Source organism: Enterococcus italicus DSM 15952 (assembly GCF_000185365.1).
GTDB lineage: Bacteria > Bacillota > Bacilli > Lactobacillales > Enterococcaceae > Enterococcus_G > Enterococcus_G italicus.
In genome coordinates, this window is record NZ_GL622241.1 from 48,543 (window position 1) to 106,213 (window position 57,671).

General features: G+C 39.0%; 57 protein-coding genes and 1 other annotated feature (1 of these 58 only partly in view). Of the genes, 9 read left to right on the top strand and 48 right to left on the bottom strand.

The window, feature by feature from the left end; all coding sequences use genetic code 11:
• Window positions 1-102 precede the first annotated feature (102 nt).
• On the top strand, window positions 103-657 hold the full coding sequence (locus HMPREF9088_RS00240; protein ID WP_007207072.1) for an NADPH-dependent FMN reductase: 555 nt from the start codon (window positions 103-105) through the stop codon (window positions 655-657).
• Window positions 658-752: 95 nt separating this feature from the next.
• Here the strand turns inward: HMPREF9088_RS00240 and HMPREF9088_RS00245 are convergent, their stop codons facing one another.
• The 3 genes from HMPREF9088_RS00245 to HMPREF9088_RS00255 all read right to left on the bottom strand — a co-directional run bounded on the left by HMPREF9088_RS00245 (window position 753) and on the right by HMPREF9088_RS00255 (window position 2,822).
• On the bottom strand, window positions 753-941 hold the full coding sequence (locus HMPREF9088_RS00245; RefSeq protein WP_007207073.1) for a CsbD family protein: 189 nt from the start codon (window positions 939-941) through the stop codon (window positions 753-755).
• A gap of 109 nt (window positions 942-1,050) precedes the next feature.
• Window positions 1,051-2,469, bottom strand: a complete 1,419-nt coding sequence (gene ffh / locus HMPREF9088_RS00250) for a signal recognition particle protein (protein WP_007207074.1) — start codon at window positions 2,467-2,469, stop codon at window positions 1,051-1,053.
• 14 nt (window positions 2,470-2,483) lie between these two features.
• On the bottom strand, window positions 2,484-2,822 hold the full coding sequence (locus HMPREF9088_RS00255; RefSeq protein ID WP_007207075.1) for a putative DNA-binding protein: 339 nt from the start codon (window positions 2,820-2,822) through the stop codon (window positions 2,484-2,486).
• 210 nt (window positions 2,823-3,032) lie between these two features.
• Between HMPREF9088_RS00255 and HMPREF9088_RS00260 the strand changes: the two genes are divergently transcribed.
• Together HMPREF9088_RS00260 and HMPREF9088_RS00265 are read left to right on the top strand one after the other, a co-directional pair.
• Window positions 3,033-3,740, top strand: coding sequence for a response regulator transcription factor (locus HMPREF9088_RS00260; protein WP_007207076.1), 708 nt, complete (start codon window positions 3,033-3,035; stop codon window positions 3,738-3,740).
• Entirely contained in the window at window positions 3,737-5,467 is a 1,731-nt protein-coding gene (locus HMPREF9088_RS00265; protein WP_007207077.1) for a sensor histidine kinase, read from the top strand. Before HMPREF9088_RS00260 ends, HMPREF9088_RS00265 begins: the two co-directional genes overlap by 4 nt.
• A 78-nt stretch (window positions 5,468-5,545) precedes the next feature.
• On the opposite strand, the gene HMPREF9088_RS00270 is transcribed toward HMPREF9088_RS00265, so the two are convergent.
• The 8 genes from HMPREF9088_RS00270 to map all read right to left on the bottom strand — a co-directional run bounded on the left by HMPREF9088_RS00270 (window position 5,546) and on the right by map (window position 12,442).
• Complete coding sequence (locus tag HMPREF9088_RS00270; protein ID WP_007207078.1) at window positions 5,546-6,433, bottom strand: phosphate ABC transporter substrate-binding protein; 888 nt, start codon at window positions 6,431-6,433, stop codon at window positions 5,546-5,548.
• Between the two features lie 498 nt (window positions 6,434-6,931).
• Window positions 6,932-8,098 (bottom strand): pyridoxal phosphate-dependent aminotransferase, encoded by a 1,167-nt coding sequence (locus HMPREF9088_RS00275; protein ID WP_040365966.1) that lies wholly within the window; start codon window positions 8,096-8,098, stop codon window positions 6,932-6,934.
• Window positions 8,099-8,157: 59 nt separating this feature from the next.
• Window positions 8,158-8,697, bottom strand: a complete 540-nt coding sequence (locus HMPREF9088_RS00280; RefSeq protein ID WP_040365968.1) for a hypothetical protein — start codon at window positions 8,695-8,697, stop codon at window positions 8,158-8,160.
• A gap of 127 nt (window positions 8,698-8,824) precedes the next feature.
• Window positions 8,825-9,037, bottom strand: a complete 213-nt coding sequence (gene copZ, locus HMPREF9088_RS00285) for a copper chaperone CopZ (RefSeq protein WP_040365970.1) — start codon at window positions 9,035-9,037, stop codon at window positions 8,825-8,827.
• A gap of 1 nt (window position 9,038) precedes the next feature.
• Window positions 9,039-9,482 (bottom strand): CopY/TcrY family copper transport repressor, encoded by a 444-nt coding sequence (locus HMPREF9088_RS00290; protein ID WP_007207082.1) that lies wholly within the window; start codon window positions 9,480-9,482, stop codon window positions 9,039-9,041.
• 111 nt (window positions 9,483-9,593) lie between these two features.
• Entirely contained in the window at window positions 9,594-10,724 is a 1,131-nt protein-coding gene (locus tag HMPREF9088_RS00295) for a glycosyltransferase family 4 protein (RefSeq protein WP_007207083.1), read from the bottom strand.
• Window positions 10,724-11,662, bottom strand: coding sequence for a YihY/virulence factor BrkB family protein (locus tag HMPREF9088_RS00300; RefSeq protein WP_040367059.1), 939 nt, complete (start codon window positions 11,660-11,662; stop codon window positions 10,724-10,726). The genes HMPREF9088_RS00295 and HMPREF9088_RS00300 overlap by 1 nt, the downstream gene beginning before the upstream one ends.
• 15 nt (window positions 11,663-11,677) lie before the next feature.
• Entirely contained in the window at window positions 11,678-12,442 is a 765-nt protein-coding gene (map, locus tag HMPREF9088_RS00305; protein WP_007207085.1) for a type I methionyl aminopeptidase, read from the bottom strand.
• A 144-nt stretch (window positions 12,443-12,586) separates the two neighbouring features.
• Here map and HMPREF9088_RS00310 point away from each other — a divergent pair, with 144 nt between their 5' ends.
• A complete protein-coding gene (locus HMPREF9088_RS00310) occupies window positions 12,587-13,033 on the top strand; it encodes a flavodoxin (RefSeq protein ID WP_007207086.1) in 447 nt (148 codons plus the stop codon).
• Between the two features lie 144 nt (window positions 13,034-13,177).
• Here the strand turns inward: HMPREF9088_RS00310 and HMPREF9088_RS00315 are convergent, their stop codons facing one another.
• A complete protein-coding gene (locus HMPREF9088_RS00315) occupies window positions 13,178-13,762 on the bottom strand; it encodes a TetR/AcrR family transcriptional regulator (protein WP_007207087.1) in 585 nt (194 codons plus the stop codon).
• 222 nt (window positions 13,763-13,984) lie between these two features.
• Here HMPREF9088_RS00315 and HMPREF9088_RS00320 point away from each other — a divergent pair, with 222 nt between their 5' ends.
• The 3 genes from HMPREF9088_RS00320 to zwf all read left to right on the top strand — a co-directional run bounded on the left by HMPREF9088_RS00320 (window position 13,985) and on the right by zwf (window position 17,529).
• Window positions 13,985-15,220, top strand: a complete 1,236-nt coding sequence (locus HMPREF9088_RS00320) for an aminopeptidase (RefSeq protein ID WP_040365971.1) — start codon at window positions 13,985-13,987, stop codon at window positions 15,218-15,220.
• Between the two features lie 127 nt (window positions 15,221-15,347).
• Window positions 15,348-15,995 (top strand): transcriptional regulator EfaR, encoded by a 648-nt coding sequence (efaR, locus tag HMPREF9088_RS00325; protein ID WP_040365974.1) that lies wholly within the window; start codon window positions 15,348-15,350, stop codon window positions 15,993-15,995.
• Window positions 15,996-16,008: 13 nt separating this feature from the next.
• Window positions 16,009-17,529, top strand: a complete 1,521-nt coding sequence (gene zwf, locus HMPREF9088_RS00330) for a glucose-6-phosphate dehydrogenase (protein WP_040365977.1) — start codon at window positions 16,009-16,011, stop codon at window positions 17,527-17,529.
• A 125-nt stretch (window positions 17,530-17,654) separates the two neighbouring features.
• Here zwf and HMPREF9088_RS12565 read toward each other — a convergent pair whose 3' ends face one another.
• The 22 genes from HMPREF9088_RS12565 to HMPREF9088_RS00435 all read right to left on the bottom strand — a co-directional run bounded on the left by HMPREF9088_RS12565 (window position 17,655) and on the right by HMPREF9088_RS00435 (window position 44,840).
• Window positions 17,655-18,305 (bottom strand): AbrB family transcriptional regulator, encoded by a 651-nt coding sequence (locus HMPREF9088_RS12565; protein ID WP_338063967.1) that lies wholly within the window; start codon window positions 18,303-18,305, stop codon window positions 17,655-17,657.
• Window positions 18,306-18,311: 6 nt separating this feature from the next.
• Window positions 18,312-18,644, bottom strand: a complete 333-nt coding sequence (locus HMPREF9088_RS12570; RefSeq protein ID WP_007207092.1) for an AbrB family transcriptional regulator — start codon at window positions 18,642-18,644, stop codon at window positions 18,312-18,314.
• 311 nt (window positions 18,645-18,955) lie between these two features.
• A complete protein-coding gene (locus tag HMPREF9088_RS00340) occupies window positions 18,956-20,272 on the bottom strand; it encodes a CitMHS family transporter (RefSeq protein WP_007207093.1) in 1,317 nt (438 codons plus the stop codon).
• Window positions 20,273-20,554: 282 nt separating this feature from the next.
• On the bottom strand, window positions 20,555-21,997 hold the full coding sequence (locus tag HMPREF9088_RS00345) for a glutamate synthase subunit beta (RefSeq protein ID WP_007207094.1): 1,443 nt from the start codon (window positions 21,995-21,997) through the stop codon (window positions 20,555-20,557).
• A gap of 7 nt (window positions 21,998-22,004) precedes the next feature.
• On the bottom strand, window positions 22,005-26,504 hold the full coding sequence (gltB, locus tag HMPREF9088_RS00350) for a glutamate synthase large subunit (protein ID WP_007207095.1): 4,500 nt from the start codon (window positions 26,502-26,504) through the stop codon (window positions 22,005-22,007).
• A 338-nt stretch (window positions 26,505-26,842) separates the two neighbouring features.
• Window positions 26,843-29,635 (bottom strand): isoleucine--tRNA ligase, encoded by a 2,793-nt coding sequence (gene ileS / locus HMPREF9088_RS00355; protein WP_007207096.1) that lies wholly within the window; start codon window positions 29,633-29,635, stop codon window positions 26,843-26,845.
• Window positions 29,636-29,686: 51 nt separating this feature from the next.
• Window positions 29,687-29,899 (bottom strand) — a binding site (T-box leader).
• Window positions 29,895-30,623, bottom strand: coding sequence for a DivIVA domain-containing protein (locus HMPREF9088_RS00360; RefSeq protein WP_007207097.1), 729 nt, complete (start codon window positions 30,621-30,623; stop codon window positions 29,895-29,897). Its footprint overlaps the feature before it by 5 nt.
• Before the next feature lie 19 nt (window positions 30,624-30,642).
• Entirely contained in the window at window positions 30,643-31,425 is a 783-nt protein-coding gene (locus HMPREF9088_RS00365; RefSeq protein ID WP_007207098.1) for a YlmH family RNA-binding protein, read from the bottom strand.
• Between the two features lie 16 nt (window positions 31,426-31,441).
• Window positions 31,442-31,702 carry a YggT family protein gene (locus tag HMPREF9088_RS00370; RefSeq protein WP_052607498.1) on the bottom strand — a complete coding sequence of 87 codons (261 nt, stop codon included), beginning with the start codon at window positions 31,700-31,702 and terminating at the stop codon, window positions 31,442-31,444.
• 23 nt (window positions 31,703-31,725) lie between these two features.
• Window positions 31,726-32,325, bottom strand: a complete 600-nt coding sequence (locus HMPREF9088_RS00375; protein WP_007207100.1) for a cell division protein SepF — start codon at window positions 32,323-32,325, stop codon at window positions 31,726-31,728.
• Between the two features lie 16 nt (window positions 32,326-32,341).
• Window positions 32,342-33,013: a YggS family pyridoxal phosphate-dependent enzyme gene (locus tag HMPREF9088_RS00380; protein ID WP_007207101.1), complete on the bottom strand. Its 672-nt coding sequence runs from the start codon at window positions 33,011-33,013 to the stop codon at window positions 32,342-32,344.
• A gap of 13 nt (window positions 33,014-33,026) precedes the next feature.
• A complete protein-coding gene (gene ftsZ, locus HMPREF9088_RS00385; protein WP_007207102.1) occupies window positions 33,027-34,265 on the bottom strand; it encodes a cell division protein FtsZ in 1,239 nt (412 codons plus the stop codon).
• An 18-nt stretch (window positions 34,266-34,283) separates the two neighbouring features.
• On the bottom strand, window positions 34,284-35,621 hold the full coding sequence (gene ftsA / locus HMPREF9088_RS00390; protein WP_007207103.1) for a cell division protein FtsA: 1,338 nt from the start codon (window positions 35,619-35,621) through the stop codon (window positions 34,284-34,286).
• A gap of 162 nt (window positions 35,622-35,783) precedes the next feature.
• Window positions 35,784-36,803, bottom strand: coding sequence for a cell division protein FtsQ/DivIB (locus HMPREF9088_RS00395; RefSeq protein ID WP_007207104.1), 1,020 nt, complete (start codon window positions 36,801-36,803; stop codon window positions 35,784-35,786).
• A gap of 14 nt (window positions 36,804-36,817) precedes the next feature.
• Complete coding sequence (gene murG / locus HMPREF9088_RS00400) at window positions 36,818-37,915, bottom strand: undecaprenyldiphospho-muramoylpentapeptide beta-N-acetylglucosaminyltransferase (RefSeq protein WP_007207105.1); 1,098 nt, start codon at window positions 37,913-37,915, stop codon at window positions 36,818-36,820.
• A gap of 19 nt (window positions 37,916-37,934) precedes the next feature.
• The gene (gene murD / locus HMPREF9088_RS00405) at window positions 37,935-39,293 is read right to left on the bottom strand and encodes a UDP-N-acetylmuramoyl-L-alanine--D-glutamate ligase (protein WP_040365982.1); all 1,359 of its coding nucleotides are present in this window, start codon (window positions 39,291-39,293) and stop codon (window positions 37,935-37,937) included.
• A gap of 12 nt (window positions 39,294-39,305) precedes the next feature.
• Window positions 39,306-40,268 (bottom strand): phospho-N-acetylmuramoyl-pentapeptide-transferase, encoded by a 963-nt coding sequence (gene mraY / locus HMPREF9088_RS00410; RefSeq protein ID WP_007207107.1) that lies wholly within the window; start codon window positions 40,266-40,268, stop codon window positions 39,306-39,308.
• A 17-nt stretch (window positions 40,269-40,285) separates the two neighbouring features.
• Window positions 40,286-42,508, bottom strand: a complete 2,223-nt coding sequence (locus tag HMPREF9088_RS00415) for a penicillin-binding transpeptidase domain-containing protein (protein ID WP_007207108.1) — start codon at window positions 42,506-42,508, stop codon at window positions 40,286-40,288.
• On the bottom strand, window positions 42,509-42,913 hold the full coding sequence (gene ftsL / locus HMPREF9088_RS00420) for a cell division protein FtsL (protein WP_007207109.1): 405 nt from the start codon (window positions 42,911-42,913) through the stop codon (window positions 42,509-42,511).
• Between the two features lie 3 nt (window positions 42,914-42,916).
• Window positions 42,917-43,873: a 16S rRNA (cytosine(1402)-N(4))-methyltransferase RsmH gene (rsmH, locus tag HMPREF9088_RS00425; RefSeq protein WP_007207110.1), complete on the bottom strand. Its 957-nt coding sequence runs from the start codon at window positions 43,871-43,873 to the stop codon at window positions 42,917-42,919.
• Between the two features lie 14 nt (window positions 43,874-43,887).
• A complete protein-coding gene (gene mraZ, locus HMPREF9088_RS00430) occupies window positions 43,888-44,319 on the bottom strand; it encodes a division/cell wall cluster transcriptional repressor MraZ (RefSeq protein ID WP_007207111.1) in 432 nt (143 codons plus the stop codon).
• Between the two features lie 149 nt (window positions 44,320-44,468).
• Window positions 44,469-44,840 (bottom strand): DUF3397 domain-containing protein, encoded by a 372-nt coding sequence (locus tag HMPREF9088_RS00435; RefSeq protein WP_007207112.1) that lies wholly within the window; start codon window positions 44,838-44,840, stop codon window positions 44,469-44,471.
• Between the two features lie 110 nt (window positions 44,841-44,950).
• Between HMPREF9088_RS00435 and HMPREF9088_RS00440 the strand changes: the two genes are divergently transcribed.
• On the top strand, window positions 44,951-45,907 hold the full coding sequence (locus HMPREF9088_RS00440) for a magnesium transporter CorA family protein (RefSeq protein WP_007207113.1): 957 nt from the start codon (window positions 44,951-44,953) through the stop codon (window positions 45,905-45,907).
• 73 nt (window positions 45,908-45,980) lie between these two features.
• On the top strand, window positions 45,981-46,097 hold the full coding sequence (locus tag HMPREF9088_RS11520; protein WP_071859021.1) for a DUF4044 domain-containing protein: 117 nt from the start codon (window positions 45,981-45,983) through the stop codon (window positions 46,095-46,097).
• Window positions 46,098-46,168: 71 nt separating this feature from the next.
• Here the strand turns inward: HMPREF9088_RS11520 and recN are convergent, their stop codons facing one another.
• From recN to HMPREF9088_RS00510, 14 genes are all read right to left on the bottom strand, one after another.
• Window positions 46,169-47,854 (bottom strand): DNA repair protein RecN, encoded by a 1,686-nt coding sequence (recN, locus tag HMPREF9088_RS00445; protein WP_007207115.1) that lies wholly within the window; start codon window positions 47,852-47,854, stop codon window positions 46,169-46,171.
• A 15-nt stretch (window positions 47,855-47,869) separates the two neighbouring features.
• Window positions 47,870-48,322, bottom strand: coding sequence for an arginine repressor (locus HMPREF9088_RS00450; protein ID WP_007207116.1), 453 nt, complete (start codon window positions 48,320-48,322; stop codon window positions 47,870-47,872).
• Window positions 48,323-48,511: 189 nt separating this feature from the next.
• A complete protein-coding gene (locus HMPREF9088_RS00455; protein ID WP_007207117.1) occupies window positions 48,512-49,327 on the bottom strand; it encodes a TlyA family RNA methyltransferase in 816 nt (271 codons plus the stop codon).
• A 16-nt stretch (window positions 49,328-49,343) separates the two neighbouring features.
• Complete coding sequence (locus HMPREF9088_RS00460; RefSeq protein ID WP_007207118.1) at window positions 49,344-50,213, bottom strand: polyprenyl synthetase family protein; 870 nt, start codon at window positions 50,211-50,213, stop codon at window positions 49,344-49,346.
• Window positions 50,210-50,431 (bottom strand): exodeoxyribonuclease VII small subunit, encoded by a 222-nt coding sequence (locus HMPREF9088_RS00465; protein WP_007207119.1) that lies wholly within the window; start codon window positions 50,429-50,431, stop codon window positions 50,210-50,212. The genes HMPREF9088_RS00460 and HMPREF9088_RS00465 overlap by 4 nt, the downstream gene beginning before the upstream one ends.
• Window positions 50,428-51,768: an exodeoxyribonuclease VII large subunit gene (gene xseA, locus HMPREF9088_RS00470; protein WP_007207120.1), complete on the bottom strand. Its 1,341-nt coding sequence runs from the start codon at window positions 51,766-51,768 to the stop codon at window positions 50,428-50,430. The genes HMPREF9088_RS00465 and xseA overlap by 4 nt, the downstream gene beginning before the upstream one ends.
• A complete protein-coding gene (locus tag HMPREF9088_RS00475) occupies window positions 51,765-52,616 on the bottom strand; it encodes a bifunctional methylenetetrahydrofolate dehydrogenase/methenyltetrahydrofolate cyclohydrolase (RefSeq protein WP_007207121.1) in 852 nt (283 codons plus the stop codon). The genes xseA and HMPREF9088_RS00475 overlap by 4 nt, the downstream gene beginning before the upstream one ends.
• Window positions 52,617-52,724: 108 nt before the next feature.
• On the bottom strand, window positions 52,725-53,177 hold the full coding sequence (gene nusB / locus HMPREF9088_RS00480) for a transcription antitermination factor NusB (protein ID WP_007207122.1): 453 nt from the start codon (window positions 53,175-53,177) through the stop codon (window positions 52,725-52,727).
• Window positions 53,170-53,595, bottom strand: a complete 426-nt coding sequence (locus tag HMPREF9088_RS00485; RefSeq protein ID WP_040365984.1) for an Asp23/Gls24 family envelope stress response protein — start codon at window positions 53,593-53,595, stop codon at window positions 53,170-53,172. Before HMPREF9088_RS00485 ends, nusB begins: the two co-directional genes overlap by 8 nt.
• A 177-nt stretch (window positions 53,596-53,772) precedes the next feature.
• Entirely contained in the window at window positions 53,773-54,837 is a 1,065-nt protein-coding gene (locus tag HMPREF9088_RS00490; protein WP_040365985.1) for a M24 family metallopeptidase, read from the bottom strand.
• 89 nt (window positions 54,838-54,926) lie between these two features.
• Window positions 54,927-55,319 (bottom strand): DUF956 family protein, encoded by a 393-nt coding sequence (locus tag HMPREF9088_RS00495; protein ID WP_040365987.1) that lies wholly within the window; start codon window positions 55,317-55,319, stop codon window positions 54,927-54,929.
• Between the two features lie 82 nt (window positions 55,320-55,401).
• Window positions 55,402-56,313, bottom strand: coding sequence for a PTS system mannose/fructose/sorbose family transporter subunit IID (locus tag HMPREF9088_RS00500; RefSeq protein ID WP_007207126.1), 912 nt, complete (start codon window positions 56,311-56,313; stop codon window positions 55,402-55,404).
• Between the two features lie 20 nt (window positions 56,314-56,333).
• Complete coding sequence (locus tag HMPREF9088_RS00505) at window positions 56,334-57,137, bottom strand: PTS mannose/fructose/sorbose transporter subunit IIC (protein WP_007207127.1); 804 nt, start codon at window positions 57,135-57,137, stop codon at window positions 56,334-56,336.
• A gap of 32 nt (window positions 57,138-57,169) precedes the next feature.
• On the bottom strand, window positions 57,170-57,671 hold the 3' portion of the coding sequence (locus HMPREF9088_RS00510) for a mannose/fructose/sorbose PTS transporter subunit IIA (protein WP_007207128.1). 464 nt of this gene lie beyond the right edge of the window; 502 of the gene's 966 nt are visible here — the last part of the coding sequence; the start codon falls outside the window, past its right edge; it ends in the stop codon at window positions 57,170-57,172.

A 57,671-nucleotide genomic window follows, 5' to 3' on the forward strand; every position in this document is an offset into this window, starting at 1 on the left:
CCAACTTTTTTCACTTCCAAAAAGTATGCTATTATTTTTGCAATATTTTTTCCATAGTAATAAAATACATATAGATATAAAATTAAAGGAGGAGTTTTTGTAATGACAAAGAAAATTGGCATCATCGTAGGTAGTTTAAGAAAAGATTCTTTAAACAAAAAAGTAGCAAAGTATTTTGCTAGTGCGTTACCTGAAGATTTTGAACCAGTATTTGTTGAAATTGATGACTTACCTTTATACAATGAAGATTTAGACGTTGAAGGCGCTGTTCCTGAAGCTTGGACACGTTTTAGAGAAAAAGTAGGTGGCGTTGATGGTGTCTATTTCTTTACTCCTGAATACAACCGTTCTGTTCCAGCTGCTTTAAAAAATGCGCTTGATGTTGGTTCACGTCCTTATGGTCACAGCGTTTGGGATGGCAAGCCCGCTTTAGTCGTAAGTGTCTCTCCAGGTGCTATTAGTGGTTTTGGTGCAAATCACCACTTACGTCAATCACTTGTGTTCTTAAATATGCCAACATTGCAACAACCAGAAGCATATATCGGCAATGCAGCAGCTTTATTTGATGCTAAGGATGCGTTAACAGAAAAAACAACCTCGTTCTTCGATTTGATTACTTCAAAATACATTGAATTTTTCAAGAAATTAACTGATTAAAAATACCCACTACTGCATAGTCTTTTTAGGCTATGTAGTTTTTTAATAAAAAAAGTAGATGCCTAAGCATCTACTTTTGGAAATGATTCGTCTAATTATTTTTTGTCTTTACGGTCGACAAATTCATTGACTTTTTTTGCTACATCGTCAGCGAATTCTTCAACTTTTTCTTTGGCATCGCCAAAACCTTTTTTAACTTTGCCCTTTAATTCTTCGGAGTCATCACCAGTTACTTTACCTTTAGCTTCAGTTACTTTACCTTCTACTTGATCTTTGTTCACCATCGTGCATTTCTCCTTTCAGTTTCTATATTTATAGTATCATCATTCCCGATAGAGAACAAATAATACGAATAATTATGACGGAAAAGAGAGCGCGGTCAAATACTATCTATTATTTGCGTTTCTTTTTCTTCTTTTTGTTTTTCTTGACCATCCGATTCATCGCCATCTTACCTAATTTTCCTTTGATACCTGTCCCAAACATTTGATCCATTCCTGGGACATTAAAGTTTCCATTAGACATTTTTTGCATCATTGTTCTTGCTTCTTTAAATTGTTTAATCATGCGATTGACTTCTACGACATTATTTCCAGATCCAGCTGCAATTCGTCGTCGTCTACTAGGATTCAATAAATCAGGATTTTCTCTCTCTTCTGGTGTCATCGAAAAGACAATGGCTTTTTTACGCGCAATATCTTTTGGATCCACTTTGAAATTATCCATTCCTGGAACTTGGCTCATGCCTGGAATCATTTTCATCAAATCTTCTAATGGCCCCATACTCATCACTTGATCGAGCTGTTCAATGAAATCATTAAAGTCAAAGCTGTTTTCCTTCATCTTTTTCGCAAGTTCTTCTGCTTTTTTCTCGTCGTAATCTTGCTGAGCCTTTTCAATCAACGTCAGCATGTCACCCATACCTAAAATACGACTAGCCATTCGGTCTGGATGGAAGATTTCTAAGTCAGTCAGCTTTTCACCAGTACCGGTAAACTTAATCGGTGCCCCTGTCACCGAGCGAATCGATAGCGCCGCCCCACCACGAGTATCACCATCTAATTTAGTAATCACGACACCAGTAATTCCTAATTGTTGATTAAAACTATCAGCGACCGTCACGGCATCTTGTCCAGTCATCGCATCGACCACGAGTAAAATTTCGTTTGGTTGTGCCAATTCTTTGATTTGTTTTAACTCTTCCATTAGTGCTTCATCGACATGAAGACGGCCGGCCGTGTCAATTAATACATAATCATTTTTCTTTTCTGCTGCGACGGCTAATCCTTGACGGACAATCTCGACCGGACTTACAGTCGTACCCATATCAAAAACAGGGACATCTAATTGTTGCCCTAAGACTTTTAATTGGTCAATTGCTGCTGGACGATAGACGTCACCTGCAATCATTAAGGGGCGCGCATTTTCAGTCTTCTTTAAGCGATTGGCTAATTTTCCGGCAAATGTCGTTTTACCGGCCCCTTGTAACCCGACCATCATAATGATTGTAGGAATTTTGGGTGATTTTTCAATGCCGACCGTCTCTGACCCGAGTGTCGTTGTTAATTCTTCGTTAACAATTTTTACGATTTGTTGTGCCGGTGATAGGCTATCTAGGACCTCAGCACCAACTGCGCGTTCCCGTACATTTTTCGTAAATTCTTTTACCACTTGTAAGTTGACATCGGCTTCTAAAAGAGCTAGGCGAATTTCTCGCATCATTTCTTTTACGTCGGCTTCAGTAACTTTTCCTTTTTTTCGTAATTTGCTCATCGCTTGTTGCAAGCGCTCAGTTAAGCTTTCAAATGCCATGTTTGTTCCATCCTTTATTCATCAATTTCGGCTAATTTCACGACTAAGTCATGTGCGAGTGTATCATCTGGGTAGTTGGCGTGCAAATGTGTCTCCAACTTTTCAAGCAGCTGGCTACGTACGACATAATCTGAATACATATGTAATTTGCGTTCATAATCTTCAAGTATTTTCCCCGTGCGCTTAATATTGTCATAGACTGCTTGACGACTAACAGCAAACTCTTGTGCAATCTCCCCTAAAGAAAAATCATCTGCATAATACATTTCCATATAGTTCATCTGCTTTTGTGTAAGAAGGGTGGAATAGAATTCAAAAAGTGCATTCATTCGATTGGTTTTTTCAATCTCCACAAACAATCCTCCTCTAAAATCTTTTCAATATATTCGTTTAATAGTATACCATTTAACTGACTGGCAAACCACCTCTTCCTTTTATATCCACCTCCTCTTTTAGATCATTTGTATGATTTCCAATTTCTACAAACGATCATTTGACAATAGTCCCTATTGTCAATTCATGATAGAATGAACCTATGAAAAAAAGGAGCGGAAGTAGAACCCATGAAAAAAATTCTTGTTGTCGACGATGAACCGTCGATTGTCACGTTATTAACCTTTAATTTAGAAAAAGAGGGCTATCAGGTAACTAGCGCAACAGATGGTCAAGAAGCGCTAGAAATTGCCTTGATGCAATCTTTTGATTTTATTTTATTAGATGTGATGCTACCTCATATGGACGGGATCGAAATTACCAAACGCTTGCGCCAAGAAAAGGTAAACATCCCTATCATTATTTTGACTGCCAAGGATGATCCAATCGATCGCATTCTCGGTCTAGAAATTGGTGCTGATGATTATTTAAGCAAGCCATTCAGTCCGAGAGAAGTCATTGCTCGAATCAAGGCTATCGCTCGTCGCATGTCTCAAAATGAAGTCCAACCAATCGATGAAGAAAAAGAAGAACTCGTCAAAATTGGCTCGATTGAGGCCGACTTATCGAACTATCAAGTCAAAGTTAAAGGGGAGCAAATTTTTCTGACGCCGAAAGAATTTGAATTATTGGTCTATTTTATGAAGCGCAAGGATCGCGTCATTGATCGGGATACTTTACTTGATCGTATTTGGCATTTTGATTTCGATGGGCAAAGTCGGATTGTGGATGTCCATATTAGTCACCTTCGCGAAAAGATTGAAGATGATCCCAAGCATCCACAATATTTACAAACCGTTAGAGGATTTGGCTATACCTTTAAGGAGCCTCATCGATGAAACGTTTTTTCAAAAATTATGGTGCACTAACCGTCGTGTTTGTGCTTCTTTTTATAGCTAGCTGGCAATTGATTAGCCGCTTTTATAATCAACAAGTCACCAATCAACAAGTCACGTATTTACAACAAAAAGGCGCATTTTTGCTACGTGTCAGTAATAATCAGTTAGCCACGCTTGAATCCTACCGAGATACTTACGTAGCGGATTCAGATGAACGGATCACCCTTTTGGATCCTTCAGGCCAAATTTTAATGGACAGTACTGATTCGTCGCTCCAAGGATCGCGAGCGAATCGAGCTGAGATAAAAGCCGTTATGAGCGGCAATCAAATCGGTCAAGCCACACGGTGGAGCACCACTTTACATAAGCAGTTGCTCTACGTCGCGTTACCTATTAAACAGAATAACAAAATCATCGGGTTCATCCGACTAGCAGAGCCTGCCGATGATTTTTTGAAAAAATCTGCAAGCATTAAGCAATCCATCTTGATGATTTATTTCCTTTTTTCATTCATGGTCTATTTTCTAGCTTTGCGAATACTAACCAAACGGAACCGACCAGTGGAGACCGTCTTACCTATTCTAAAAAAAATGATTAAGGGCAATGCTGATGGCGAATTGTTTGAACCTACTAAGCCTAATGAACAAGAAGAAGAATTACTTGCAGTCGTGTCGACCTTAAATGAACAGCTAAATCAAACTTACCTTGCTTATGAATCAAGTGAAAAGCAACTAGCGACTTTATTTAATGAATTAAAAATTGGTATCTTCATACTCGATTCCGATGGTCAATTAAAATCAATGAATGTTTCCATGCAAAAAAATCTTGGTATCGCACCGATTGAAGCTTGGAATGTCCCTTTTGCTTCTGTCATTACCGATACACACCTGATCCAATTAATCTATCATGTCAGCGAACGGGTCCCATTTGTCAATCAAGAGATTAAAATTAACGCTACTAAAAAAATATTAGATATAACGCTCCGTTACTTCAAAGAGGACCATCAAGTATTAGTCATCGCTTATGATTTGACCAAAATTCGGCAATTAGAAAAAATGCATCGTGATTTTGTTGGCAATGTAACGCATGAGTTAAAAACACCCGTCACCTCTTTAATTGGTTTCACAGAGACACTCTTAGATGGCGCTAAAGATGATCCAAAGACGCTTACTGACTTTTTGACCATCATGCAAAAAGATGCTTATCGGCTAGAAGAATTAATTCAACAAGTCATTCAACTATCCAAAAGTGCCGATCGCTATGATTATGAATTAAAAAATATCCCGCTTTTTCCTTTTATTCAACATATTATCGAAAGCTACCATACGCTTGCCGAGGAAAAAAAGATTCAGTTTCAAATTCATGGCAACCCAGATTATCTTTTCTTTACAAAGCAAGAACTCTTGCAGGCCATTTTAAAAAATTTAATTGAAAATGCTCTATACTATTCTCGAGATGCGACGACTATCCAAATTCTTTTCAGTCAGGTGAATCAAGAATTAACCATTCAAGTAAAAGATCAAGGAGTCGGTATCGATGAAGAAGACCAGAAGCGCATTTTTGAACGCTTTTATCGTGCCGATAAAGCCCGTACCCGGAACTCAGGAGGCTCAGGTCTTGGTTTAGCCATTGTCAAAGAATACGTAGAAGCACTTAATGGAACAATTGAACTTCAAAGCTATCCCGGAATTGGAACAACATTTATTATCCATTTCCCATTAACTTAAACACCCGCAAAAAATGACCCCCAACTCTTAGACTAAGAAGCTAAGAGTTGGGGGTCAAATTATGAATTCATTTGTTTTTTATTTTACATCTGTAACAGTGCCGTCAGCAGAACGTTCCACTTTCATTGATGTAATTGGTAAGTAACCTAATTCCTTCACTGCACCATTTTGAACTTCATCGCTAGTCATATAATCTAAGAATTTCTTCACGCCAGCATCTGGTTCACCTTTTGTATACATATGTTCATATGACCAAACTTTCCAGTCATTTGTTTCAATGTTTTCAGCAGTTGGTTCTACGCCATCAATTGATAGTTCTTGTAAAGAGTCATCAATATAAGATAAAGCTAGGTAGCTAATTGCTCCTGCTGTTTCAGAAACGATTTTCTTCACTGTTCCTGAAGAATCTTGTTCTTGACTTTGGATTGGTTCAGCGCCATCCAGTGCCCATTTTTCAAATGTCGCACGTGTACCACTTCCTGATGCACGGTTGATGACTGTGATTGCTTCGTCTTTTCCACCAACTTCGCTCCAGTTTGTGATTTTACCAGTGAAGATATCAATTAATTGATCTTTTGTCACATTTGACACACCAGCATCTTTATTAACTACTGGCGCCATACCCACTACTGCAACTTTATGGTCAACCAAGGCACTTGCATCGACGCCATCTTTTTCTTCAGCAAAAACATCAGAGTTACCAATCGTTACTGCGCCACTCGCTACTTGACTCAGACCCGTACCAGACCCTCCGCCTTGAATGGTGATATCGTAATTTGAATTTGCTGCTGAAAAGCTTTCTTGGGCAGCCTCTACTAATGGTTGTAATGCTGTCGAACCTACTGCTACAATTTTGACTGATTCAGTTGAAGCACTTGAGCTGCTACTTGAGTCACTGCTGGAATTACTTCCACATCCCGCTAATAAAATACCTGCTAATAATAGGACGGAACCTAGTTTTTTCATTTGTTACTCTCCTCTCTCTTTCTAACAACCATAGTCTAACAAGGTGATGTAAAAAGAGAATGGATTTTATGTAAAGAATGATGCGTCTTCTGTTAAGTATCTGTAAATAGTATGCAATGCAACTATTAAGGTCGTGACAAATGCGCTTAGATCTGAGCAATAAGTCAGAAATGACAAAATTTTCTTTTCGAATTTTGAGAATTTTTGACTTATTGCCGAGGATCTGCTTTTGGTACACCGTTTATTAAGGTCGTGACAAAAGCGCCTAGATCTGAGCAATAAGTGCAGAAATGACAAAATTTGCTTTTCAAATTTTGAGAATTTTTGACTTATTGCCGAAGATCTGCTTTTGGTACACCGTTTATTAAGGTCGTGACAAATGCTTCGATTTTGATAAAACGACGAGACAGAATGAGCTACTATGACAAAAACCAGAAGTCTAAGAAACGACTTCTGGTCTTTTGCTTGGATCTGAACAAGTCTATCTCAGCTTCCCAATTATTCCTTCATATAACTTTCTAGACGATTCATCGCTTCTTTTAATTGTTCTAGACTTGCCGCATAACTAATACGGACATATCCTTCTCCTTCTGGTCCAAAGGCAACGCCAGGAATAATCGCTAGTTTGGATTTTTGAGCTAAATCAACACAAAAGGCCATTGAATCTTGTTGATAACCAGCTGGTATTTTTGCAAAAATGTAAAAAGCACCTGACGGCTTGGCAACTTCAAAACCAAATGAAGTCATCTTATCATAAACAAAGTTGCGACGGGCTAAATACTCTTCCTTCATTACATCTGCATCATTAATTCCTTGAACCAATGCTTGCAAAGCTGCTTTTTGTGAAACAGTTGTTGCTGCTGTCACTAAATATTGATGCGTCTTAATAATTTCTTTCGCTAATTCTTCTGGTGCGAAAATAAATCCTATGCGCCAACCTGTCATGGCATGTGATTTTGATAAGCCATTAATGACAATTGTTTGCTCTCTTAAGTGACGTGCCAATGTTTCATGCGGTGCATCATAACTCAATTCACTATAGATTTCATCACTAATAACGAACACATCGTATTTTTTTAGTACTTCGGCAATCGCGGCTAATTCTTTTTCGTCATACGTCACACCAGTAGGATTACTAGGGAAATTCAATACCACTGCTTTCACTTTTTTTCCACGTGCTTGTAACTCTTTATCTAATGCTGCTGGATCCAAGACAAATCCGGTCTCTCTTGTATCGATATAGACTGGCGTCGCTCCCGCTAGCGTAATAATTGGCTCATATCCTGGATAGATAGGTGCTGGTAATATCACTTCATCACCAGGGGATAGGACACTGAGTAAGGTTGCTGAGATTGCTTCAGTCGCACCTACTGTGACCATAATCTCTGATTGCCAGTTATACGAAACGCCATACTTTTGCTTAAAGAAGGCTGCCGCTGCTTCTCGAACATCTGCTAACCCTGCCATGCCAGAATAATGCGTATAGTTTTCTTCAATTGCACGGATCCCGGCTTGTTTGACATGCTCTGGTGTATCAAAATCTGGTTCACCTAATGTCAACTTTAACATATCTGGTATTGAAGATACTTGCTCATCAAATTGTCTAATTAAAGAGACTGCGATTTTACTTAATTGGGGATTAAACCGATTTGTTAATTGACTCAATATGCTCACTCCTTTTTTTTACATACTAGCACATTTTGCTATATTAGGAACGCTTTTTTTTAAGTCAATTGGCGAGCCAAAATTTTTTTTACAATCATGCGGTCCACTAATGGATTTTGACTGTCTAATTCACCAATCAAGTCGACAAAGAGGCTCTTTTCATGATTTTTTTTACGGTATTGATAAACAATCTTGCCCGTTGTCTGGAGTTCTTTCATCAGCTCGTTCACTCCACCGAAGCCAGTTTTCTTCGTAATAAAGCCAAGGCTGACCATTTTTTCATCTAACTGCTTCACTGAAATACTCGTCCCGACAATAATCGTTTGTCGAATTTGTTCGATCATCTGTTGGCTAAGGCCCTCCAATGAAACAGCCTCACCAGGTTCGGAAGTCGGTTTGAAGGAGCGTTCACGGAGTTGTTGCAACTCATCTAATAGCTCTTCATATTGCTGCTGTGTCACCATCACTCCAGCAATTTTTTCCCGATTGAAAATATAGACACCCGTACCAGCTTCACGTGCTTGCTGGAAGACGTCCATTGGGGATTTTTTCACTTCGGTAATCGATGATGTGGGCACTTCAAGCCGTTTTAATTCCATGTCCGTTGTCACTCCTTCATTTTTCAGCCTATTATACCACACGTTGATGAACTCTATATGTCGATTAAGTATATAAAAAAGGAAGTGTGATAAAAGCCTTCACACTTCCTTAAGTAACCTACAGTCATTACGCTAGATGCGCGTGATAGTTTGTATCTGTGTTTATTTTTTCGATGATTTGATCACTTGTTACTTGCGTTTCATCGAATTTAATGACACCGTTGTTTTTCTTTAAATGAACAGCTACTTTTTTGATTCCAGGTAATTCATTTACTGCCTTTTCGACATGTGCGACACAATGCGCACAGCTCATACCTTCAATTGCAAATGTTTGTTTCATTTTACATTCCTCCATTTTTTTTATGACACTCACATTGACCAGGGACACAATCACATTGAATGCTAGCCACGGGTTCTTTTTGAGTTAACTGTTCTTTTATTAATTGAATATCGTCTGCCGTCAACTCCACCTGAGCGAGTATTTCTGCTACTGTATGACCTATTTTTTTGGCACAGATATGTGACAACAATTCCGAAGTAGCATCATGAATCACTTGCCGTTCGTTAACTAGTGGACGATAAAGAAACTTTTTGCCATCCTGTTCGGTCGACAATGCTCCTTTTTTTACTAAGCGGCCAAGTAGCGTCTTTATAGTAGCCATTTTCCAATCTTTGGCTACTCCTAATACATCAAAAATCCCTTTTGCATCGCTACAGTCCTCATGCCAAATAACGCGCATCACTTCCCACTCAGAATCACTAATTTTTACAGGTTCCTCCTTCATCAGGCTTCACCTCTCTTCCGTTTACAAAAGTAATCCTTACAACTGAATCTTACACCTTGCGTTCATTTTTGTCAAAATGAAAAATCGGACGCCCTTTTCGGACATCCGACCTTATTTGTCTTTTCTTTTTTGTAAATATTTCTGCATGACCTCTTGTCGAAATTGACGATTGCCAAAAAATTTCAAGAAATGCAATAGCGGTTGCCGATTTTCGCCAACTAACCCAATTAACTCAATAAATAACTCTAAGCCAAATATCGTCATGATGACTAATAAGATGATTGCAGTCGTACTCGCATAATTCATCAGTAATGCAATAAACGAAAAAATAATCGCTAACGCATAAATAGTCATAACTGCCCCTCGATGGCTAAAGCCTAACGACATGAGTCGATGATGCAAATGCATTTTGTCAGGTGATGAAATCGGCTGACGATTAAAGAAGCGGCGAAGCATGGCATAAATCGTATCTGTTATCGGCACACCTAAGATAAACATGGGTGTCAAAACAGAGATGAAGGTAACATTTTTTAATCCTTGTAATGAAAAAACTGAAATCAAAAATCCTAGCATCAAGGCACCTGTATCTCCCAGGTAAATCGCTGCCGGATGAAAATTAAACGGGAAAAAGCCCATGATTGAAGCGACTAATGTAAAAATCATTATTGAAATCACGATACCATTATCAGGTAAATAAAAATAACTGACAATGCCAATCGTCACGAGCGCAATCATCGATATCCCTGCTGCTAAACCGTCTAACCCGTCAATCAAATTTACCGCATTAGTGATAGCCAAAATCCAAAGAATAGTAATCGGCAAACTTAGCCAGCTTAAATGAAACATTCCTAAAAACGGGATGGACATGGTATTGATCCGAATGCCGGCTACATAATAAATTTCAAGTGCAGCGATAATTAATCCCGTTATTTTTTGGAGCGGTGACAACTCCTTTACATCATCTATTACCCCCGTAATAACCACAATCAATGCTCCTACTAAAACAGGCAAGACATTCGTGCCGAAAAGGTCATGGCGAAACTCCCAGAGTGTCGCAAGGGAGAAAGCTAAAAAAATCGCAAGTCCACCCGCAGTTGGCATCGGTTTACTATTGATTCTACGCTTATTAGGCATATCAACTGCCCCTATTCGAAAAGCCAAAAGCTTAACTAAAGGCGTAAAGACCGCTGCCAGCATCATGGTTAAAAAGAGTTGGATGATGAATTTGAAGGTAAACGCCATTACTCATTCCCACTTTCATCGTCATTATTTGTTAGTTTATCTGTCAGTTTCTCCGTCACTCTTTGGACGGGTCCTTTGCGTTCTTGCACTTCTTTCCCACTAACCATTTCTTCTATAATGGCATTCAATATGCCTCCAATAATAATAATCGATGCCGCAAAATTCAACCAAATCATCAATACGATAAAACTTCCAATAATTTGGTAACCGCTAATTCTCCGTGTGAAATACATCGCATATAGACCAAAAATTTGGGAAAGAGCCATCCATCCAGCTGTTGTAAAAATCGCACCCGGCAAGGCAGACCGAAGCTTCACTTTCGCATTTGGGACAATCCAATAAATCATCGTTAACATTGCCAATAATCCTAATATTGTTACTGGCCATTTAATCGTCTGGAACAACGAAATCCATTCTGATGGAATTTGGAAAATTGGTTGCAGTATATCTAAGATAACTTTGCCAATCCCCATGACTAAAAAGACGCCAACAATTGAAATCATAAAAAAGATAATAACGAAAAACGAAACAATACGTACAATGATAAAGTTGGAGCGTTGTTCAACACCATATGCGCGATTCATCGCCGTTTGTAAGCCATTGATACTTTGGCTAGCAGACCACAACGCCCCCAATGCTGATACTGACAAGAGCTTACCTGATCCTTGCGTCAACAGGTCCTTAATAGCTGGGCCGATAAAGTCATAGATTTGACTCGGTATCATTTCTTGCAAGTATGGCAAAATAGTATTGGGATTAATTGAGAGAAAAGGCAAGATATTGCCCACCGCAATTAACAAAGGAAAAAGGGATAACAACAAATAATATGCGACGACCACTGAAGTATTTCCGATATCCGAAGTTGAGATGCGATTGCTTGCTATTTCGATAAATTGGCCTATTTTTTCGTTTTGTTTCACCCGTTTAAACCAACGAATCATTCCCTAACCTCCCTAATACGTTCCTTCCTCTCCTTGTGAGGTTAGTAAACGCGGACCGTCTTTTGTGATTGCCAAACTGTGTTCATATTGACAACTTAGTGAACCATCACGCGTATAAGCTGTCCAGCCATTAGGATCCATTTTCATTTGCCAGTCGCCAATGTTGACCATGGGTTCGATGGTAATCACCATACCTTCACGTAAGCGTAACCCTTTTCCAGCTTCGCCATAATGAGGAACCATTGGATCTTCATGGATCGTTGGGCCGATGCCGTGACCGATGAAGTCACGTACTACACCATAGCCTTCGCCCTCAACATACGATTCAATCGCATGACCAATATCACCAATTCGATTACCGATAACGGCTTGTTCAATTCCTAGGTATAAAGCTTTTTTTGTTACGTCCATTAATTTTTTTACTTCTGGACTAGCTTCACCTACTGCATAGGCCCAACAAGAATCAGAGATGGCGCCTTTGTAGTCCACGCACATGTCAACTTTAATCAAATCGCCTTCTTTAAGAGCTTTCTTTCTAGGAAAACCATGACAAATTTCATTGTTTATGCTACAGCAAGTCGCATACTTGTATCCTTCAAAACCAATTTGAGCTGCCACTGCATTATGACTTTCAATAAAATTACGAACAAATTCTTCAATATCCCAGCTAGTGATTCCTGGTTTAATAAACGAACGCAAATGACGGTGAACATCAGCTAAAATTGCACCTGACTCTGCCATTTGATCTATTTCTCTTTGTGACTTTAATGTAATCATTCTAATTCGTCTCCTCTATTTAAATACGATTCATTTTACCATAGGGACTGCTATTTTCCAAACACTCACTGTCAAGGTTTTCATTCCTAGTTTTCTTTGTTATAATTGCTTTGCAAATACTTTTTTAACAATGGTGGGAAGAAAATGACAGTAGCAAAAATCGTTTATGCAAGTTTAACCGGTAATACAGAAGAAATAGCAGACATTGTCGCCGAAGCATTAGAAAATTTAGACATTGACGTTGAAATCAATGAATGTACACAAGTGGATGCAGATGATTTTCAAGATGCAGATATTTGTGTTGTTGCTTCTTATACATATGGCGATGGTGACTTGCCAGATGAAATTATGGACTTTTATGATGATTTAAACGAACTTGATTTAGCTGGCAAAATCTTTGGGGTATGTGGTTCTGGCGATACCTTTTATGACTATTTTTGTAAGTCTGTGGATGACTTTGAGGCAACTTTTACCAAAATCGGTGCGACAAAAGGTGCGGATAGTGTCAAAGTCGATCTTGCTGCTGAGGAAGAAGATATTCAACGACTTGAAGCTTTCGCAAAACAATTAGCCACAGCTGCGGCCAACTAAAAAAGGGAGTGTGACAATTATTTATCACACTCCCTTTAGCATAAACTGGTATGCCAAAAGCCAGTCTCTCAGCAATAAGTCGAAATGCCAACATTGAGGAACTTAAAAACTTCCTGCTCGACTCGCTTTTGACACCGCCTCTTTTTATTTAGATGTTTTGACTTTAATGTCGATAATCTCTTCTCGCTCTAACACAATCGCTAATGTCTCTTCTAAGGCTTTAATTACATCCTCTTGAACAAACTCCAAGATGCCAGCTGACATTAAAGAAGCCATTCCTGTTGCTACAATCCAAAAGCCGATATAGATCGATTGAATTTGCTCGTCTGATAAATTCGCGTAATCTGAATGCTCGATTGCGATTTTTTTGAACCAACGAAATGATGTTTCTTGCATCATTGATCCATTCCCAGAATCTTCCAAATACAACGCCCGGTATAATTTTTTCTCTTTGGTAGCAAAATCTATGTAATTTAACCCAAAATCGATGAGCCGATTCGTTGTTACTTCACGAGTGAAGATATCCTCAGATAGATGCTTAAAGATTACTTTGACAACTTCCTGTTTCAAATCGTCCATATTCGCAAACTCTAAATAAATGGGCTGAGTGGAACATTTCATTTGATTCGCGATATTTCGTGCAGTAAATTTAGAAAAGCCATCATTTGCCACTACTTCATATGCAGCTGTTAAAATCTGATCACGAGTAATCGTTTTTTTTCTAGCCATCTCTCCATCTCCTTATTCATAATCACAACGTTTTTGAATTACTAGTTTTATTTTAACATGCCACGATGCGATTTAAAACTATCGCCTACTTTGTGGAAAAATTTCATAAAATTCTTTTAACTTTTAGGCAAATTATTTGCCAATCCATTTGTTTTCATTCAATGAGAATGTTATCATATGAAGCGTTATGACTGATTTTTTTGAAAGGAACAGATGCTACAAATGAAAAATACAACATTTTATCAAAATTTAGAAACCTATGCACAACTTGTCGTAGAAGTTGGTGTCAATGTTCAAAAAGGACATACCATTGTGCTCTCAGTGAGTGTTGATCAAGCACCATTGGCTCGTTTGATTACCGAAAAGGCTTATGCACTCGGCGCTGCTGAAGTCATTGTACAATGGACGGATGATGCCATTCAGCGTTCATTTCTGACACATGCTGAAGACGATCGTCTAGCAATAGTACCACAATACAAAGTAGACCAAGCAGATGATTGGTTGGCAAAAGGAGCTAGCCGGATTAGTGTCGTGTCTACTGACCCAGGTGCATTCGCCTCAGTGGCTGGCGACCGAGTAGCGACGTATCAAGCTGCTTCTGGCAAAGCGCTGTTAAATCTTCGCAAAGCCAGTCAAGCAAATAAAATTAGTTGGACTGTTGTAGCCGCAGCTAGTGTCGAATGGGCCCAACGAGTCTTTCCTGATAAATCTCCTGAAAAAGCCCAAGAAGCACTATGGGATCAAATCTTCCAAACGACCCGTGTCTATGAAAATAATCCAGTTGAAGCATGGAAAAACCACGATGAATTATTACGCAAGAAAGCAAACGAATTGAACGCAGAACAATTTGACGCATTACACTATACGGCACCTGGCACAGACTTGACGATTGGTCTACCTAGCGGACATATTTGGGAAGGTGCTGGTAGCTTTAATAGCCGAGGGGAAGAATTTATGGCAAATATGCCTACCGAAGAAGTCTTTACTGCCCCTGATGCAAATCGTGTAGACGGCTATATCTCTAGCACTAAACCACTAAGTTATGGTGGGACGATTTTGTCTGGAATGCAGTTTACCTTTAAAGATGGCAAAGTGATCGACTACTCAGCTGAACAAGGCCAAGAAACATTAGCGAGCTTACTTTCAATTGATGAAGGTGCCAAACATCTAGGTGAAGTAGCCCTAGTACCAAATCAATCACCTATTTCTCAATCAGGACTGACTTTCTTCAATACGTTATTTGATGAAAATGCCTCTAACCATCTAGCTTTAGGTGCTGCGTATGCCTTTAGTGTGACAGGTGGGACAGAAATGACTGAAGAGGAATTAAAACAAGCTGGCTTGAACCGTAGTCAGACGCATGTTGATTTTATGGTTGGCTCAAGCCATATGAATATTGACGGCATAAAAAAAGATGGTTCACGCGTACCAATCTTCCGTAATGGCGAATGGGCATAACAAACATCCTATCTTTTAAGAAAAAAGCAAAAACGAATGAAACGTTTTTGCTTTTTTCCATATGCTTTACATAGTAATATTTCCATTTTTTTGATAAAATTTAGTACATATAGAAGGGATGAATAACATGACACCAAATCGTGAAGATTATTTAAAATTAATTCTTGAACTTGGCGGCGACCAAATAAAAATCTCAAACAAACAAATTGTCTCTGGTTTAAATATATCAGCTGCATCGGTTAGTGAGATGATTACTAAACTAGTAAAAGAAGGCCTCGTGGAGCATACGCCATACCAAGGTGTTCAATTAACGCTAGCCGGTCTAACCAGTGCCAGTGCCTTAATTCGTCGTCATCGATTGTGGGAAGTATTCCTAGTCGAACATCTCAACTATACTTGGAACGAGGTCCACGATGATGCTGAGGTATTAGAGCACGTCACCTCAGAAAAATTAGCTGCCCAATTGGAGGCTTATTTGCATCATCCGGCATATTGTCCACATGGCGGTGTTATACCAAAGGAAAATGAGCCAATTCAAGAAATCAAGCGCTCAACTTTGACTTCCTATCCGATTGGGACAAACATTCGCATCGCGCGTGTCTTGGACGAGAAAGAACTACTGGATTATCTTGTTTCACTTGATTTAAAGATTCACGAAGAATATACGATTGTAGAAGTTGCGGACTATGAAGGACCCGTGACAATTCAAAATGACACAAAAACATTGGCTGTCAGTTATAAGGCAGCTTCTACAATTTTTGTCGATCAACTATAAGGATGTGGATGAAATGGATAATAAAAAGGTTTTATTAACAATTTTTGGTGGTACAGGTGACTTAGCACAGCGTAAGCTCTATCCTTCTTTGTTCCGTCTTTATTTAAAAGGACAATTAAAAGAATCATTTGCGGTAATTGGGACCGCAAGAAGACCTTGGACAAATAACACTTACCGTGAAGTAGTCCAAAAAGCAGTCGCAAGTTTAGCACAAACACCTGAACAAGCTGCAACATTTGCTTCTCATTTCTATTATCAATCCCATAATGTCAATGATACAGAACATTACGTCGCATTGCGTGATTTAGCAGACCAACTAGATGAACAATACCAACTAGCAGGGAATCGACTATTTTATTTAGCAATGTCCCCTAATTTCTTTGGTACGATTGTCCATCACCTAGAGTCGCAAGGCATGATTACGACGGATGGTTACCATCGCGTCATCATCGAAAAACCATTTGGAACAGACTACAATAGTGCCGAAACATTAAACGCAGAAATTACCGATGTTTTCTCTGAAACCGAGATTTACCGCATTGATCATTACCTTGGAAAAGAAATGATTCAAAATATATCTGCTATTCGTTTTGCTAACAATATTTTTGAATCACAATGGAACAATCGCTACATTGCGAATGTCCAAATTAATATCGCAGAAGACCTAGGTGTTGAAGAACGTGGCGGATATTATGATAAGAGCGGTGCGTTAAAAGACATGGTACAAAACCATATCTTGCAAGTTCTTTCCCTCCTTGCGATGGAACCACCAATTGAATTTAGCGAAAAAGGTATTCGCCAAGAAAAGATCAAAGCACTTGAAGCCATTCGTATTTACAAGGAAGACGAAGTGAAAGAACACTTTGTCCGCGGTCAATACGCTGCTGGAAAACGCAATGATCAAACTTTTGCAAGCTATCGTGAAGAAGAGAATGTCGCAGCTGATTCACAAACGGAAACTTTTGTTGCTGGTAAATTTTATATCGATAACTTCCGATGGTCAGGTGTGCCCTTTTATATTCGCACAGGTAAGCGCCTGACTGAAAAAGGCACACGCATCAATATTGTCTTTAAACAAGTACCTGTCAATGTGTTTAAAACCTCTATTAACGAACCTTGTGAACAACAATCGCTCGAACCAAATGTGTTAACCATTTATATTCAGCCAACAGAAGGCTTCTCTCTTTCACTTAACGGGAAAGAAGTAGGTAATGGCTTTGACATGCATCCTGTAAAATTAGACTATCGTAATAGCTCTGAAATATTGGAAAACACACCTGAAGCCTATGAAAAACTACTTTTAGATGCGTTAAATGGTGATGGCACCAACTTTACGCACTGGGATGAGGTTGCGCAGTCTTGGCGAATCGTCGATGTCATTCGTCATGCTTGGGATCACTCGACTGCGGAGTTCCCTAACTACGCTGCCGGATCGATGGGACCAAAAGAAGCAGACGAATTGCTCGAAAAAGATGGCTTCAAGTGGATTTGGTCACCAGACGTTTGGTATCGTGAAAGAGGATTACTGGATTAATCCGTATTTCAAAATACAAAAAATTTTCCACGAAAACAGACTAACCTCTTACTACCTAGTCGGCAGCTAAGAAGTTAGTCTGCTTTATTTCCCATAATTTACTATTCCTCTACGAAGATCTCGAGCTAAGAAACAAAAAAATGAACCAAAAATGGCATAACTATCACTGAATAGAGCATTCGACAAATTTGAACGGCAGCAATTTTTGGCATATCACCACCGAAATCACCTGCAATTAGCGCGATATCAGTTGCTCCAGCTGGAGAAGAGGCAAAAAGAGCAGATTGTAAATCTAAAAAACCTAAACGATAAGCAGAGAATGCAAAAATAAAGTTAATAACCAAATAACTAAAAAGCAACGTTATAGCTGGGAAGATCAATTGACCCATCTGAAGAATGCTATGCAAAATAAACGTGCACCCGATAATAGAGCCCGCTAATATTTGCGCGAAATAACGAATATTAGCTGAAAGAGGAGCAGTATTTTTGGTTAACTTTAACACTATCGAGAAGATTAATGAAAAAATTAAAGCCCCTACTGGAATTTCAGACAACACATCTAAAATGCCTCCAATACTAGAAATAAGTAAAACAAGAAGATTATTTTTCGTTTGATTCATGACTCCAAAAGGCAGTTGTTTTTTCAATGTTTCTTTTTCAGTCGATTCCTCTGCGTTCTTGCTTTGTTTAATAAAGTGATCTAAAATCAATTGAATCCAATAAAGTAAAATAAGTAACATTCCAACTAAGCGAATAAGCTGCATCGTAGCAACAATCTCTGATTACGCACCCATATCAATACTGATCAAGGAAATATCCATGATACCTCCAGTCAAGCAAGATAATAAGGCAGTAATTGCATCCATGTGGAAGAAAAGAGAAAATATTTTTCCCATTACAAACATATTTAAAGTAAAAAATAAAAGTAGTAAAAGAATTGGTTTCGTCAGTCTTGGTAGTTGTAGAACATCCTGTTTGCTCACTTGCTGACCCAGATAAGCACCACTTATAATCTGCGCGATAACCTTGATACTTCGTGGCATATACATTTGACCAGTGTTAATAGAAATGATTGCGACTACCAACATACTCCCTGTCATAAAACTAGCTGGCATATTTAGTTTTCAAGCAAATTTTCCACCACCGAACCCCACTATACCTGTAATTACTGTACTGAATAACATTGGATACTTTCTCTTGAAGTAGTATTACTCGGCTATAATTTGTTAGCGCTATCAACAAATTACTAACAAAACCCTTAGCTCACTATTTTACCTGTTGTCTTTCCTAATTACTAGCGATCACTTGGTCTTTATTTGTGTTTATTTCAAAAAAAAATCGAATAATTCAGTTACAAACTGTAACAAAATTATCCGATACATTTAACAACCACTACTATCAAAAAACAACAATCCCTTTGTACTTGCTAAGCAGTCAGTGGTACCAGTCCAAAAACAATACCAATAATTACATAGATGATAAAAATTCCGATAGCCCATAAAACACTCTTCTTTTGCCATTGACCCATATCGACATCTGTTAAACGTAACAACACATAAATAAATGGCACTAAAGGACTTAGTAAATGGAATGCTTGTCCCATTAATGAAGCAAATCCGAGCTGTAGTGGGGTAAAACCGTAACTTGCTCCTGACTCTGCAAGTACTGGTAATACGCCATAATAGAATGCATCATTTGATAAAAAGAACGTTCCTGGCGCTGATAAAATAGCGACAATCAGTCCCCAATATTTCCCTAGACTGGCTGGAATAATCGATGTCATACTAGTCGCAATTGCAGCATTCATTCCAGTTCCTTCCAATATCCCCATGAAGATCCCCGCAGCAATGACTACCATAGCTACTTGGCCAGCATCTGGTAGATTAGCCTCCATACGACTTCTTTGATCAGCAATCGATGGATAGTTAATTACTAGACCTAAAGCAGTCCCTGCAATGAATAAAATAGCAGAAGGAATAATCCCCCAAATCAACAAGATAATAATAACTGCAGTCAAAATAAAATTAATCCATATTTTTTTAGGACAACGAATAGCCATTAGTGCTGGATCGGTAATAGTCGTCAATTCATTTAATTCTTCAGGTGTAAACTCAATAATTCCCAAACGCTTACGCTCTTGTTTCCCCATAATATAAGCAACTACTAACATATAGACTGTTGCAGCAATAATCATTGGAACTAACCCTCGCATAACTTGTGATTCGTCTAAATCAAGCACTGTAATCACTCGGGCTGTTGGTCCACCCCATGGCAAAAGATTCAAAACAGAATGAGATAAGATGGTTAACACAGCTAAATCCAACATTCGTAAACGTAACTTTCGGTAGATTGGCACAAATGCTGAACAAACGATAATCATTGTAGTAGTACCGTCCCCATTTAACGAAACCCCAGCAGACAATATTACAGTCGCCATCATAACTTTTAATGGATCCCCTTTTGCAAATCGGATCATCGCATTTGATAACGGATCAAATAGTCCAGTATCAATCATTAAGGTAAAGAATAACACAGCAAACAAGAGCATTACTGCAGTGGTACTTGTCGTTTTAACTCCTTCTAAAGCTGCCACTCCCAAGTCTAGAGTCCAAAATCCTAATATTTGCCCGATAACGCCAAAAATGATTGGAATTATCGTCAAAGCCGCAAAAGGACTCATTTTCTTTGCCATAATCAAAATCATAAATACAACAATCAATGCATAAGCCATAAAAGTAATCATTAAATTTCCCCCTTAAATAAAGCGAATAGTTATAGAATTTATTGATTTATATAAGATTATCAGGCAATTGGACATGTAATGCTTTACCATTTCAAAACTAAGGAAGATACTTAGCTATATAAGAAAACAATATTACTAGTTATTAACAAAATTCAAAAAGATTTCTATTCAGTAGAAATCTTTTTGAAACTTTACACTTGTATTTACTGGAACATATCGTAGGTCATTCCATTAATTGATAGTTCAAAAAGGGCAAAGATGCATGCATCTTTGCTCTTTTGTTTATTGATAGGTCAATGCGCGTAATGATTCATCGACTTTTTCTGCTACTATACGGCCTTCTTTGATTCCCCAGATAACTAAGCTTTGGCCGCGCTTGGCATCGCCAGCAACAAGTACTCGTTCATTATTTGTTGTGTGATCACCATAGATTTCTTCGACGCCAAATTCATCAAATAATTTTTTCTCAGGGCCAGCAAAGCCCATTGCTAATAGGACAAGATCTGCTTTTAATACTTGCTGTGTTCCTTCGATTGGTTGGCGATAGTCATCAACTTTGACCGTCTCGACACCAATCAATTGTCCTCTTTCTGCACCAATAAAGGCAGTAGTTTGGATTTGATTATAGAAAAGTGTTTCCGATTCAAAGACTTTCTCTGCTTCAGCTTGGCCGTATCCTACTGTTTTCACCATCGGATATTCAGGCCAAGGATTAGTTGTATCGCGTTCACCTGGTCGTGGTGGATTGATTTCAAATTGTCGGACGGAGGCTGCCCCTTGACGAATCGCAGAACCGATACAGTCATTCCCTGTATCTCCACCACCGATGACAATCACATGTTTTCCTTCCAACTTGCGACTAGTCGCATCTTTCCCATGTTTTAACACATCTTTGGTCGCTTCTGTTAAGTAATCAACAGCAAAGCGAATCCCATTTAATTCTCGACCTGGCACTTTTAAATCTCGTGGCACACTGGCCCCAGTCGCTAAAATGACGCGATCATATTGCTCTTGTAATTCTTCAGAAGTAATATCTCTGCCAACTTCTGTATTCGCAATAAATGTGATACCTAAATCCATCATAAGATCGATGCGTCGTTGTACGACATCTTTATCTAATTTCATATTAGGAATCCCATACATTAACAAGCCACCAAAGCGATCACTTCGCTCATAGACTGTTACCGAATGACCTAATTGATTTAACCTCCAAGCAGCGGTCAAGCCTGCAGGACCACTCCCAACAATAGCAATCGTAAAATCTGTCTTAGTACTTGGTAAACCAGACTCTTTTACCCAATCATTCTCAAATGCTGTATCAATGATAAATCGTTCATTATCATGAATCGAAACACCTGAACCATTCAATGCCTCAGTACAGCTTTTCTCACAAGGTGCAGGACAGACTCTCCCAGTCATTTCAGGTAAAGGATTGGTTCGGGCTAATCGTTCAAATGCATCCTTGAAGCGCCCTTGATATACCAAATCATTCCATTCAGGTATCAAATTATCATTCGGGCATCCTGATACTGCTCGTTTTCCTCCAAAGAAGACACCTGTATGACAAAATGGTATTCCACAATTCATACAACGTGATGCTTGTTCTTGTCTCTCTTCCACTCCTAAAGGAATTTGAAGTTCATTCCAATCTTTAATTCGCTCTTCAATTGGACGATATGGATTGTCTTTTCTTGCATGTTTTAAATAACCAAAAGGATCAGCCATTCACTTCTCACTCCTTTCTACTAGGTATCGTCAATTGTGTCCCTACGACAGACTCAAAAGCCATTTCCACAGCATCCGTTTCATTGTAGCCAGCGTCTTTAAAAGTTGCTGTCGTATCAAGCATATGATGATACTCGGTAGGATATACTTTGACAAAATGCTGTTGCTCTGTATCCCAATGATGCAAAATATAGGCCGCTTTTGTCGACTTTGTATAGGCCAAATGTTTCTCAATTAATTCTTTTAACACCTGGTCATCACCTGATTCATTTAGGCCAAACAAATCGACCATTTCCATGTTGCATTTTTCAGCAAAAGTATGTGTCGGATCGTAGACATATGCGACACCACCAGACATCCCTGCGCCAAAGTTACGACCTGTTTTACCTAAAATAACGGCAACCCCACCAGTCATATATTCACACCCATGATCACCGACACCTTCGACCACGACTTGTGCGCCACTATTTCTTACACAGAAGCGCTCGCCCGCGATTCCTCTAAAGTATGCTTCACCGCGATTGGCGCCAAAACAAGCAACGTTCCCAACGATTGGTGAATGATCGACATCATAGCCGGCGTCTTCAGGAGGAACAATAATTAAACGCCCACCACTGAGGCCTTTCGCGACATAGTCGTTGGCTTCGCCGATTAGTTTTAATTGCATGCCTTGCGTGATAAAGGCACCAAAACTTTGGCCAGCTATTCCCGTATAGGTATAGTTTAACAAGCCTGGTTTCAATGAATAATTTCCGAAACGTTCCGCTAGCCAACCGGCCATTCGTGCTCCGACAGACCGTTGCACATTGTTAATCGCATGTGAGACAAAAATAGGTTGTTGCGATTCAATGGCTCCTTGACTGTAAAAATCAAGTTCTTTCCATTGACGTTTTTCAGCAAAAGGATCTTCTACTTTGCGTTCGATTCCAATTTCAGTTCCAATCATTCTTGAAAAGTCTAATGACTTCGCTTTTCCTTTTGGTACGAAGCGTGGTTGTAATACTTCCGCATGGCCGACCATTTCATCAATTGTGCGAAATCCTAATTCGGCCATTACTTCCCGTAAATCCTCAGCTAAGAACATCATTGCATGAATAACATGCTCTGGTTTTCCAGCGAAAAACTTCCGTAAAGCTGGGTTTTGTGTCGCCACACCCACAGGACAAGTATTTAAGCTACATACGCGCATCATCACACAACCAACAGCTACTAGCACTAGTGAAGCAAAGCTATATTCTTCAGCACCTAAAAGTGTTGCAACTGCAATATCGCGACCTGTCATCAATTTTCCATCTGTTTCCAACACCATTCGTTGGCGTAAATGGTTCATGCTTAACGTCTGATGCGCTTCAGCAACCCCCATTTCCCATGGAAGGCCTGCATCGCGGACAGAATTTCTCGGCGATGCACCCGTTCCACCATCATAGCCAGAGATAACGACGACATCCGCACCCGCTTTGACGACACCAGTGGCGATTGTTCCGACACCTGTACTGGACACAAGTTTCACATTGATTCGAGCATATGGATTAATGGTTTTCAAATCATAAATCAATTGAGCCAAATCTTCAATAGAATAAATATCATGGTGCGGTGGTGGTGAAATTAAGCGGACACCTGGTGTTGACCCCCGAATCTCAGCAACCCATGGGAAAACTTTATTCCCTGGAAGTTGTCCACCTTCACCTGGTTTTGCTCCTTGTGCCATTTTAATTTGAATTTCTTCAGCACTCATTAAGTACTCCGCATTCACACCAAAACGACCTGAAGCGACCTGTTTGATTTTACTATTGTAATTTACACCGCTTGCTTCAGGTTTGAAACGATTGCGATGCTCGCCTCCTTCACCACTGTTTGATTTTGCACCAATTTGATTCATGGCCTCGGCGATACATTTATGAGCCTCTTCACTTAACGAGCCATAGGACATCGCACCGACTTTAAAGCGCTTGACAATCCGTTCCGCTGGCTCAACTTCAGTAATTTCAATCGGTTGCCGTTTATGTTTAAATTCCCACATGGCACGCAATGTCGTCGGAGATTCTAGTGCCTCAAGGTTCATTTGATTGGCATATTCTTTGTAGAGTTGGTAATCGCCTGTCCGTACAGCTCGTTGGAAGTTATAGATTGTTCGCGGATTATACAAGTGGTGTTCGCCATCTTCTTTAAATTGGAAGCTCCCACCTGATGGCAAGTAGTCATTGGCTTTTTCGCCGTAAGCTGCATCATAACGTTTTACATATTCCTCTTCGATTTGATTCAGTGAAAGACCACCGATTCGTGAAGCAGTTCCGGTGAAAAATTCATCTACGACTGCATTTGAAATACCAACTGCTTCAAATAATTGTGCTCCTTGGTATCCCGCAACTGTCGAAATCCCCATCCGAGACATGATTTTAACAATTCCTTTTTCACACGCCTTGCGATACGATTCGACTTTATCAGAAAGGTGATAATAATTTAACGTTTCATATGCGCCATAAGGATGAATTGCACCCGCTCCGTATCCAATTAACATCGCAAAGTGATGAACTTCACAGGCTTCTGCCGTATCAGCGACAATGGATACTTGAGATCCTTTTCCTTGACTGACCAAATAATTATGCAACCCTGATACCGCAAGTAAAATTGGGATCGCCATTTTCCCTTCTTGGCGATCACGATCAGTCAAAATCAAAATGGTTGCGCCTTGATCAATTTTCGCTTCAGCCTCACGACACAAATTTTCCATCGCTTGTCGCAAGTTATGGCGTTTTTCTTTCTGGTAATCATAGAGAATCGATTGAGTCACTGCTTGTTGATACTTGCGCTTCATTTGTTTCATTTTTAAAAAGTCTTCCGTTGACAGTACCGGACTATTTACTTTTAATTTGCGACAGTTTTCAGGAATATCTTGACTAATATCAGAATCACGTCCCAAAAAAAGCTCCGTTCCAATAACTAATTTCTCACGAATCGCATCGATTGGCGGATTGGTTACTTGAGCAAACTGTTGCTTAAAGTACGTAAATAAAGACTGTGGTTTTTCACTTAAAACAGCTAAAGGGGAATCAAATCCCATCGAAATGACTGGCTCTTCCCCTTTTTGAGCCATAGGAATAATTAGGGTCCGAATGATTTCATCCGTATAACCGTTTAATTTCCAAAGTTTAAGTAAATCTGCTTCAGACAGAGACAAAGCTTCTTCTGGATGTGCAGATAACATATCTAATGAAAGCAATTGGTTTTTTACCCATTTTTTATAGGGATATTGTTTGGCATAATGGGCTTTGATTTCTTCATTATGTAGGACTTTACCAGTCGTTGTATCCACTAAAAAGACATTTGCTGGCCCTAACACACCTTTTTCAATAACGGTAGCTGGTTCCAAATCCACCACACCAGATTCTGAAGCGACAACAACCAACCCGTCTTTTGTGATGGAATAACGAGATGGTCGTAAGCCATTACGGTCAAGTGCCGCACCTACCATTTCACCATCCGTAAAGCAAAGGGCAGCTGGTCCATCCCACGGTGCCATAAAGCTTGCATTGTATTCATTAAATGCTGTAAGTTCAGGACTTAAGTTTGCTTCTTGCCCCCAAGCTTCTGGTACCATCATCATCAATGCTTGCGGAATATCCCGACCATTTCGATAAAGGTATTCCATGCAATTTTCTAATTTTGCAGAGTCTGAGTTTTCGTCATCATACATCTCGATTTGATGACTATGCATCCAGTTTTCCGCCCCACGCAAGGTGTTGATTTCTCCATTATGTGCTAAAAAGCGAAACGGCTGCGCTCGATTCCAACTTGGAAATGTATTGGTTGAGAAACGTGAATGAATTAAGGCAATACTTGTTTCAATCGTCGGATCTTGTAAATCTTTATAGAATAAGCGCACTTGATACGCATGCAACATTCCTTTATAGACAACAGTTTTACTTGAAAGACTACAAATTGACAGCTCGTTGGCATGGTATTCTTTTTCAATTTTCCGACGCAGATGGAACAATTGATCCTCAAACTCACGTCCAGCTGCTACATCTAATGGTTTTTCAATAAATAATTGGACAAAGTTAGGCATTACTTTTTGCGCACCTGGTCCACAATTAGAAAAAGCATACGGAACATCTCTTGTCCATATCACTCGAAAACCAGCATGCTGGATATCACTTACTAGTGCTCGTTGCAATTCATTTTTAAACTCTTCTTCCTTTGGTAAAAAGAGCATTGCAACGGCATAATCACCTTTACTTGGAAGCTGAATTGCTTGTTCGTTCGATTTCTTTTGAAAAAAAGAATCTGGAATAGCCATTAATATCCCGGCACCGTCACCAGTATCTGGTTCTGCTCCAGTACCGCCACGATGATTCATTCGTTCTAACATTGTCAATGCATAATCCACCAACTGATGAGAAGACTCTCCGTGGCGATTTGCAATAAATCCCATTCCACATGCATCTTTTTCAAAAGAAGGATCATACATTGTGTGCGGTTGTTTCTTAGCCATACTTGTTTCACTCATGAGACTCACCCTCTTGATATTATTTGAAAATTCAGACTATTATAGTCTAAAAAATGAATAAATGAAAATTTAACTAGAATAATTATTACTTTTTTTACCAAACTGTTAGAATTATCAATGTACTACTCAGTTTACACATTTTTTGAAAATTTTCCATAAATTTTTGTCAGAATCAAATGAGAATCGTTCTCATTTTTATAACTGTAAGCAAACCAATATTTTTATTATGAAATAAGAATGGTATAGACTAATAAAAAAAAGAGGAACTCTCCTTTGAACAATTTGTTTATTGGCCTAGCCAATTCTATTGTTCAATGAAAAGTTCTTCTATTTATTTATTATTCAAAGCCTTCTGCAACTGCATCTGGGAATTCTGCTAGTACGACTTCCGCACAGTGATCACACAATCCTGGCAATTCATGATGTGCACCAACATGTGTTTTCATTTGACGGCAACGCTCACAAACCACACCCTCTGCCTTCTCAACTACGAATGCAACATCTTCAAAGACTTGTGCGTTGGCTGGTGTTTCTTCACCAACTGGACGGACATCGAAGAAATCTGGTGAAACAATAAGTAATTGAGCTACATTGCTGTCTACAGCTTTTAATAAAGCATTTACTTGTTCATTTGGATAAACGGTCAATTTAGCTTCCATTGATTTACCAATTTGTTTTTCATTACGCGCAACTTCTAATGCTTTTAAGACTTTATCGCGGAATTCTAGAAAGGCTACCCATGTATCTAGTAATTCCTCTTGATTAGCAAACTCTTGGAACTCTGGGAATTCGGAAAGTTGAACGTACGCTTCTTCTTCTTTCAAGTGAGACCAAATTTCTTCCGCTGTATGTGGAATAATTGGTGTCAACAGTTTCGTCAAAGTAACGGCTGTTTGATAGAACACTGTTTGCATGCAACGACGATCGTGATTCTCTTTTGCTTCGATATAGACAACATCTTTGGCAAAATCTAAGTAGAATGAAGATAAATCTACTGTTAGGAAATTAATTACCGTTCGATAGATATGCAAGAAGTTGTAGCTTTCATATCCTTTTTCGCGAATTTCTTTCACTACTTTATTTAAACGAACTGTCATATATTTATCAACTGAGCGTAAATCTTCATACGCCACGCTATCTGTTTCTGGATTGAAGTCTTCCGTATTTGCTAATAAGAAGCGCATTGTATTACGAATTTTACGGTACACCTCAGATACTTGGCTTAAGATATCCATTGAGACACGTACATCTGATTCATAATCGACACTACTTACCCAAAGACGTAAAATATCCGCCCCCATTTGGTTGATGACTTTCTCTGGTAAAATTGTATTACCAAGAGATTTACTCATTTTACGACCTTCACCATCCAAAGTAAATCCTTGCGATAGAACGGCTTTATATGGCGCAACACCATTTATAGCAACACTCGTCGTAATACTTGAGTTAAACCAACCGCGGTATTGGTCAGAGCCTTCTAGGTACATATCTGCTGGGAAGCTTAAGTCTTCGCGTTGACGCAAGACTGCTTCATGAGATGACCCAGAGTCAAACCAAACATCCATGATATCCGTTTCTTTTGTGAATTGACCATTTGGTGAACCTGGATGAGTAAATCCTGCTGGTAAAAGTTCTTTGGCTTCACGTTCAAACCATACATTTGAACCAAATTCTCCAAATAATTGTGCCACGTGTTCAATGGTTTCTGGCGTTAAAATTGCTTCACCGTTCTCAGCGTAAAATACTGGTAATGGTACACCCCAGGCACGTTGTCTTGAGATGACCCAGTCACCTCTATCGCGAATCATATTATGCAAGCGCGTTTTACCCCAAGGAATAATCCAATTCACTTTGTCAACTTCGTCCAAAATATCTTGACGGAATTTATCTATCGATGCAAACCATTGTGGTGTCGCACGGAAAATTACTGGTTTTTTCGTACGCCAGTCATGTGGGTAACTATGGGTGAAGAAGTCTAATTTCAACAGGGCGCCTGTTTCTTTTAGTTTTTCTGTGACGATTGGATTAGCTTTTTCGTAAAACAATCCTTCAAAGCCAGGTGCTTCATCTGTATAACAGCCACGACTATCGATTGGTGATAGAATATCCAAATGATATTTTTTCCCAATAATAAAGTCATCTTCCCCATGTCCAGGAGCAGTATGCACCAGACCAGTACCGGCATCAAGCGTCACATGATCTCCAACCATAACAAGAGAAGTACGATCGTATAATGGATGCTTAGCGGTCATTAGATCCATGTCTTTTCCGGCAACTTCTTTTAATACAGTAACTGATTCCCAGCCGATTTCATTTGTAACGGCTTCTAATAAATCTTTTGCGACAACAAATTTGCGTCCGTCCGCTTCAATTTGGACATATGTGTATTTTGGATTGACAGAAATACCTAAGTTAGCAGGAATGGTCCAAGGAGTAGTTGTCCAAATAACCAATGCAGTATCAGTATCCAAAATCCCTTTGCCGTCAACAACATCAAAAGCGACATAGATTGATGGTGATTTTACGTCTTTGTATTCAATTTCTGCTTCTGCTAATGAAGACTCACTAGATGGCGACCAATAGATTGGCTTCAATCCTTTATAGATGTAGCCTTTTTCAGCCATTTTCCCAAAGACGCGAATCTCAGCAGCTTCATAATCAGGAGTTAGTGTCACATATGGATGGTTCCAGTCTCCGGAAACACCTAGACGCTTAAAGTCATTTCTTTGTTTGTCGACTTGTGTTAATGCGTAGTCGTAACACTTTTGGCGGTATTCAGCCAATGACATTTCTTTTCTTTTGATTCCTTTATTTGTTAATACTTGTTCAATTGGCAGACCATGCGTATCCCATCCGGGTACATAAGGTGCGCGGAACCCAGACATTGATTTCGAACGAACGATGATGTCCTTACTGATTTTATTTAATGAATGGCCTAAATGGATATTTCCATTTGCATACGGCGGTCCATCATGCAAAACAAAGGTTGGTTTGCCCTCATTTTTTTCTTGTCGTAAACGATATAAATCTTTTTCTTCCCATTCTTTTTGCCAATCAACTTCACGATTTGGCAAATTACCACGCATTGGAAAAGCAGTTTTTCCAAGATGCAGAGTTTCTTTCATTTTCATTTCGTTCGCTCCTATCTTTTTCTGAATAAAAAAGTCCCTTCATACAAAGTATGAAGGGACGAATCAATCGTGGTACCACCCAAATTTCCAAATAGACACACCTATTTGCTTTCATGATTGATAACGAAATCACTCGTTGCTTCTTACTTTATTCTGAAGCAAAACAAATAGATGATTACTTTAGATACAGGGTTTACTAGTCTCTCACCATCACTAGCTCGCTAAAAAATTGAATCTAAACTACTGTTCTATTCTAGCTTTAGTTATTCTCTGGTTCAGGGATATCGATAATTTTTTCAGTAGCATCGACAACAACAATCGGTTCTTCGGCAACTGCTTCTTCAGTCACTTCGATAACCGGTGTTTGTTGTGAGTTTACTGCATTTTCTTTTTCGCTGTCAAGTTCTTTCGATAAAACTTCACGAATAACAGAATGACTATCTTGTACGTAGCTAGAGAATGGTTTTAAGATTTCTTCCCATTCTGGACTTTTTACTTGTTCTAACTGAGATTCCAACATAAGTGATAAATTGCTGTGGAAGACGCGCGTCTTTTTCTTTAAGTCATTTGTTTCTGTGACAAGCTGACGGGCATTTTCAGTTGCTTCAGTTAAGATTTCTTTTGCTTTGTCCTCTGCAGCTGTCGTTAAAGCATGCGCACGTTTCTCCGCATTGGAAACTAGTTCATCGGCACGATTTTGAGCAGCAGTAACTAGTACTTCCGACTCTTTGCTTGCGCTTGATTTTACTTTATCAGCTGTGTCTTGTGCCACAATAATTGATTGATTCAATGCATCTTTTAATTCATTGAAGTATTCAAGTTTTTCTTCAGCATGTTTCAATGCTTTTTCTAGTTCACGATTTTTTTGAACCGCTGTTTCGTAATCACGTACGACTAAATCTAAAAAGTCATCTACTTCACTTTTTTCATAGCCACGCATTTTACTCGGAAAGCTCTTATTTTGAATATCTAATGGAGTTAATGCCATTTTTTACACCTCTTTATTTTTATTTGCGCAATACACCGATTGCCAAACGGATCTTTTCTTTTTTAGTTGTACCACCTTGTCGCTGAATTTGCAAACGACCAAATCCACGAATGGATACAATGTCTAACAATTCTAGCATAAAGTCAGGTCTTTGTGCGACACGCCAATTTACTTTAACTTTTCCCGCCTCAATCAATTGTTTTGAACGTTGACGTGAAATGGAAAAAACATTGGCTATCACTGTATCTAAGCGCATAGAACTCACCGTCGTCGCCTCTTCAAGCCAAGCATCTTTAGGTGAAACTAAGTCGATATACTCTTTTACAAGTAAGCGTACATTGACTGAACCAATTTTCGTTACTTGCATTTGAATATAATTTTGGACTTCTTTGGCGACCAACACTTGCCACCGACTGCCATCTGAGATAATATCGCCGAAATATTCACGCTTAAGACCCGAGTTCACGAGCGTTCCTAAGATTTTACCATGTGAAAGCTGCGTAAATTTTTCCGGATAATTTATTTCAAAAAGGACAATGTCAAATTCTTCTTGCGTTGGAGTATAGTAATCGGGAAAAATCAGGCATCTGGTTCGCTCTGCTTGCTCATATCCACCGTAGAACTCAAATTTTAAATCTGATTGTTGTCTGACAATCGTTTCTAAAATATATGCTTGTCGTGGATCCAAAAACTCGGTTAAGTACGGAGCATACTGCATTTGGACTTTTTCAATCCAATCTTGAACAGCATCAATAAATGGACGTTCATCGCTTCTAAAATGCTGATAAATATTTGCGTCCACCGGAATATGCTCCTTTCTAGATTAACATCATCAATAAAATTGTTAGACCTTTGCCTGCCAAATCTAATAAAATAATGGCTACCGCAATTGTAAAGTCAATCGGACCTATCTGTAAGCGCAAATGGTCAAACATGCTGAGATATGGCTCACATATTTTTCTTAAAAGCTTTCCCAAAAAACTTTGGTAGGCTCCAGGAAACCAGGAAAGTAAGGCATAAATAACTAACAAAATTGAATAGAAGTAGATTGCCTTATTTATTAATGAAACAAGTTGTATGATTAAAATATGATGCACCTCCCTTATAGATCAAATAGTTTATTATCAACGAGAGATTGTGCAGTTCCATCGATTTCAATACCTTTTGGTGTACATAAAAAGATTTCATCGGCTACTCGTTTAATATCGCCATCTTCAGCATACACGGCACCTGTCAGAAAATCAACAATTCTACGAGCTTGTGGTTCATCAATTAAGTGAAAATTAACTAATACCGATTCCCCACTGATGACATGCTTAGCGATAACCATTGCTTCAGAATAGGCTTTTGGCTCAACAATCATAATTTTATTTGAGTGAGAGACCGCTTTTTCTCTCATCGTACTTTTTTGCGTTGAAGAATGTTGCATGGTCACAACTTTTTTCGAAGGAACCGTGGCCTTATCTTCATACACTTTAGATTGTCTAGTTTCTTGTCTTGTCACTGGTCTCTTCGGTGTGTATTGTTTATTAGCTGTATGGATGGTAGCTGTTTTTTTGGATTTTGGTAAAGGCTCAATGGATTGTTTTGGCTGAGAGTTTTTAGGCTTCATCGTTGGCGATTCATTGAAGTACGGATCTTCATCCATATAATTTTCATCATCCAGACCAAAAAAATTGGTTATTTTCAATTTTAAGGACACAAACTTTCCTCCTTTTCTATTCTTTCACTAAGGCAGTTCCAACCCGAATAAATGTGGCACCTTCTTCAATCGCAACGGTATAATCATTGCTCATCCCCATGCTTAGTTCATGGCAAGGTGCGTACGTAAGTTGTTGGGCTTCGATACTCTTTTGCAAATTCCGTAATTGCAAAAAAACATCGCGTTGTTCTGATTTTGTTGATTGAAATGGCGCCATCGTCATTAAACCGACGATTTCAACCTTATCAAATTCACTAAGTTGTTCGACAAATGATGATAATTCAGATGGTTTAATGCCCTGCTTTGATTCTTCGCCAGAAACATTAACCTCAATGAAGCAACGTATTTTTTTTGTTGCTCTTTTTTGAATTTCATTTGCCAACGATAGGCTCTCTAACGCATGAAAATAGTCGACTTCATTAATAACATGCTTTACTTTTCTTCGTTGTAAATTCCCGATGAAATGCCAAGTCACATTCAAGTCTTTCATCGCTTCTTTTTTGGCTAAAAAAGGTTCTACGCGGTTTTCTGCGCAGTCTGTCACGCCATTTGTGACGACTTCAATCGTTGTTTCTAAATCGACTGTTTTAGTTACGGCTACAAGCGTGACACTTTCTCTTTGACGTGAAGCAAGAGCACATGCTTTCTGTACCTCTTGCTCCACCTTCCGCAAGTTCTCAGAAATCATGTGCTCTTCCTCCTTATCTTTTACGACGGAAAAATGGGGGTGTACTTAATTCGTCGTCCGAGTTCTTTTGTTCATCACGAGAAAATGTATCAAATTCTTTTTTTTCAATCGTATCAAACTGTGTTTCGTCAACTTTAGGGCGTACAGTTTGTTCTTTACGAATATCCCAATCACCAAATGCTGTTTCTTCTTCAGCTGGCGTTGGTTGTGCTTGATCTAATTCGATTGTTGGTTTTTGTGCTTTGGGTTGGATCTGACTCGTTCTTGAAGAACGGGCAGATCGACTATCCTTTTTTGTTGGGTCAATACCTGTCGCAATGACCGTCACGCGGATTTCATCACCCATATCTTCATTGATTGATGTACCTAAGATAATATTTACATCGCCACTTGCAGCGCTTGACACAATATCAGAAGCATCTTGTGCTTCAAATAAAGTCATATCTAGCCCACCAGTAATATTTAATAACACTTGCTCTGCACCATCAATTGACGTTTCAAGTAATGGTGATGAGATTGCTTTTTTCGTTGCTTCAATCACACGTTCTTCACCACTAGCAACACCGATACCCATTAAAGCAGTACCTTGGTTAGCCATTACTGTTTTCACATCAGCAAAGTCAAGATTTACGTAACCTGGAGCTGTAATCAAATCAGAAATACCTTGTACTCCTTGACGCAATACATTATCTGCTTCACGGAATGCTTCTAACATTGGTGTCTTTTTGTCAACAACTTCTAATAGACGATTGTTTGAAATAATCAGTAAAGTATCAACATTTTCTTTTAATTTTGCAATTCCTTCCGCAGCAAAGCGGCCACGTTTTGGTCCTTCAAAAGTAAATGGACGAGTAACTACGCCGACTGTTAATGCGCCAATTTCTTTTGCAATACTTGCTACGATTGGAGCAGCACCAGTACCCGTTCCACCGCCCATACCTGCAGTGATAAATACCATATCCGCGCCTTCTAATGCTTCACGGATTAATTGTTCACTTTCTTCCGCTGCTTTTTCACCTACTTCAGGTTGAGAACCAGCGCCAAGACCTCTTGTATATTTAGGGCCTAATTGAATAACTGTTTCAGCTTTTGAATTTTTTAAGGCTTGCACATCTGTATTGACTGCGATGAATTCAACACCTTTTACATTTTCTTCGATCATACGGTTTACGGCGTTACCACCGCCACCGCCGACACCGATAACTTTGATTACAGCGCCTTCGTTTACATTATTGTCAATTGAGAATTCCATAATTTGTATTCCTCCTGCTTAATCAAAAATATTTGAAAAGAAGCCTTTCACTTTATCTGTCAAACTTTCGCCTGATTGAGATTCTTCTGGTTCTTGATAATCTAACTCATCACTTTCTTCATAAGCGGTAGTTGGTGCTTCTGAAGTTTGGCGAATAGGTGCTGTTTGGTACGATTGCGTCGGTGTGACTTTTTCACCAGTCACGGCACTTTCTGCAATCCGGTAAACATCATTTACATTTGCTGCAAAATTAACCAAACTAATGACATTCGTGAATACTGGATTGCGTAGGCCCATGTGACTTGGTACATAAAGCTTAACAGATGTTCCAAATACTTCTTGTGCTAATTCAACTACGCCTGGTAAGCTAGCCGCTCCACCAGTCAACACCACTCCACCAGGAAGTTCTAATGCTTCAATGCTGTCCAAAACTTCTTTGGACTTAGTGAAGATTTGTTCCATTCTCGCTTCAATGATCTCAGCCAAATATTTTTCACTAACTTTCACTGGATCCGTTTTACCAATCACATCTACCGGAAATTCTTCTGCTTCTGATGTGCGCTCTGGATAAGCATCTCCATAATTAATTTTTAACGCTTCTGCATTGTTAAATGAAGTGTTTAAAACAGTCGAGATATCTTTTGTAACAAACTCGCCGCCTTCTTGATTAACGTGCGTAAATTTCAATTGTTTGTCATGCATCACAGCTGTCGTCGTTTGACCTCCACCAATATCGATTACGGTCGTACCAAAATCTTTTTCACCATCAGATAAAATCATTTCAGTTAATGCTAGTGGCGTGATGATTAATTCATCTAAAATCAATCCTGCATTTGCCACACATTTTTTGATGTTATGGACAATGGTCTTAGGACCTGTATACACAAGACCAAACATTTCCATACGCACACCAATCATCCCGCGTGGATCTTTGATTCCTTCAAAGCCATCAACCGTAAATTCTTGTGGAATAATAGCCACAATTTGTCTTTCAGGTGGAATCGATCTAACCAAAGCAGCAGATGTTACATTTCGGACATCTTCATCCGTGATTTCTTTGGACTCACCGTTTACGGCAATCATCCCTTGGCAATTTTCAACTTCTAATAAGTTTGCTGGTAATCCAACGCTGACATTGCGAATTTGAATGCCCGCTTTTTCCTCTGCTTGACCAATCGCACGATGAATTGCATTCACTGTTTTTTCGATATCTACGACGATACCGCGATTGATTCCTTCTGATTTGGCATTTCCTACGCCAATAATATTCATTTGGTTATCGATATATTCAGCAACTACTACTTTTACTGATGATGTACCGATATCCAAGCCCACATAAATTCCTGATTTTGCCATGGATGGGATTCCCTCCTAATTGTATCTATATCTTATTCACTCAATCGCCAAATAAAATGGAATTTTCTTTCATTTCTACCAATTTTACCATATTTCATAGAGGATGAGAAAGGCGTTGGGATAAATAATATACAATTTTTTATTTTAAATTGCTAAATTTGCCTAATTATTCTCCTGACTAGAATCTGATGGTACTGAGTCCTCACTCGAAGAAGTGGTATCACTTGTATTGGTTGTATCAGAAGTGGAAGTCGTTGAACTTTCATATGGCGCATAAAAAATACCAACTTCCATATCAATTGTCCCTTTTTCTGTTAAATCTTTTGCTATTTGTGGATAATACTTCATTTGACTTGCTAAATTATCGATATTTACAATCACTGTATTGCCATCATTCATATACAAGTGGAGTAATTGGTCATTTGCTTTAGTAGCTTCATAAGAAATTTGCGAGATGGCACTTTGTAGTTCACTAGATAATTTTTTGTATTGGGTAATTGTTGCCAAAATTTGCTCATTATTCGTAAATTTTTCCAAAATAACTTCTTGCTTACTCGCCTCTTTACGCGTTTCAGCCAGTACTTTTCCGCTAGCTAAAATAGGAGAATAGGTACCATTTTTTGATAATTGGGCGATTTCTTCATACTCAGTGACGGATAGTTTCAATTGATTGATTCCAGTCATTTTAATGGCAACAGACTTAATACGTGGGTACTTCGTCTCAATTTTTTTTGCCGCTTGCGAGCGGTCTTGATATTGTTGCCAAAAATTTTCGTCTAGTTGTAGCTTTGATGCGGCAATAATCTCTTGTGTTGTTACTACTTGATTGCCTGATACTTCAATTTTTCCTAAGCGACTATAAGGTGAAATAAAATACCCACAAATGATTAAAGGAATTGTTAAAAGACCTAGGATGAAGGAGACACGTCGGATTAATTGCTTATTATGGTAAGAATGCAAATTTGGTAACTTGTCCATAAAAGAAACTCGTTCGCTTGCTCTATTTAATTGAATATCTTCATCATCATATGAGTCACTTTTCTCTTTTTTTTCATCAGCAACACTTACTTGATCATCGGTTTGCCCTTTTTCTTCTTCATTCTTTTTTTGAAGGTATCGGGCATGCTCCTCTTGCCATGGTGTAAGGGGCGTTTCTTCGGATTGAGATTCTTTTTTAGTCATGTGACTTCCTCCTCTCAATCTCGCATAATCGATTGGGACAATTGATACAATCTCTCTGAGGCATCTGGTATCCCCTCTTTTTTGGATGCTACCGCCATGTTTTGGCGAAGTTGCTCATCGTTCATAATTTTATCAATTGCAAAAACAAGTGATTCTGCATCTAATTCTGCATCACGAATCATGTCCACAGCACCAACCTGAACAAGGCTTTGCGCATTCTTGGTCTGGTGATCATTCGTCACATAAGGACTAGGAATTAAAATGGCTGGCAATCCCAGTGCAGTAAACTCGGCGATGGATGTTGCGCCCGCACGACCAATTAGTAACTCGCAATTAACCATTACCTCATCCATTTTAGTAATATATGGTTGGATGCTGATATTTTTAAACGCATCTTTGGTCATGCCAATTGATTCTTCGATTTCTTGGAAATATCGCTCACCTGAGGCATAAAGCACTTGATAGTTTTTTTTAGCAAGTGTAGGGAGGGCATCAATGACTGCTTGATTAATTTTTAGTGCCCCTTGACTGCCACCAAAAATTAATACAGTCGGAATACCCGGTGTTAAATTGTATTGACTCAAGATTTCAGATTTTTTTGCACCTGCTACTTCTTGAGCTCTCGGGTTACCGACTAACACTGTTTTCTCTTTTGGAAAGTAGGCGGCCGCATCCTGAAAAGCTATGGCGATACGATCCACGTATCGTGCCAAAAACTTATTGGTCACTCCTGGAACACTATTTTGCTCATGGATGATTGTCGGTACGTGTAATTTTGCCGCTGCATAAACGACTGCTCCGGACACATAACCACCAGTACCGATCACGATATCTGGTTGAAATTCTTTGATGATTTTTTTCGCTTGACGAATACTGGTTAAAAATAGTTGCACTGTTTTGATGTTATCAAACGAAAGGCTTCTTTTAAAGCCTTGTATTTCTAACGTTTTAAATTCAATGCTTAGTGAAGGAACAATTTTATTCTCCAGTCCTCTTTTAGCACCAACATACATAAATTGGGCGTTGGGATCGAGTTGCTTTACATAGTTTACAAATGCTAAAGCAGGATAAATATGTCCCCCAGTTCCACCACCTGTTACAAGTACTTTCATCTTTTTCTCTCATTTCTTCCTATTTTAGCTGTTGCATCGCTTGAACAAAGCGATCGCCACGTACTTCAAAGTTAGGGTATTGATCCCAGCTGGCATTGGCTGGAGATAGTAAAATCGTGTCACCAGGTTCACTAAGCGTAAATGCCAATGGAACAGCCGATTCCACATTTTCACTAAATTTAATAATCGGTATACCTGCCTTTTGGGCCGCATCTGCCAATTTATCTTTCGTTTGACCAAACAATACAATTGCCTTAATCCCTTTTAAATCAGGAATTAATTCATCGAAAGAATTGCCTCGATCTAAACCACCAGCGAGTAATACCAATTTTTGATGATCAAATCCACCTAAAGCCATTCTTGTCGCTAGACTATTTGTCGCTTTGGAGTCATTAAAGAAACGGACATCGCCATGTGTCCCTACATATTGCGTACGATGGGGCACACCGGTAAATTGACTAAGTGCTGCTTTAATTGCTTCAGGACGGACCTGTTTTAAGCTTGCAACAGCAATCGCTGCTAAAGCATTTTCCACATTGTGCTGGCCCGGTACACCTAGTTCATCTACTGACATAATCAATTGTCCTTTAAAGAACAATTGGCCGTCTATCTCATAGGCTCCGTCGACTTGTCCTTCTGTACTAAAAGGTACAACTGTCGCTTTGGTTGATTTTGCTAATTCTCGTAATTCCGTTTGATTCCAATTGATGACCAAATAATCTTTGTCAGTCATATTTTTTTGAATGCGCCACTTTGCTTGAACATATTCTGGGCGGCTACCATGGTAGTCAATATGGGCTTCATAAATATTAGTGATAACGGCAATTTCTGGATGAAAGTCGGTAATGCCCATTAATTGAAAACTAGAAAGTTCCATTACTAATTCATCATCTGCGATTGCTTCTTGTGCAACAGAGCTAGCTGGGTAACCAATATTACCGGCTAGTCGAGCGACTGAATTGCTGCGCTCTTGATTTAGTACATGGCCAATCATCGTCGTTGTTGTCGTCTTACCATTTGTTCCAGTAATTCCAATGATTGGTGCATCAGCTATTTCATAAGCCAATTCAACTTCGGTAATAATCGGAATATTTCTTGATAAGGCTTCTTGAACAAATGGATGGGTGTATGGAATTCCGGGATTTTTTACAATTAATGTGAACCCTTCGTCTAGTAATTCTAATGGATGACTACCTGTGATAACTGTAATCCCTTCTGATAACAATTCCTGAGCATCTTTATTTTCTTCAAATACTTTTCCGTCATTAACGGTAACAAGTGCGCCCAAATGATGAAGCAATTTGGCCGCACTAAATCCGCTTTTGGCTAATCCTAGCACTAAAACTTTTTGATTTTCATATGTCTTGATTGTTTTCATGTCCATCGTCTCCTATAAGATAATCCATAGCGTTAGCATAGAACAAATTAACCCAATTGTCCAAAAGACACCATTAATTTTCCATTCAGACCAACCAAGCATTTCAAAATGATGGTGAATCGGTGACATTTTAAACAATCTTTTACCTGTCAGTTTAAAGTATCCTACTTGTAAAATAACGCTAAGTGTTTCGCACACATACACAAAGCCGATTAATAACAGTGTCCATTCTTGATGTAGGAGAATCGATACCGCTGCTAATATCCCGCCAAGAGACAACGCGCCGACATCACCCATAAAAATTTTAGCGGGCTTGTGATTGTATACAAAAAAGCCGATTAATCCACCAATCACACTTAGACACAAAATTAAAATATCTGTTTGATTTTGTGCATAGGCGATGATTGCATAGGTTGCAAAGGAAATCGTCCCTAGGCCAGCAACTAAGCCATCAATCCCATCTGCCAAATTCACCGCATTGGAAAATCCGACTAACCAGATAATGACAAACAGTCCATACAGATAACCCAGAGGAATGGTAAAACCTAATATGGCGAGTTGATTAACATTTCCATCATATAGATACACACCGTAAAAGATCAAGGCTCCGATGATTTGCCCTAGTAATTTTTGTAGCGAGTTCAGTCCTAGATTTCTTTTTTTAAAAATCTTGATGAAGTCATCTAAAAAACCAATCATGCCGTAAAGTGCAAGAATGAATAATAAAATTGCAAGCGTTGCTGTAACTTGGTTTTGCCAAAGTCCTACCCAAAGCGATGTAATAACTGTCGCCAACAAAAAGACAACGCCACCCATTGTCGGCGTACCTGCTTTCTTCTGGTGCCACTTTGGTCCTTCTTCACGTATTTCTTGCCCGTATTTTTTCATTTGAAAATAGCCAATAAACAGTGGCATGAATGCCACTGTTATCCCAAATCCACTTGCTAACGGTAAAAACATTTTTTCCCAATCCATCTTTTGCACCCCTATTACTAGTTTTCTTTTAAAACAATTGTTAATTTTTGATTGCGGATGGTTGCATATGCTTCTATGCTCTGTGAAGTAGCATATCCTTCCCCTTCAAAGGTAACATCAATATTTAATAGATCGGCTAATTTTACTATATCTGTTTTTGACCAACCTGTAATATCTGGCATCGTAACTGCATCATCATTGGTTAGTAATAGCAATTTTTCACCCGGTAATACTGTCTTGCCGACATCAATCGATTGTGATTTCACTTTGCTTCCTTCACCTAGTACAACTGGGTCAAGCCCACTTTTTTGAGCAGCCGTTGCGGCGGTCGTGGTCGATAAATTACGATAGTCGTCAACGGTAATTTTTTCAGTCGATATCTCTGTCGATTCACCATCAGTCGTTGCATCAGAACTCGTTAAGTCCATCGCTCTTTTTAAAATGGCATTGGTGATATCTGATAACGCATTGTAATCATAATTTTTCGGTTGTTTAATCGTCAAATAGAAAATATATTCAGGATTTTCAGAAGGAACAATGGAAACAGCGGAATAAATATAATCATTTGCGCCAGTTAAATATGCGCCATTTTCTGATATTTGAGCCGTCCCGGTCTTCACACTGACGTGGTAACCAGGGACACTGTACTTACCATATGCAATCCCATATTCCTCATTTTCAGTGGTATCTCGCATGTATTCTCTTACTTGTTCTGTCGATTCTTTGGTAACCGGATTTCCGACTACTTCAGGCTCCATCACGGTTATCTTGTTTGTATTTGGATTAACAATTTTGGTTATATATTGCGGTTTTAGCATCGTACCATTGTTGGCAATTGCGGTAAAAGCTTGCATCATTTGAAAATTGGTTACCCCGATACTTTGTCCGAATGAACTCATCGCAGTATCGACAATATTCGTCGAAGGGAGCGTACCTGATTTTTCATTTGCTAACCCTGAATACGTACTTTGACCAAATCCAAATTTTTTCAAATATTGACGCCATGCATCTGGCATTTTTTGTTCTAAGATGACCATTCCTTTATTACTAGACCAAGACAAGGCTTGGCGCATCGTTAACGTACCTTTTTCCCCATGGTCCCAGTCATCAATTGTCGCATCTGCAATTTCAATTTTCCCACCTTGATATGTCTCGTTGGGATCATATACGCCTTGAGTAATAGCCGCTGCGGTGGTCAAAATTTTCATTGTAGATCCCGGCTCATACGGATCTTCAACTAATGTATTCGCCCAGTTAAAGTTTGAATCGTAGTCAGTGCCTAGTCCTTTTTTGGTTTCAGGATCAAATGACGGCTGCTGGTCAAGTGCTAAAATCTCACCAGTATTTGCTTTGACAAGCATGGCAGTCATACTTTTTGCACCTAATTTTTCATAATATTCTTTCATATACTTCTCTAGATAGACTTGCAAGCGACTATCTAACGTCGTATAAATATCTTTTCCATCTTTGGCAGCCACGGATTCAGATACAGTACCAGGAAGTGGATTTTGATAATTGTCTCGTTGGTAGACAATTTTTCCATTGGTTCCCTTAAGAATATCGTCATAGGCGGATTCAATTCCCATTTTGCCGACAAGTTCTTTTTCTCCAGATTTATTTTCTACCAAATCAGTATACCCAATTAAGTGAGAAGCAAACTCTCCATTTGGATACATTCTAGCTTGGCTTTCATTAAAATAAATGCCGACTAAATTTTCTGCTTTCAAATCTGCTTCAATTGCTGTTCGTTGCTTCAAGGTTAAGTTTTTTGCTTGACTAAATTCTACTAACCAAAGATTTTCTTTGGCACCATTTTTTAAAGCAGTCAAAGCTTTTTTTTCGTCAAATCCACTAACTTCTTTGGCTAAGATTGCGACGAGTTTTTCAAAGTCTTTTTCTTGGGCATATAGTTTTTTATTTCCACTCGTATAGGTCTTTGATAGTGTTGCGTATGCCGAATAGGAAGTCGCATCCTCAGCAATGGCAATACCATTTCGATCATAAATAGTTCCTCGCTTAGCCTTGACAATGGTACTTCCTTGATACAATTGTTTTGTTTTTTCTGCTAGTGATACATTATTGACTTTCCCTATAACGGCGATTTTTGACAGCTGAATAACAAATAAAAAGAACATCACAAATGCCATGGAAAATAAAATAATTCCCACAATTTTGCGATTGTTCTTTGGTGATTTGTTTTTCTTATTGAAATATCGCTTCATCTTTTTTTTTAAACTCATTTACTTCACATTCCTTAAATTATCCTCTTTGATTGACAATCCTTTTTCTTCAGCGATTTTTTGAATTCTCTCGGTTTTTGACAACTCATTTTTTTCTTGTTGCAAATCTGTTTTCGTTGTATTTGCATCATCAATTTTGTTTTGAATCGTCGTAATTGTATTTTCAACTGAGCTAATTTGTGTCCGTAAATTGATTGCCAAAAGTCCCAAAGCAATCGCTCCAAAAATGATAGCAGACGTCAACCATTTTTCAAGTTTGCTTAGTTTTGCTAATCTTGTGAATGGAGAAGTTGGTACATGGATCACTTCTGGGCGATGAATTTCTTCATAGACTTTCTGTTGATCTGGCTGAAGATTGGTATCATATAATTGTGTATGTAAGTCTTTGATTTTCAATTCAGCCATACCTTAACTCTCTCCCTCTTTTACTTTTTCGACAATTCGTAGCTTGGCACTACGAGACCGATTATTTTCTTCTAGCTCCAATTCACTTGCCGTGATTGGCTTACGATTAATTACTGTCAGCATTGGTTGATATTCATCAGGAATAACGGGCAAACCAGGCGGTAACTCCTTGACTTGACTGTATTCTTTAAACATATTTTTTACTAAGCGATCTTCCAATGAGTGAAAGGTAATAACACTAATGCGGCCATGGATTGCAAGCAATTCTATGGCCTGCTCTAGTGACTCTTCAACTGCACCTAGTTCATCATTCACAGCAATCCGTATTGCTTGGAAAATCCTTTTAGCTGGATGTCCACCCTTGCGTCTAGCTGGAGCCGGTATAGCTGTCTTAATAATTTCCACTAACTCAGATGTTGTCTCAATTGGTTGATTTGCCCGTACTCGTTCAATTTCACGAGCAATTTGTTTTGAAAATTTTTCTTCTCCATAGCGGAAAAAGATTTTAACTAACTCGTTGTAGGAATATGTATTCACCAAATCATGAGCTGAGAAACTCGCTGATTGATCCATTCGCATATCTAATGGCGCATCTTGATGGTAACTAAATCCCCGTTCAGCTTCATCTAATTGTGGTGACGATACACCTAAATCGTATAAAATACCATCGACTTTCATAACGTCTAATTCGGCTAGTTTTGATTTCAACTCACGAAAATTACTCTTAATAAAGGTCACTTGACCTTTATCGACAAAGCTTTGTAGACGTTGTTTAGCAAAATCCAGCGCTTTTTGATCTTGATCAAAGGCGTATAAATGTCCATCTGGTCCTAATTGGCTTAATAGATATTCACTATGGCCCGCACCTCCTAGTGTGCAATCCACATAAATGCCATCTGGTTTAATAGCTAATCCTTCTACTGTCTCTTTCTTTAAGACCGTATAGTGCTGAAATTCCAATGCTTTTCCTCTTTCTACAACCCAAAATCAATCATGGTTTCTGCTATTTCATCAAAGTTTTCTTCCGCTTCTTCAGAGAAAGCGTGCCATTTTTCTTCATCCCAAATTTCAATACGATTGGCTACCCCAATAATTACACAAGCTTTTGTCAATTTTGCATGCTCTCGCAACGTCGTGGGGATATTGATTCTTCCTTGTTTATCTATTTCACATTCAGTGGCTGCAGAATAAAAGAAACGAACGAATGTCCGCGCATCTTTCTTTGCAAGGGGCATTTCACTTAGCTTTGCTTCAAGCTGATTCCATTCACTCAACGGATAGCCAAATAGACACCCATCTAGTCCTCGCGTCACAATAAACTTCTCACCGAGCTGTTCACGTAATTTTGCAGGGACTATTAGGCGACCTTTTGCATCAATCGAATGTTGAAATTCACCCATCAACATCGCTAGGACCCCCTATCTACCACTTGATAAATAAAGTCTACCACAATCCCCCACTTTCTACCACAAAATATCTGAAAAGTTAAGACTTTTTTTGACTTATTTTTACCTTTTAAGTTTGAGCTATTTTTCTAATCCAAAATGAACCAAACTTAAGCAACTAAAGCGAAAATATTCCAGCATAACAGGACACCATATAAAAAAATTGTAAGCAAAAATGTCATTCGCCAATACATTTTAAATAGTCGCCCATAATGTACTTCGTCAAAAAAATAAGCGTGAATCAATACTAAGCCCATCCCTAATAAAATAATGGAAATAAAATAATACGCAATCACACTTCTTCCTAGTGCTGCAGTCGAGAAGAAATACAGACCAATCATCAACAGAGGTGTCGCGATATCCGGTGCTTTCAATTGATATTTTTGATTTAAGTGAAAAAAGGAAACGATGAATTTAGCCCCGATAATTGCTATAATAGGGTAAATGTACCAAACAAGTAAATCTAGAGTAAAAGGTTTCATTAGGATAAATCCTTTCTATTGTATTAGCTATACTATACTTCATTTTGTTTACACGAGTATTTCATTTTGTTAAAAATTCCAACTATTTCGAAACTATTTAGGAGGTTACTATGATTCATTATTACGCTCTTAATCAAGATCAGTTAAAAAAACAGGATGCTGACACGAAAGAAGTTTTTTGGTTACATATTGAGAATCCGACTTCCGACGAGTTGACGACAATTTCTACAAATTACCATTTACCTATGGATTATCTAACTGCGATCTTAGACGATGCCGAAAATTCTCGGTATGAAGGATTGGAGCAGACGATTTTTGAACGAGCAGCATTATTGCTGTTACAATACCCGCATGCCTTAACAAGTCCCAATGGCTATCCTCAATACGAAACCTATCCATTGGCAATCATCTTTACACCTGAAAAAAAAGTCCTAACCGTCTCAAAATATCCGCCGATTTTTTTCGATGAATTGACCGACGTCTATCTTCAACAAAATGATATGTCTGTCGAAATGAATTTGGTCCTTCAAATTTTATGGAAGCTTGTTTTGTCTTTTAACCGTTATCTGAAAAAAATAAAGTTGCAATTATCAGAGCTAGAAGGCCAAATCAAAGTATCCACTGAAAATAAGCAATTGTATCAAATGTTAGACATTCAAAAAAGTTTGGTATTAATTGAATCAGCTACAAAAAACAACTTAGCAACTCTATCTGATTTCTCGGAGATTGCTTTACTGAAAAAAAATCATGCCGTACACAATCACTTACAAGATGTCCTAATAGAAACAAAGCAAGCAGTAACCTCTGCTACAATTCATCTGCGTTTAGTCAGCCAAATTACCGATACCTTCTCAGCGATTGTTTCAAATAATTTGAATAACGTCATGAAAATCCTCACTTCGTTAACACTAGTCTTAACCATTCCTACGATAATCGGAGGAATATACGGAATGAATGTCTCTCTTCCATTTGCCAACTCAAAGGGAGCTTTTTGGCTCATTGCTGGCGGAACTGTTTTGCTTTGCGTCCTTGCCATGCGCTATCTTAAAAAGAAAAATCTTTTGTAATTCTCCCCTCTGGCTTGAGTTATCGTATAGAAGGTTGTAAAATGACTCTAATGACAAAAAAAGGATGAATACAATGAGCGAAAAAAAGAAAAAAAGTAGATTTGCTAAAATTACGATGGTGGTTGTTTGGACCATGTTAATTCTTACAATTGGATCGATTGTTCTGGGTGCTATTACAAGTATTCAATAAAAGAGAAGCTGAAACGATGGCAAAAAAATCGTTTCAGCTTCTTTTTTTATCTCTCAATCGGCTAAAATTTGCTATCTGTTACTTTTTTGAGCTAATCGTAAGAGCTCTTTTGCATGCTCTTTTGTTAACGTCGTGACTTCAGCACCAGCTAACATGCGGGCAATTTCTTCCACGCGTTCCTCTTTCGTCAGTTCAACGACGGTGGTCTTGGTTCGATTATTCTGAACCGTCTTTGAGATAAAATATTGAAAATCAGCAAAAGCCGCAACTTGAGGCAAATGCGTAATACATAGAACTTGCGAGCGGCGACCAATTTGCGAAATTTTTTCAGCAATTGCTTGGGCTACTCGTCCACTCACACCAGTATCTACTTCATCAAAGACAATACTTGTTAATTCCTGACTCGTTGAAAAGACCGTCTTTAAGGCTAGTAAAATCCTAGATATCTCACCACCACTAGCTACTTTTTCTAGTGGGCGCAACGGCTCACCTGGATTAGCAGATAAATAGAACAAAACGTCATCTTTTCCAAATTCGTTGTATCCTTGAGATAGCGCCTCAAAACGGACGGCAAATTGCGTATGCTCCATGTACAGTTCACGTAACTCGTTCATGATTGCTTTTTCTAAACGACGCGAAATTTCTTTACGATTTTCATGCAGGATTGCTGCTTTTTTCGCTACCTGCTCCTCTTTCTCTTTTAATAGCGATTCAAGCTGATCAAGCTGCCCATCGGATTGTGCGGTCTCTAATAGTTCAAGGGAAATCTTCTCATAGTACGCTAAAATAAATTCTACTGACTCACCATACTTTCTTTTAAGCTGATGAATGATCTCCAGTCGATCCTCGATTTGATGCAAGCGTTGCTCATCAAACTCAAGTAGGTCCATTTGACGGGACAAATCAGCTGCAACATCTTGTAGTTGATAATAAACAGTTGTTAGTGACTCTGACAATAATTCATACTCTTTCCCAAACGACGCCACGCTTTCTAATTCATTCGCTGCCAGACTCACATTGTCTAAGACACCATGATCATCAGTACTAAGTAGCTGATGTACACTTGCAAATGCATCAACTATTTTTTGAAAGTTTAGTAATTTGTCACGTTCTTCACTTAAAGACTCTTCCTCACCAGAAACCAATTCTGCCTGCTCAATTTCATCAACTTGATACCGTAACATATCCAATCTTTGAACATAGGACTGTTCATTTTTCTTGCGAGAAAGTACTGTTTTGGCTAATGCTTGCCATTCTTTATACAAGGCTTTGTATTCTGTGAGAGCAAGCTGAAAGTCACTACCACCAAATTCATCTAGCAAGCGCTGGTGTTGATCGGCCTGTAAGAGTGATTGATGTTCATTTTGACCTTGTATATCCACCAAAAAACGACCAATGCGTTTTAAATTGGCCAATGTCATGACATGGCCGTTGACACGACAAATTGACTTGCCATTCAGCGCAATGTCGCGCTGTACGACCAGATAGTCTTCTTCTTGATTCACTAGTAGTTCTTGCATAAGGGCAAAAAATTGTGGGTTTTTCGGCCAGTCAAAAACGCCTTCTAGATGGCAGCGATCTGCCCCCTGACGAATCACATCGACCGAAGCACGGCTACCTGCTAAAAGACCTAGCGCATCAATAATAATCGATTTTCCTGCACCTGTTTCACCTGTCAATGTCGTCATGCCTTCATGAAAAGAAAGCGTCAACGACTCGATAATCGCAAAATTTTCAATCGTCATTTCGATTAACATTTGCTCACCAACCTTTTAGTGCTCGTATTGTTTTAACCATGTAAACAAGTTATTACATGCCTCTTGTGAGTTTGAAATCATCAATACTTTGTCATCATCTGTTAAAATGCCAAATAAATCATCGTTGTATTGACGATCAATTAGTGGTGCAATGGCTACTGCATTACCTGGAATTGTCTGTAACAGAACAAATTTGTCCATCTTTTTAACATGAATAAAGGCGTTTTTTAATAATTTATCTAATTTCATCGCCTGTTCTTCTTCATTTTGAGCAGGAAGACTATAGCGGTACCCACCCAATTCTGAAGGGACTTTGACTAATTTTAATTCTTTTATATCTCTTGAGACAGTTGCTTGCGTCACATGAATGCCACGTTCTTGCAGCACTTGCACAAACTGTTCTTGTTTTTGGATGTCCATCTCTAGCAACAGTCGCGTAATTAGACGATGCCGTTCTTTTTTTTTCATCCGCGTCCCTCCTTCTATTTCTCACTTATGATAGCGTATTTTTTGCTTATTGAAAAGGTCTATTAGAAAGCATGAAAGAAAACTAATTGTTCGTGATTTTTGGGAAAAAGAAAAAATACATATCACAAATGGCTTCATCCATTTTACTCAAATGGTTTTACCTTTCGTGTAACATGTATTTTCACTTCTTTAAGTTAATTGATTGTGTGCTTCAGTAACGACATCGTCAATGGAAACAGTTGAAGCTATTTGGCCTTTTTGGCTAGCTTTTTTCAAATGAATCAAAAACTCAATGTTGCCTTCCCCACCTGTAATTGGTGAATAGGACAAATTTTCTACATCAAAGCATTCATTCGTGGCAAACGAAACAATCATCTCAATCACTGCTCGATGCGTCTGCGGATCGCGGACTATTCCGTGCTTCCCTACAGCTTCACGGCCAGCTTCAAATTGAGGCTTAATCAATGCCATCACATCACCTCTATCAAGCAAAATCTGATGCAACGTCGGCAAGATTAATTTTAATGAAATAAATGATACATCAATTGTAGCGACTTCTGGCGTACCAAATTGAAAATCCGCAGGTGTTGCATAGCGAAAATTCATGCGCTCCATGACAACGACGCGTTCATCTTGACGCAACTTCCATGCCAATTGGTTGTATCCTACATCCAAGGCATAACTTAATACAGCCCCATTTTGCAATGCTACATCCGTAAACCCCCCGGTCGAGGCACCAATATCAAGAACACGCTTGTCCTTCACTGAGAAATCAAATTGTTTTAAGGCCTTCTCCAACTTTAAGCCACCTCTTGAAACATATGGTAACTTTTTGCCTTTTATTTCAAGAATTGTTTGATTGTCTATCTTCTCGCCTGGTTTATCAAGACGTTCTTTATTTTTTTCGATATAGACTAGCCCCGCCATAACACCTCGTTTGGCTTGCTCTCGTGTTTCAAATAACCCTTGTTGAACAGCTAAAACATCTACCCGTTCTTTCTTCATCGTTTTCCTCTTTCTATCATAAAGTGAACTTTTCCATCATTGCTTCTAATGCATCCGTCTGATAGCCTTTTTCAGCAAAGTCTTGTACAATCGACCGTGCCTCGTTCACTTGCTTGGTTAACTCGTCTTTTGCTTTTTGGATACCCAATAATTGCGGATAGGTACTTTTTTGTAAGACACTGTCTCGATGGGCTGTCTTTCCAAGTTCTTCAGTGGTAGCTAAGACATCTAACAAATCATCTTTAATTTGAAAAGCCAGTCCTAGTTTACGTGCAAAACTATCTAACTGCGCTTGCTCTTTGGCTGAAGCCCCACCGATAATGCCACCAGCGATCACCGAAAAACGAATCAACTCGCCTGTTTTTCGTGCATGAATTCCTTGCAATTGTTCAAGTGACAGTTGTTTTCCCTCTGCTTCAATGTCCGCAGCCTGACCTGCCACCATCCCCAATGTTCCGGCCGTTTGAGCAAGCAAAGTCAGACAGGCAACTTTCTTGTCATCGGCTAGTTCCGCTTGGCCTAACACTTGAAAGGCTAAAGTCAATAGTCCATCACCTGCTAAAATCGCTAGTGCTTCACCAAACACTTTATGATTGGTTGGCTTTCCTCTTCTTAAGTCATCATTATCCATTGCTGGCAGATCATCATGAATTAATGAGTACGTATGAACCAATTCAACCGCCGCAGCAACTTGGCACACCGCCTGCGACACATTCTTTTGATACAACGCATATGTACTAGCCAAAAGCAGCGGTCGAATTCGTTTCCCACCAGCCTCAACTGAATAACGCATACTTTCAGCCAATTGTTCCTCATTGGTTTGTTCACTAATTGCAGTAAGCATCGTCATTTCGACGGACTCTAAGAAGGCTTTCGTTTCGATCATTTAGCATCGCCTTCTTCAAAAGGAACTTCTTCGTTGTTATCCGTCATTAGTTTTGTTAATGTTTTTTCTGCATTTTCCAATGTTTCCTTGCATTGTTTGCTTAAAACCATCCCTTGCTGAAAAACATCAAGTGCTTCTTCTAATGGCACATCGCCTTGCTCAAGGCGTGCGACAATTTTTTCTAATTCTGCTAATGATTCTTCAAATGTTGCGGTCATTCTTTCCCCTCCTCATGCGTTGCCACTACGGTCGTTTGGATTGTGCCATCACTTAGATGAATGGTTAATAAATCATCTACAGCGATATCTGCTACCGATTTGACGATTTTGTCATCTTTAGAAACATAGCCATAGCCTCGGTTCATAATCTTCAACGGACTAACCAAATCAAGCGATTGAATGGCATGATTGACTCGTTGTGTGTGAGCTAAATACGCTTGATTCATTGCTTTTTTTAAGCGTTCATCTAAATACCGTTGTTCTTGTATCTCACGCTCATACACACGCATCAATGGTTGATAGGACAAGCGATTCATCATCACAGTCGCCGATTGTTTTTTTGCGAAAAACACGCTTTGCATTTGCTGAATAAGGCGTTGCGAAGCTATATCTAGCTGTTGTGCCTTAGATTCGTACAGACGATTTGGTTGCCGAAAAACATAGGAATGAACGGCTTTTGCGTAGCGTTGTTTTTGTCTTTCCAGCTGATACAAAAAGGCTTGCTGCACCCTCATTTTTATTTCTTCTACTCTCAGTAGCTCCTGACTTAAAACAGGTACGGCTAGTTCAGCTGCCGCAGTCGGTGTCGCAGCACGGACATCAGCAACCAAATCAGCAATTGTCGTATCCGTCTCGTGACCCACTGACGAGATAATTGGCGTCTTGGCCGCTACGATGGTGCGAGCCAAGTGTTCATCATTAAATGGCCATAAGTCCTCAATCGATCCACCGCCACGACCAATAATCATCGTATCAAACTGTCCATCCTCTTCCACCCGTTGAATATTCTTAATCAATTCACCGGCAGCTTTTTCCCCTTGAACCACTGTCGGATATAACACAAGTTGCACAATTGGGTAACGTCGGCGCACTGTCGTAATAATATCCCGGATGACTGCCCCACTAGGTGAAGTCAAAATCGCAATTCGCTTCGGATAAGCTGGTAGGATTTGCTTAGGCAGTTGAAACAAGCCTTCTTTGGCTAATTTCTCTTTTAATTGCGCATAAGCTTGATACAATGCTCCCACACCATCTGGCTCCATGTGTTCAATATACAGTTGATAACTTCCACTCGACTCAAATAAAGATATGCGGCCAATGACCAATACCTTCATCCCTTCCTCTGGTTGGAAGGACAACTTCTGAAATGCTCCCTTAAACATGACCGCTGAGAGTTTTGCATGTTCATCTTTAAGGCTAAAATACTGATGATTGGGTCTTAAACGAAAATTAGAAATTTCCCCCGTCAGATACACACGTTCTAAGTAAGGATCTGCATCAAATTTACGCTTTAAGTAGGCGGTCATCGCGGTAATACTTAAATATTGTTCACTCACACTGCATTCTCCTGCCTTTTGGCTGCTTCGTACGTTTGAATCATCAACATGGTGATCGTCATTGGACCAACCCCTTTCGGCACTGGCGTAATAAATGATGTCATTGGTGCCACTTCGTCAAATGCAACATCTCCAACCAGCTTGCCATCTTGATCGCGATTCATTCCTACATCAATCACAACCGCTCCTGGCTTAACAAATTCTTTGGTAATAAAATTTCCTCGACCAATGGCCACAATTAAGATGTCAGCCGTTTGGGTCAATGCTGCTAAATCTTCCGTGCGAGAGTGGGCAATCGTTACCGTCGCATGACGGGCCAAAAGTAGTTGCGCCATGGGTTTTCCGACAATATTACTTCTCCCTACTACAACCACTTTTTTCCCTTCAAGCGGGATGTGGTACGCATCAAACATCTTCATGATGCCATAAGGTGTACAAGGAATCATTTCGGGCTTCCCTAAAAATAATTTCCCTAAATTTAACGGATGAAAGCCATCGACATCTTTTTTTGGATCAATCGCATCCAACACTTTCTCTTCATCAATCTGAATCGGTAAAGGCAATTGCACCAAAATACCATGAAACGCTGCATCACGATTGTATTGATCAATTCTTGCCAATAACGCTTCTTCTGTCACCGAGGCAGGCAGACGATCCACTTTGGAATGAATGCCAATTCGTTTCGCTGCTAGTTCTTTGTTACGGACATACACCTGACTCGCAGGATTGTCACCGACTAAGATAACGACCAAGCCCGGTGGATTCTCTAGAGAATCATTGGCGATAGTTTCTTTTAATTCTTGTTGCAATCTTTCTGCTAACCCTTTACCGTCAATAATTGTTGTCATAAAACTGCCACACCCCTTTTATTTTTTTCATTTTACCATAGTCATAGTAGAGTGAGTAGAGTTGACTCATTTTTTCTCATTTGATAAATCTAAAAAGAAGAAGCTGGGCTATTCGCCATCAGCTTCTAATTTGTTATTAATTGAAGACAAGACACCATTTACAAATTTGCGTGATTGATCATCACTGAATGTCTTTGTTAATTCAATCGCTTCATTCAAAACAACTTTATTCGGAACATCCTCAGCATGTTGCATCTCAAAAATTGCTAGTCTTAAGATCGTAACATCCATTTTCGCCAAGCGACCAATTTTCCAGCCTGGACGCAAAAAAGATTCGATTTCCTTATCAAGTTCATTTTTGTGCTCGCACACACCGGATACCAACCAATCAAGATAATCAGGGACAAAGTTTTCTTCCTCTTCATCCAACAAATCATATTGATTCACTTCAATCGCGTGTGCAATCGCATCTTGTTTTGAAAATTCTGTACTAAAATCTAGAGGGAATAACGATTGTACTGCCATCTCCCGAATATCATGTCTGGATAATTCTTTACTCATTTTCGTCCTCATCATTTTCAAATAATTCATTTAAATCCAACTCTTCAGCCTTTTCAGGAACGATGGCCACCACGTGGATGTTCACTTCCATCAACTCTACATCAGTCATAAATAGCACTTGTTGCTTCACGCTTTGTTGGATATCCATCGCTACTTTCGGAACGGACACGCCATATTTCATATAGCAATACAAATCCACCTTAATCCCATCTTCGTCAATGGTCAGATGAACACCCTTGCCATGAGCTTTACGTCCTAATAGTTCATTTAAATTTGTCGTGAATGTGCCTCTCATACCATAAACACCTTCAACAGTAGCCGCAGCAATACCAATAATTACTTCAATGACTTCAGGCGCAATGACTATTTCACCTAGTTCATGATTCGTATCTAATACGAAGCTTTTTTCTTCAACCATTATGAATTCCTCCATCTCTTTGCACTTTCGATACTGATATGAAAATACTCCATGCGTTCTCGAAAACCATCCATCATTTTTTAAACTAAACAGAAAGAATGTGCAAGAACTTCGGTACTAGTGTATCATTTTCTAGCCTTTTTCGCTATAAAAACTACTAGCAGAACTAGCTAACTATTATAAAATCATGAATTCTTTTGAAGACTTCGTTAACACTTCATTACCAGTGCTTGTGATTAGCAAGTCATCTTCAATTCGCACGCCACCGATTCCAGGCAAGTAAATTCCGGGTTCATCAGTAATAATATTACCTGGAACAAATCGTTTATCCGCACGGAACGATACATTAGGTCCTTCATGAATCTCAAGACCAATGCCATGACCGGTCGAATGACCAAATGCTTCACCATAACCAAATGACGCAATATGATCACGGGCAATTGCATCTAGCTCAATACCTGACATACCTGGTTTTGCTGCATCAATCACTTTTAAATTCGCTTCTAGCACGATTTGGTAGATATCTTTTAGTTTTTGACCTGGATCACCAACGGCAAATGTTCTTGTTTCATCTGAAACGTAGCCGTCATAATAACAACCAAAGTCAATCGTAATTAAATCGCCTTTTTCAATAACTTTTTCACTGGCAACACCATGTGGCATCGCAGAGCGTAAGCCACTAGCAACAATCGTATCAAATGACACACACGTCGCGCCCAGTGAACGCATATAAAAGTCTAATTGATTGGCTACTTCAATTTCAGTCATCCCTGGTTTGATTGTATTCCAGATATGTTCGATTCCTTTATCTGCAATTTCGCAAGCTTTTCTGACTGTTTCAACTTCATGATCTTCTTTCATTTCACGCAATTCTTCAATCATACCCGAGATTGGCACTAATTCAGAGGTTTCGATTAGGTCTTCTAACTGGCCATATTGCGCAAAACTGACAAAGGCTTCCTCAAAACCTAATGATTTAATCCCATCTTTTTGGCAAAGTTGTGCGACTTCGTCAAAGATTGGGCCTGTATTTTTCACGATTTTATATTCTTGCGCTTGTTTTGCTGCTTGTTCAGTATAACGAAAATCCGTTACAAAATAAGCGTTTGTCAAGGTAATGACTGCTAAACCAGACGTACCTGTAAAATTGGTTAAATAACGTAAATTGTAAGGACTTGTTATTAAAAAGCCATCAATTCCTTCATTTTTCATCGCAGAACGTAATTTTTCTACTCGTGACATTGTTCTTCCTTCTTTCATAAAGTAATCTATCTTATTATAACAAACTTTAAACAAATAAGTTAAAAGACACAAAAAAAGATTGATTTTCATCAATCTTTTTCTTTCTTTTGTCTTTTTTTGCCGATTGCTTTAAAAGAATTGTTTAAAACATCAAAAAAACCTAATGATCGCACCATTTTGTCAGGATGAACATATTCTCTAATTGCACGTAACACTTGTTTGGGATTTTTTGCGGAAAACGTATACGTGCCACTCTTTTTCGTTTTTAGTGCAAAGCGCGGAATCCATTTCCCTTTAAATAGCACTGAGGCCACGACACAATCCACCTCTTCCCATGGAATTTGAATAAATTTCTTTGCATCGCGATCACTATAAAATTCAAATGCTTTGTCGCCAATCATGATCTTGCCATATTCATTTAATCCTGTAAATGACGTTCCATCTTTTACTAAATCCACTTTCGCATTCAGTGATTGAACCATTGCCATCCTCCTAGTTTGATTCAGTATAACAAAAAAAACAGAGCAATGCCACTTAGCGCATGGCATCGCCCTAGTCTAGTTCTTACATTAACCCAATCAAGTGAGCGACAATACCGATAACAAATAAGCCTAAAATAATCAAGATTGGTGAAACTTTTTTCTTTAATAACCACATACAAGCAAGGGTAATTAATAAAGCAGCAAGACCTGGTATTAAACTATCTAAGTTGTTTTGCAAAGTTGTTACTTTTGTATCAGATAAAGATAAGCCTGCACTTTGTTGCTCTAATGCCGATTTGATACCAGCGGCACCCGAAGGCAATTTGTCCCAATCAATATATGCACCTGTGTCTAATTTAACGGAAGATACGGTTGGTTTGAACGAAACAGAAACCCAGCGATTTACTAGGGCACCTAGGATAAACATCCCTAAAATCGACGCACCTTTTGTAATATCTTGTAAAATACCGCCTGATAAATCTTCCGTGATTTTTGATCCAGCTTTGTAACCAAACTCTTGTGTATACCACATGAAGGCCATCCGAATCGCATTCCATGCGACAAAGTAAATAATCGGACCAATGATACTACCACCCATAGCCAAAGATGCTGCCAAAGCGCCTAGGATTGGTTTCACTGTGAACCAAAATACCGGATCACCAACCCCTGCTAAAGGTCCCATCATCCCAACTTTTACCCCTTGAATCGTAACATCGTCGACTGGAGCACCATTTGCACGTTCTTCTTCAAGAGCCAAAGTCACCCCAATAATTGGTGATGCTACATAAGGATGGGTATTAAAGAATTCTAAGTGACGCTTCAATGCCGCAATTCTATCTTCCTTATTTGGGTACAATCTCTTGATAGCCGGAATCATTGTATATGCCCAGCCACCATTTTGCATCCGTTCATAATTCCATGATCCTTGAAGGAATGTAGAACGCCACCAAGTAGAGATACGATCTTTTTTCGTTAATTGAATTTTATTTTCCATAACTTGTGTCGCCTCCTTCTTTAATAGTTATCAATAATATCGCCTAGAGGATCACCTGTATTACCACCATTTGATCCAGATCCACCTTGTTTCGATAGTGCCAAGTAAATAAGTGCCAATGATACACCAATTGCTCCTAGTCCAATTAAAGTAATTTGTGAAACGGTTGCTAAAACAAAACCAATGGCAAAGAATGGCCAAACTTCACGGGTTGCCATCATATTGATAACCATCGCATAACCAACCGCTACAACCATCCCCCCACCAATTGCTAGACCACTTGTTAACCAAGTAGGCATTGCTTCTAACATGGCTTTCACAGGACCTTCACCAACTGCTAAGATTAATGCAGCGGGAATAGCGATCCGAATACCTTGCAAACAAATGGCTGCAATTTGCCAAAATTCAATTTTAGCAATGCTTCCTTCATTGGCCGCTGCATCCATAAAATGAACAAAGGCTGTCGTAATTGTTCTCACGATGATAGTTAACAATAATCCAGCGACAGCTAGTGGTACGGCAATCGCGATGGCTGAAGACACACCAGACTCACCTTGTCCACCTAAAATAAGAATAATAGCTGAAGCGACTGCTGCTAAAGCGGCATCAGGTGCTACAGCAGCACCAATATTTGACCAACCTAGTGCAATCATTTGTAATGTTCCACCTAAGATTAGACATGGCAATAAATTACCTGTTACTAATCCAATCAGTGTACAAGCAATAACTGGTTGATGGAAATGAAATTCATCGAGGACTCCTTCCATCCCTGCCAGAAATGCTACAACAATGACTAATATAATCTGAATAAAATTTAATTCCATAATTGTTGTTCCTCCATTTCTTTAAGATTCCCCTATTTTTGTCGGTTTAATTCTTCCTGTGCTTTACGCAAGATATCATCCATATCACCTTTTGAATCATTCGGCACTTTTCTAACATCAAACGTTATACCAGCTGATTTCAGCTTTTTAAATGTATCAATATCATTTTGATCAAAAGCTAATACTTTATTCGGTTGAACTTTTCCGATTGAATGTGCCATCGAACCAACATTAATTGTCTTCAATGGAACGCCACCTTCGACTGCTCGCAAAGCATCTTGAGGGTTTTCAAATAATAACATTGCTTTTTGACCACCAAAATGTTTATCATCTTTTGCTAATTCAATCATCTTCTCTACTGGTACAACGTGTGCTTTCACACCAGGAGGAGCTGCTTGTTGAATTAATTTTTTCCGTAATTCATCTTTTGCTACATTATCGGACACGACAATAATTCTTGTTGGTTGTGTTTCTTTCGTCCATGCAGTAGCAACTTGTCCATGTAAAAGTCGTGAATCGACACGCGCTAAGACA

Coding starts and splice junctions, on each gene's coding strand:
- HMPREF9088_RS00240 (WP_007207072.1), top strand. CDS start 103: ATGACAAAGAAAATTGGCATCATCGTAGGTAGTTTAAGAAAAGATTCT.
- HMPREF9088_RS00245 (WP_007207073.1), bottom strand. CDS start 941: ATGGTGAACAAAGATCAAGTAGAAGGTAAAGTAACTGAAGCTAAAGGT.
- ffh (WP_007207074.1), bottom strand. CDS start 2,469: ATGGCATTTGAAAGCTTAACTGAGCGCTTGCAACAAGCGATGAGCAAA.
- HMPREF9088_RS00260 (WP_007207076.1), top strand. CDS start 3,033: ATGAAAAAAATTCTTGTTGTCGACGATGAACCGTCGATTGTCACGTTA.
- HMPREF9088_RS00265 (WP_007207077.1), top strand. CDS start 3,737: ATGAAACGTTTTTTCAAAAATTATGGTGCACTAACCGTCGTGTTTGTG.
- HMPREF9088_RS00270 (WP_007207078.1), bottom strand. CDS start 6,433: ATGAAAAAACTAGGTTCCGTCCTATTATTAGCAGGTATTTTATTAGCG.
- HMPREF9088_RS00280 (WP_040365968.1), bottom strand. CDS start 8,697: ATGGAATTAAAACGGCTTGAAGTGCCCACATCATCGATTACCGAAGTG.
- copZ (WP_040365970.1), bottom strand. CDS start 9,037: ATGAAACAAACATTTGCAATTGAAGGTATGAGCTGTGCGCATTGTGTC.
- HMPREF9088_RS00290 (WP_007207082.1), bottom strand. CDS start 9,482: ATGAAGGAGGAACCTGTAAAAATTAGTGATTCTGAGTGGGAAGTGATG.
- HMPREF9088_RS00295 (WP_007207083.1), bottom strand. CDS start 10,724: ATGGCGTTTACCTTCAAATTCATCATCCAACTCTTTTTAACCATGATG.
- map (WP_007207085.1), bottom strand. CDS start 12,442: ATGATTACATTAAAGTCACAAAGAGAAATAGATCAAATGGCAGAGTCA.
- HMPREF9088_RS00310 (WP_007207086.1), top strand. CDS start 12,587: ATGACAGTAGCAAAAATCGTTTATGCAAGTTTAACCGGTAATACAGAA.
- HMPREF9088_RS00315 (WP_007207087.1), bottom strand. CDS start 13,762: ATGGCTAGAAAAAAAACGATTACTCGTGATCAGATTTTAACAGCTGCA.
- HMPREF9088_RS00320 (WP_040365971.1), top strand. CDS start 13,985: ATGAAAAATACAACATTTTATCAAAATTTAGAAACCTATGCACAACTT.
- efaR (WP_040365974.1), top strand. CDS start 15,348: ATGACACCAAATCGTGAAGATTATTTAAAATTAATTCTTGAACTTGGC.
- zwf (WP_040365977.1), top strand. CDS start 16,009: ATGGATAATAAAAAGGTTTTATTAACAATTTTTGGTGGTACAGGTGAC.
- HMPREF9088_RS12570 (WP_007207092.1), bottom strand. CDS start 18,644: ATGCCAGCTAGTTTTATGACAGGGAGTATGTTGGTAGTCGCAATCATT.
- HMPREF9088_RS00340 (WP_007207093.1), bottom strand. CDS start 20,272: ATGATTACTTTTATGGCTTATGCATTGATTGTTGTATTTATGATTTTG.
- HMPREF9088_RS00345 (WP_007207094.1), bottom strand. CDS start 21,997: ATGGCTGATCCTTTTGGTTATTTAAAACATGCAAGAAAAGACAATCCA.
- gltB (WP_007207095.1), bottom strand. CDS start 26,504: ATGAGTGAAACAAGTATGGCTAAGAAACAACCGCACACAATGTATGAT.
- ileS (WP_007207096.1), bottom strand. CDS start 29,635: ATGAAAATGAAAGAAACTCTGCATCTTGGAAAAACTGCTTTTCCAATG.
- HMPREF9088_RS00360 (WP_007207097.1), bottom strand. CDS start 30,623: ATGGCATTAACTCCATTAGATATTCAAAATAAGAGCTTTCCGAGTAAA.
- HMPREF9088_RS00380 (WP_007207101.1), bottom strand. CDS start 33,013: ATGATTTCTGAGAACTTGCGGAAGGTGGAGCAAGAGGTACAGAAAGCA.
- ftsZ (WP_007207102.1), bottom strand. CDS start 34,265: ATGGAATTCTCAATTGACAATAATGTAAACGAAGGCGCTGTAATCAAA.
- ftsA (WP_007207103.1), bottom strand. CDS start 35,621: ATGGCAAAATCAGGAATTTATGTGGGCTTGGATATCGGTACATCATCA.
- HMPREF9088_RS00395 (WP_007207104.1), bottom strand. CDS start 36,803: ATGACTAAAAAAGAATCTCAATCCGAAGAAACGCCCCTTACACCATGG.
- murG (WP_007207105.1), bottom strand. CDS start 37,915: ATGAAAGTACTTGTAACAGGTGGTGGAACTGGGGGACATATTTATCCT.
- murD (WP_040365982.1), bottom strand. CDS start 39,293: ATGAAAACAATCAAGACATATGAAAATCAAAAAGTTTTAGTGCTAGGA.
- mraY (WP_007207107.1), bottom strand. CDS start 40,268: ATGGATTGGGAAAAAATGTTTTTACCGTTAGCAAGTGGATTTGGGATA.
- HMPREF9088_RS00415 (WP_007207108.1), bottom strand. CDS start 42,508: ATGAGTTTAAAAAAAAAGATGAAGCGATATTTCAATAAGAAAAACAAA.
- ftsL (WP_007207109.1), bottom strand. CDS start 42,913: ATGGCTGAATTGAAAATCAAAGACTTACATACACAATTATATGATACC.
- mraZ (WP_007207111.1), bottom strand. CDS start 44,319: ATGTTGATGGGTGAATTTCAACATTCGATTGATGCAAAAGGTCGCCTA.
- HMPREF9088_RS00435 (WP_007207112.1), bottom strand. CDS start 44,840: ATGAAACCTTTTACTCTAGATTTACTTGTTTGGTACATTTACCCTATT.
- HMPREF9088_RS00440 (WP_007207113.1), top strand. CDS start 44,951: ATGATTCATTATTACGCTCTTAATCAAGATCAGTTAAAAAAACAGGAT.
- HMPREF9088_RS11520 (WP_071859021.1), top strand. CDS start 45,981: ATGAGCGAAAAAAAGAAAAAAAGTAGATTTGCTAAAATTACGATGGTG.
- recN (WP_007207115.1), bottom strand. CDS start 47,854: ATGTTAATCGAAATGACGATTGAAAATTTTGCGATTATCGAGTCGTTG.
- HMPREF9088_RS00450 (WP_007207116.1), bottom strand. CDS start 48,322: ATGAAAAAAAAAGAACGGCATCGTCTAATTACGCGACTGTTGCTAGAG.
- HMPREF9088_RS00455 (WP_007207117.1), bottom strand. CDS start 49,327: ATGAAGAAAGAACGGGTAGATGTTTTAGCTGTTCAACAAGGGTTATTT.
- HMPREF9088_RS00460 (WP_007207118.1), bottom strand. CDS start 50,213: ATGATCGAAACGAAAGCCTTCTTAGAGTCCGTCGAAATGACGATGCTT.
- HMPREF9088_RS00465 (WP_007207119.1), bottom strand. CDS start 50,431: ATGACCGCAACATTTGAAGAATCATTAGCAGAATTAGAAAAAATTGTC.
- HMPREF9088_RS00475 (WP_007207121.1), bottom strand. CDS start 52,616: ATGACAACAATTATTGACGGTAAAGGGTTAGCAGAAAGATTGCAACAA.
- nusB (WP_007207122.1), bottom strand. CDS start 53,177: ATGAGTAAAGAATTATCCAGACATGATATTCGGGAGATGGCAGTACAA.
- HMPREF9088_RS00485 (WP_040365984.1), bottom strand. CDS start 53,595: ATGGTTGAAGAAAAAAGCTTCGTATTAGATACGAATCATGAACTAGGT.
- HMPREF9088_RS00490 (WP_040365985.1), bottom strand. CDS start 54,837: ATGTCACGAGTAGAAAAATTACGTTCTGCGATGAAAAATGAAGGAATT.
- HMPREF9088_RS00495 (WP_040365987.1), bottom strand. CDS start 55,319: ATGGTTCAATCACTGAATGCGAAAGTGGATTTAGTAAAAGATGGAACG.
- HMPREF9088_RS00500 (WP_007207126.1), bottom strand. CDS start 56,313: ATGGAAAATAAAATTCAATTAACGAAAAAAGATCGTATCTCTACTTGG.
- HMPREF9088_RS00505 (WP_007207127.1), bottom strand. CDS start 57,137: ATGGAATTAAATTTTATTCAGATTATATTAGTCATTGTTGTAGCATTT.